Source organism: Halomonas sp. V046 (genome assembly GCF_052645355.1).
The window spans coordinates 112249-153390 of record NZ_JBQXYF010000013.1 but is presented as its reverse complement, the minus strand read 5'-3'; the positions used below and the strand labels follow the sequence as shown (position 1 = coordinate 153390).

The window sequence follows — 41142 nt, the reverse complement described above, 5'->3', positions numbered from 1 at the left end:
GCCCTTGCCGGTCGGTGTTTGCCCCACGCCGGCCCGCTCATAGTGCCAACTGCAGAGACCATTGGTAGCGCCCTTGCCGGTCGGTGTTTGCCCCACGCCGGCCCGCTCATAGTGCCAACTGCAGAGATAGGTAACCGCCTTGCTGATCCGCGAGGCCGGCAACATCCCCCAGATCCAACCAGGCACCGGTCACCGAGATATGCTTGCTCGGCAGCCAGGCCACGAAGGCATCCTGCCACGCCTGCTCCTCGGCGAACCCCAGGTTGTCAGGTTTCTGGCGGTACTCGACGCCGACCACCCAGCTCGGCGCCAGCATCACCCCGAGGGAGCCTTCGACCACCAGCGAGCGGTCATCGTCGCGGTCTCCCCCGAAGCCGAGCAGCCCGCCCTGATTGGCCTTGGTGGACCGCAGCGTCAGATTGGCGATGAGATTGCGTCCGGCGAGGGCGGCGAAGTACAGCTTGGTGCCACTGAGATAGACATCGACACCGTCGTCGTCCCGGGCTCCTACCGCCCGAGCAAGGCTCGCATCCTCTAGGCGCTTGACCTGCACCCCGAGGCTCCAGGAGCCCCAGGGGTGATACAGCGGATCACCGATCAGACGCAGCTTGGCGCCGACGATGTCCTGCTCGACGTCACCGCCAAGGGTGTCCAGCGTCAGCGTCTGGCGAGCCCAGGACAGCTCCAGGCGATCGTAAAGATTCGCCGCCACGGCGCTGACCTCGAGGCTGTAATCGTCGAGCCAGGCCTGGCTGTGAGCAGCCGACAGCGCCCATTCGCCTTCGCTGGCGGTCCCGGCGAGCACCCCCCAGGGGGTCAGCCCGCCCCCCGCGGCCCCTTCGATCTGAGTGACACCGCCGGTGGCCAGCAGTCGACTGCCGGCCTCAACATCGCCGACAACCGCCGCCGCACAGATCAGCACGAGACATCTGCGGCGCAGTAGGTCGGCAAGGGATTCACGGGTCATGACGTGCATTCTCCCTGGCACTGGTGACCTCCGGCCGTCGGGCCAGCCATTCACCGAGGGCAGTCGCCGACATCGGGGCGGCATAGGCATACCCTTGCAGCAGATCGCAGCCGATTCGTGTCAGATGTTCGCCGATGGCCAGCGATTCGACACCTTCTGCGACGGTACGCAGCCCCAGGTGATGCGCCAGATCGATCGTCGAGGAGACGATCACGTCGTCCTCGCTGTCGGGGACGAGTCCGAGAACAAATGACTTGTCGATCTTGAGCTCCTGAACTGGCAGCCGCTTGAGTTGCGCCAAGGAGGAATACCCGGTGCCGAAGTCATCCACCGCCACGCACACGCCACGATCCCGCAATGCCATCAATACCCGGGTCGCCATCTCGGGGGAGCGCATGATCGCGCTCTCGGTCACCTCGACGCATAGCCGCTCTCCGTCGAGACCGTAGCGGTCGAGCATCCGCGCAATGATCGGCGCAAGGGTCTCGTTCTCCAGGTCCAGCGCCGAGATATTGACGGCCATGCGCAGGTCGATGCCCTGCTCGACCCACTGCGCGAGTTGTTGACAGGCGGTGGCGAGCATCCAGCGCGTCAGGGACGGCATATGGCCCGAGCGTTCGGCCAGAACGATGAACTCATCCGGCGCCACCCGGCCGAGACGCGGATGGTTCCAGCGCATCAACGCCTCGACGGTCTGCACGCGTCCGCTGGTCGCATCGATCTGGGGCTGGTACCGGAGCGAGAGCTCGTCGCGCTCGGTGGCGTGCTGCAGGTCCCGGACCAGCGCCAGGCTGCGCAGATGGTGTTCATCCTGGCCCTCCAGATAACACCGGTGACGCACGCGTTCGCGACGAGCCGTCTCCAGGGCTATCTCGGCGCGCCGCAGCAGCAGGCTCGCCTGTCGACCATGCTGGGGAAAACGAACCTCTCCGAGAGCGCAGGTCAGCGTCAACGTCGATCCCGCCAGATCCATCGGCCGGCTGAGGCGGCGGTAGGTGTCGTCGAGCCATAGCGGCTCGCCTTCGCAGGCCGACAGCAACAGCAGGAACTCATCGCCGTTCAAGCGGTAGGCACCACGGCTTGGCGGCGGCAGATCGGCCAGGCGACCCGCCAGCGTGCGCAGCACCTGATCGCCCAGCTCATAGCCGAAGGTATCGTTGATACGGCGCATGTGGTTGACCGTGAGGCGCAGCAGGACGAAGGACGCACCGGTGGCGATCGCCGTCTCGATGTCCTCGATGGCTCGCACCCGGTTGCCAAGGCCAGTCAGCTGATCGTGCAGCGATTGGCGCCGCAGCTCCCCTTCACGCGCGATCAGGCTTTCCTGCATGCCGACCAGGGTCCGTGACAGCAGCCCCGGCTCGCCGGACTGCGGCAACCGATGTGGCTCCAGTCGCTCGCCCCGACCGATGCTCTTGGCCGCACTGACGAGGCGCAGCAAGGGCACGCTGATGCTGCGTGACACCAGTGCAGCCGCCAGGGCGGTAAACGCCAGGGTGGCCGCAAAGATGCCGCCGAGCTGCATTCTCAGGGCGTAGTAGGGGGCCATCAGGGCCTGAAAGGACCGCCGTGCCACGACCTCGGCTCGTCCCAGCTCGCCCTGGTAGAGCACACCACGCCGCTCGACCATCGCGTCCGACGGTGCCGCCGGCGTTGCGGCCGCGCCCGAGACGTCAAACGAGGTCGTGGTATTGGTCAGCTCCGACGCCTCCTGGGCCAAGGCATCGCCCAGCACGAACCCCATCCCGATCCACCCGATCAGCGCCGGCGCACGCACCGGCAGCATCACCACCTGATAGGCCTCGCCGTGATCGACGATGATGTCGACGGCCGACCCGTCGCGCTGGGCGCGCTGCCACAGGGCAGCGTAAGGAAAGGTCGCGTGTTCACCGTGGAGGCTACTCGCCAGCACCTCGCCCTCGGGTGACAGCAACATGACCAGATTAGCACCGGCGCGCTCGCCATGGTTGGCTAGCGCGGTGACAAGTGTCGTTTGCTCGCCGGCCGCCACCGCGCTCCTGAAGCCAAAATCGGAGGCCAAAATGCCAACGTTGTTCTCGAGCTGCTCGCCACGTTCGGCGATCAGCTGTTCGGTCACGTCCACCGCGACCCGCAAGTCGTCCTCGGTGGCGTCGAGAGTGCGGGCCTTCAAGGTGCCGAGAACCGCAAGGCCGATGGCCAACTGAGCGACAAGAGTCACGGCCAGCATCGCCAGCAGCAGCCTGGCACGAAAGCTCATCAACCGGCATCTCGCGCCTGCAGCGCCTGGTCGAAGCGACGCTGCAGATCCGAAGGAGGCGCCGGCTGCATGAGCCTCGCCTCGAGCTCGAGAGCGACCTCCTGGGTGGCCGATACCAGCCGTCCCTGCCACCAGCGTTGATGGGTGTCCTCGAGTCGCGGATGCCAGACTCTGATCACCTGGTTGCGAGCCTCGACGGCGGGAAAGTCGGCTCGTCCGCGGGCATCGGTCATGGCGAACCGGTCGCCATCGCTGACCACCACGAACGCCCGCATGTGGTCATGAATGTTACACCCCAGCACCACGACGCCTGGGCGCTCGAAGGCCACTGGGGGAGGGGTCTCGCTGAGATACAGCTCGAGGTCGAAGACCTTCGCCGGCGAGAACGAATAGACGTGATGACGGGACGAGTCCCGGTTGGGAAAGATCACCTTGCTGCCCACCGGCAGCACGGTCACCAGGGGAACGAAGGTCGCATGGCGTTGGGCAATTTCGAAAACGCCTTCGTGTTCCCCTTGGCCCGGGCCTGGCGAGGCCTCTGTGCGACTCAGCTCCACCACGGCATCGGCCAGGGGCTCGCCGGTCTCGGCATCGATCACGCGAATGCTGGCCGCCAGTGCCGACGCAGAAAGCATCAGCAGCGCAAACGACAGGACCAGTGGCAGTGGCAGTGGAGCAGTGATGCGCATAGGGACCGCCACGAACAGGGAAAAGGCTGACAAGCTGTGCTGAGTTTCTTACGAGATCGTAGCATGATGGCCGGAAGATGCCGTTGAAACCAAAGCAGGCTACCGACACTGCACACCTTCTTCTCGACGGCCGCCATACGCCGTCCTCGAACGTTCTGCTACCCTAGTCTGCCCTGCAGCAACGAGAGTCTCGCCATGGCTGGCACCACGCCGCGCCGACGCCCCTATCGGGTGGCCGATACCATCAAGGGCTGGATCGTCGATCGACAGCTTTCCCCCGGCGATCGCCTGCCAAGCGAAGCCGAACTGATGGCAAGCCTCGGTGTCTCCAAGGGCACCGTGCGCGAAAGCACCCGGGTGCTGGAGGCTCAAGGCCTGGTGGAGACCCGCACCGGCCCCGGCGGCGGCGCCTTCGTGCGCGAGATGAGTGAGGCCCGGGCGATCTCCCTGCTCAGTCACTACCTGTACTTCAAGGACATCTCGATCCGCGACATCTACCAGATTCGACTGGCGCTGGAGCCGGAGCTCGCCGCCAACCTCGCCGGCAAGGTCAATGCCTCCGAGATCCAGCGCCTGCGCAATGGCCTGGCGAGCTACGCCGAGCCTGCCGTCGACCTCGACGGCGAACGCCAACAGCACATCGACTCGCTGACCTTCCATGAAGAATTGGCTGCCCTGTCTGGGGGCAATCCGCTGCTGGCCTTCATCATTCGCTTCACCGCCCAGGTGCTGTCGGACCTGACCGTCTATCGGCGCCTGTACGAGCCGGGAGACCACCATATCGGCCCCGCCGGCTGCCAGTACCATGCCTGGCTGCTCGACGCCATCGAAGCCGGCGACGGTGAGCGCGCCCGGACACTGATGCACGAGCATCTGCTCGAGGCCCAGGCGGTGATGAATGACAACGAGGCCCAGGTCAGACGCGGATTTCTGGCCGAAGGCTAAGGACGGCCAGCGGTGGGGGAAGTGGCGCCAGACCACCTGTGGCTGCCGCCCATCTGCCGCTAGCGCTGCGCCAGGCGCCGAGGAAAATCATGCAGAAAGCGCATCAGTGCCCGCGTCGCGGCATCGCCGTCTAGCGCCGTGATGGCCTCATCCGGGTGGTGACTCAGGCCATCGGTGCAGCGCACGAAGAGCATGCCGATATCGGTCAGGTCGCGCATCGCCAGCCCATCGTGGCCTGCGCCGCTGAACAGCCGCTCGGCCCGCTCGCCGATATCCACGCAGGCCCCCTCTATTGCCTCGATCAGCCAATCCGCGCAGTCCACGGCCTCGGCCGCATAGGTCGGCGTCACCTCGAGGGCAAGATCACGGGCCTCGGCATGGTGGTGACAGGCGGCGAGAATCTCGTCCCGCCCGCGGCGGCGAATGGCGGCGTCCGGCGAGCGTAGCTCCAGGGTGAACACGACCTCGGCGGGAATCACGTTGACCGCGTTGGGCCGCACCTCGAGCTTGCCGACCACACCGACGAAGTCGTCGGTGGCGTTGAGCACGCGATCGGCGGCGGCGATCATCTCGGCGGCGCCGACCAGGGCATCGCGTCGCCCCGCCATCGGGGTGGTACCGGCGTGGCCCGCCTTGCCCCGGACGATGAGCCGATGACGCTCGATGCCGGTCAGAGACGTGACGACACCCAACGCATGATCACGCCGCTCCAGCACCGGCCCCTGCTCGATATGCACTTCGACAAAGCCCAGCACCGAGTCGCGCTCACGAGCCAGGGAAGCGATCTGGGCCGGCTCGCCACCGAAGGCCTTGAGCGCCTCACCCAGGCTTACGCCCTCGGCATCCAGTGCCGCAAGGCTCGCCGGATCGAAGGTCCCGGCCAGGGCCCGGCTGCCGATCAGCGTCGACTGAAAGCGGGTGCCTTCTTCATCGCCGAAGGCCACCACCTCAACGCCATAGGGCAGCTCGACGCCTGCCTCCTTCAGCGCCTCCAGTGCCAGCAGCGGCAAGGCCACCCCAAGCATGCCATCGTACTTGCCGCCCTCCACCACGCTGTCCTGGTGGGAGCCGAGGATCAGGGTCTTCTCGCCGGCAAGTGCCCTGGCGCTACGCCCCACCAGGTTACCCGAGGCATCCAGCTCCGGCGTCAGGCCAGCGCGGCGCATCCAGTCCCCGATCAGCGTCAGCACTTGCCGGTGCTCGTCTGAGCAGAACAGGCGAGTGACGCCGGGGCCCGGTTCGGAATGTTGCGCGGCCTCATCGAGGCGCTCGAGTAGCGTGTGGCCAAGTCCTGGCGAGGGGGTCGAGGAACTCATTGAAGGTCTCCCAATTACCATCGTGCCCAACGCAAGCGACGGCAACGTCATGATCATGCGTGCGCCCTGAGGCGTCAGCGCAATCGAGAAGAGAAGCGATACCGCTGGGAGCGGCGAGACAGGCCACGACGCCCCTGCGCGCGTTATCGCCGCGGTAAGGTCGCCAGAAAACCGCTGAAGGCCGGCGCACGCACTCGCCTGGCGAGCCCCGTTAGCTCGGCGATCAGCTCGTGCTCGGCCCAGTCGACGCGCAGATCCAGCGGCGGCACACTAAACGATTCGATGCGCAGCGCCGCCGAGTGCGTCCCGCGGCGGTCACCGCCGGCATCGAGCGCCGCCGCCAGCGCCTCGATCAGCGTCTCAAGCAGGCCCTCGGCGTAGTCACGGCGAAAACGCGGTATCACGTCACCGTGCACTGATGCCATCACCTCGCCGGCATTGTCACAGCACGAATCGAGAAAGCACCGCATCAGGGCGTCGATGACCGCGGCGTCGGCGAGCATATTGCCCACTACCGCGACGCCAGGTGCAATACGACAGGCCACCGCGGGCAGGTTGTCGGCGCCTATGTGCAGCGCCGCCCGGCCACGGGCATCCATTACCAGGCACTGGCGCTGCTCGCGGCCGGCATCGGCGCCGACCACACTGGCGAGCGCCGCACCGACATCGTCGCCGGCTTCCAGGCGCCGGCGCACGCCGTCGGGGTACCAGGGGTTGGTCACCAGGCCTTGGGTGACACAGGCCCCGAGCCCACGCCAGGCATGATGCACATAGCCCCCCACCGCCACCCCGCCGGTGGCGGTGATGGCCGCCACCGTGCCGCTATGCGGATGAACGTGAATCAGCGACAGCGTCACCGTCTCAGTACCCGACCATGTGGCCGATCACCAGGCCCACCCAGGACAGGGCATAGACCAGCACCATGAACGGCAGAATAGCCTTCAACCACTTCTCGTAGGACACCCGGCCAAGGGCCAGCATGGCGAGCGTGCCCCCGGACGTCGGCACGATGAGGTTGGTCAGGCCATCGCCGACCTGGAAGGCGGTGATCATCAACTGGCGACTCATGCCGACCAGATCGGCCACCGGCACCAGAATCGGCATGGTGACCAGCGCCTGTCCGGACCCCGAAGGAACGAACAGGTTGATCACCCCCTGCACGACGCTCGCCATGATCGCCGAGAAGGCCGGCGGGATATCCTGGATCAGACCACTCAGGGCATAGACGATGGTGTCGATGATCTGGGCCTGGTTGAGGATGACCTGAATCGAGGCGGCCAGGCCAATGACCAGGGCACCGGCGGTGACACCGGAAGCCCCTTCCATCATCTGCTTGACGATCTGGTTGGCCGAGAGGCCATTGACCACGCCGATCGCAATGGCGATCAGCAGGAACATCCCGGCGATCTCGTTGATGTACCAGCCCTGGGTGAAGACCCCGACCAGCATCGCCGCCAGCCCGCCGACGAACACCGCCAGGGTCAGCTTGTCGCGCTTGGACATGCGGTACTCGTCCAGGGACTTGCTCATGGCCTTGGTGTTGTCGGGCTCCTCGAAGTCCATCTTCACCACCCACCGGCAGATGTAGAACGACAACAAGGCGAGCGCCGAGAGCACCAGAGCGGTGCGCAGCCAGGCACCGGAGAAGGTCGGCAACTCGGCGATGCCCTGGGCCACCCCCACGGTGTAGGGATTGATCGGCGACAGCGCGAAGCCGATGCCGATCCCCCCCACCGCCATGGTGGTACCGACCAGGCTCGAACAGCCCACGGCACTGGCGATCAGCACCGCGATGGGCACCAGAGCGATATTGTTCTCAAAGCCCACGGCAACGCCGAAGAAGCCGTAGATGAAGGTGCCGGCGGTAATGATGACATTGCGCCGGCCGACGCCGACGCGGTTGACCGCCACACCGATGGCGTTCTCCAGGGCGCCGGTCTTCTGCAGGATATGAAACAGTCCCCCGGCGATGAACACGATAAACAGGTACAGCGAGGCCGAATTGAGTCCCTTGGGAATCGCCACGAAGATGTCGAACGGCGAGATCGCCGCCACATCGCTCAGGTAATGGAAGGAATCTGGCACCACTCGGGTACGCCCGTCCTGCATCACCCGCTCGAACTCACCGGCGGGGATGACGAAGGTCAGGGCATAAGTGGCCAGCAGGATCAGAAAGATCAGCACCATCGGGTCAGGGACGGTGCGATACCACTTCTTGCGCTGGGTCAGCGCCTGTTCGTTGTGACTCATGTCGTTGTCCTTGTTGTCCTGATCGAAAACACCCGACGGCGAGGTCCTCACCGCTGACCATGGTGGGGCTCGCCACGATAGGGCTGGCCGACAAGAGGAGAGCGGTGACGTCCCTGAGCAAGAGGCGTCACCGTCAATTTATCATGATAAATTGACGGGTCAAGGCCGGCCGAGCACGCCGAAACGCGCATCGCCCTGGCGCCCCACCTTCCCCATTGCCCTGGATCAGGCCGTGGTGCCGCAATGGGCGGGATCATCGTCCCAAAACGCGATGGAGGCGTTGGGTGGACTACATCAGAGCGGTGCTTCGACAAGCCACTGTCGAGCGTGACATGCAAGGCGACGAACGCGCCCGGGAAACCGCCATCGACTATTTCCTCGATGAGATGATGCTGCTGTTCAAGCCACGCCTGATGCGCTGCATCGACGACCATCTGCTGTGCGACGTCTTCGAGGACTGGCTCAAGTACCACGCCGAGTTCGACCAGGACGAACGCCTTGAGGCACTGATCGCCGGCACCCAGCTGATCCCCGTCCCACTGGTCATGTACCGCCTGCTCAGCGCGGAAAAGCGCGCCGAGCGACGCTGTCGCCGGCGCACCGAAGGCAACATTGTCTCGCTCTTCGGGAGCCCACCGGATGATTGACCTCATCGCTAGCATCCATGAAAGCCTCATCGCCAACCACAGGCTATGCCCGCCCCTGGCATCGGCCGAAGATGAGCGACGGCGCATCGGCTGGGAGCTTTCCGGTGCCCAGACGATACTCTCCCGGGAAGCCCTTCAACGCCTCGGTCCCCAGCGTCTGGCCGAGATGATGGTGATCGCCAGACGCTTCGATACCAGCATCGCCGACGTGATCGAGGAATGCCTGCGCCAGCCGCCGGAGGCGCTCAGCGTGCTGTGCAGCACGCGCGAACGACGCAAGAAGGAAGACAGCCACCGTGCGGGCGTCCCTTACCTGCGTCTCGTCGAGCCACGAGCCGACCGGCCTTGAGTGGCGCGGGCATTCGCCCGCCACGCCTGTGTGGAAAACCGGCCTGTGTGGAAAGCCGGCCTGCGTGGAGAGCCGGCAGCGCTGGGTCAACCGCCATCAGCGACTATGCTCAGAGCAACGCCCAGCCCTGGAGGCATTGGCATGGACGAGCTTGAGCAGGTTCCCTTCCTGGCGCTGCTGCTGAGCGAGCTGCAGGACTATCTGACGGATCTCGGCACCATCGGCCCACGACTGATCGCGGGCCTGCTGCTGCTGGTGACGACCTGGCTGGTGGCCCGGCTCGCCGCCGCCATCGTGTCCCGGGTCTCGGCCAAGGCGCGCCTCAGGCGCAATCTGCGCGACGTGTTGACCATGCTGACCGGTCTCGGAGTGTGGCTCGGTGGCCTGCTCATCACCATCACCCTGGTCTTTCCCTCGGTCACCCCCGGCAAGGCCCTGACCACCCTGGGGCTCGGCTCCATCGCCATCGGCTTCGCCTTCAAGGACGTGTTCGAGAACTTCCTGGCGGGGCTTTTGATCCTGTGGCGAGAACCGTTCAAGATCGGCGACCACATCGCCCTCGAGTCCAACGATGTCGAGGGCCTGGTCGAGGAGATCACGGTGCGCGACAGCCGTATTCGACGCACCGACGGCCAGTTGATCGTGGTGCCCAACGCGCTGCTGTTCCAACACCCCGTCATCGTGCGCACCAACCGCGATGTCCGGCGCACCTCGATCATCGTCGGCGTGGCCTACGGGGAAGATGTCGATGAGGCCAGGGCGGTAATTCTCAAGGCGGTACAGGAAGTCGATTCGGTGCGAAGCGATGTGCGCACGGTCCAGGTCTTCGCCCAGGCCTTCGGCGCCAGCTCCATCGACTTCGAAGTCGCCTGGTGGACCGGCTCTCGACCGGTCGACATTCGCGCCTCCAGAGACCAGGTGGTGGCAGCGATCAAGCGCTCACTCGACGAGCACGGCATCGAGATTCCCTTCCCCTATCGCACCCTGGTGTTCAAGCCCGGCGAGCCGCTGTCGATCGCGCGGCCGGGCGCGCCAGGGCCCGGGGCGACGCCAGGGCCAGGGGCGACGCCAGAGCCAGAGTCAGGGGCGACGCCAGAGCCAGAGTCAGGGGCGACGCCAGAGTCAGCGACACGGGTACCCGAGTCACCAGCGAGACCGACCGACGAGCGCTCCGACGCGGCGGCACCTCGCCGGGACGGCCTGGGACCGGAGAGACCGCAACGGGGTGACTAGCGCAAAATCCTCAACCCATGCTGCTTGAGCTTGCGCACCACGCTGGGCTGACTGATGGCGAGGCGCTCGGCGATGGCGTAGGTGGACGACAGTCGATGACACAGCTCGGCGAGAATGGCCCGCTCGGCACGCGCGAGGGCATCCTTGAGACCTTCGTCAGTGCGCAGCGTGGCGTCCTGGCCATCGCATGCGTCGGCCGAGAACGGTTCATCCCGGTGTGGCGACGACTCGTCCCGGTGTGGCGGCGGCGCTGACTGGTGTGGCGGCGGCGCTGACTGGTGCCGTTCAGGCGTCCCTTGCGCCGTGGTCAATAGCGTCTCGCGGCCGCGAATGACGTCCTCGGCGGCGGACAGCCAGGCGCGCTCCAGGGCGTTCTCCAGCTCACGCACATTGCCCGGCCAATCCCGGCCCATCAGCGCCTGCCACAGGTCCCTGCCGAGCATCTTGGTCTCACCGTAGCGCTCGTTGAGGCGCGCAAGCTGACGCTCGGCGAGCCCGGGAATGTCCTCGCGGCGCTCCCGGAGCGGCGGCAGGGTCACCGGAATGACGTTCAGTCGGTAGTACAGATCGAGACGAAACACGCCCTGCTCGACCCGCGCCGCCAGGTCCTGATTGGTCGCCACCACGAGGCGGAAATCAACCCGCCGCGAGGCGCTGTCGCCGAGCCGGGTCACGCGTCCGTCCTGGATGACCTTGAGCAACTTGGTCTGCACCGATAGCGGCAGCTCGCCGATTTCATCCAGAAACAGGGTGCCACCGGCGGCCTGCTCGATCAGGCCAACCCGGCCACCGGGGGCGGCCCCCGAGAAGGCACCCTGGCGATAGCCGAACATCTCGGACTCGAACAGGCTCTCGGGAATGGCCGCGCAGTTGACGTCGATGAAGGGCCCATCGGCCCGCGAGCTCCAGCGGTGCAGCTGCCTGGCGAAGGCGGTCTTGCCGACCCCGGACTCGCCGAGCATCAACACCGTGGCATCGGTCGGCGCGACCCGTTTCAGCAGCAAGGCCACCTCGCGCATCACTCGACTCTTGATTTCCAGGTCGCCGAGTTCGGCCTCCAGACACTCGCTGTCCTCTTGGCTGGCGAGGCGGCCCTTCAGATGCTCGCTAAAACGACGCTGCAGCAGCGAGTACTCCTGCTGCAGCAGCTGCAGGTCGGTGAGATCCATCGACCGGCTGACCACCGCCACCAGTCGCTCGCCGTCGAACACCGGGTGGGCCTGAGCGATCACCCGGCGCCCGGTACCGGTGTGCTGCACCACCTGAGCCGGCTCGCCGCTGCGAATCACTTCGAGGCTCACCGACGGCTTGAGCACGCCATCGGCCACCAGCGCCTGCACGGTTGTCGCGCACAGCTCCTCCCGCGACATGCCGTACACCGCGGCCGCACCGGGGCTGACATCACGAATGCCACCGTCCGGTGCGACGATGAAGAAGTGATCGTGGGCGGTGTCGATGATGGTCTGCAGGATAAGGGCGTCGGTCGTGCTCATGCTGTCGATCCAAAAATGCATCATTGATCCACGAGTGTATCACCAGCGCCGTCGCAGTGATCCATTGTTGGATCAATCGGCTGTGCTGGCCCACGGCCGTGCTGCCCCGGGGGCATCTGGGGCCAGAAAATCCGCGACCCGATTAGCCTTTCGTCTAAGATTGAACAATGATGGCACGCCGCCTGCTTACTCCCTGTCAGGACTCGTCAACAGGCGAGCGAAGGGTCCAGAGTTCAAGGGCCCAGCACGCGACCACCGCCACCAGGCCGTGACGACTCAGACACAGCAGGGAGACAGCATGAGCGACTTCAACCAACCCTTGGGCGGCAACGAGATGCCGCGCTTCGGCGGCCCCGCCACGATGATGCGCCTGCCGACCCAGACCGACGCCAAGGGCCTGGACGCCGCCTTCATCGGCATTCCCATGGATATCGGCACGTCCAATCGCCCGGGCACGCGTCTCGGCCCGCGTCAGATTCGCGACGAATCGCGCATGCTGCGGCCGTACAACATGGCGACCCGCGCCGCCCCCTTCGACAGCCTGCAGGTGGCCGACATCGGCGACGTTCCGATCAACACCTTCAACCTGCCGAAGAACCTCGACATCATCACCGAGTTCTACACCAAGGTGCTGGCCGAAGGCTGCGTTCCGCTGACCCTGGGGGGGGACCACACCCTGACCTGGCCGATCCTGCGCGCCATCGCCAAGAAGCACGGCCCGGTCGGCCTGATCCACATCGATGCCCATGCCGACGTCAACGAGCACATGTTCGGCGAAGAGGTGGCCCACGGCTGCCCGTTCCGGCGCGCCCAGGAAGAAGGCCTGCTGGACGCCAACCGAGTGGTGCAGATCGGCCTGCGCGGCACCGGTTACGCCGCCGAGGATTTCGACTGGTGCCGCGAGCAGGGCTTCCGCGTGGTCCAGGCCGAGCAGTGCTGGTACAAGTCATTGGCGCCGCTGATGGCGGAGGTACGCGAGCAGATGGGCGACGGCCCGGTGTACATCTCGTTTGACATCGATGGCCTCGACCCGTCCGTGGCGCCGGGTACCGGTACCGTGGAAATGGGCGGCCTGACCGCTCAACAAGGCCTCGAGATCGTCCGCGGCGCGGCCGGCCTCAACGTGGTCGGTGGCGACCTGGTAGAGGTCTCCCCGCCCTACGACACCAGCGGCAACACGGCACTGATGGGCGCTACCCTGCTCTACGAAATGCTCTGTGTGCTCCCGGGCGTCGAAAGCCGCGACTAGCCACTCGTCGACACCCACCACGCCCCTTCCGAGGGTGCCCCTGGAGGGCACCCCACACTACAAGACCAACGAGTGCTTCCCATGTCTTCCCAACTGCATTCCGCCGACGCCATCAGCACCGAGGGCAAGCCGCTCAGCACCCACGGCCTGATCAAGTTCCTGGTGCCCTCGATCCTTGGCATTCTGCTGTTTCTGGTGCCCTTCTCCGTGGGCGATTCGATCAACATCGGCATGGGCCTGGCCGCCGACTGGCTCAAGGCCAGCCTCGGTGACAGCCTGCCGGCCATCGCCGTCGTCGTCCTGTGCCTCTCGCTGGTACTGACGCTGGTGGTCAAATTGGCCAAACCGGGCTGGGCCCGACAGGGCGCGCTGCATGAGCTGTTCGACGTGGCCCCGCTGTGGGTCGGGATGCGTGCCCTCGGTGCTGCATTCGCGCTGATGACCTACTTCCAGGTCGGCCCCGAATTCATTACCGCGTCCTTCACCGGTGGCGTGATGCTCAATGACCTGGCCCCGGTGCTGCTGACGTTCTTCTTCTTCGCCGCCATCCTGTTGCCGTTTCTGGTCGACTTCGGCTTCATGGAATTCATCGGCAGCCTGGTGCGCACGCCCTTTCGCAAGATCTTCGGCCTGCCCGGGCGCAGCGCCATCGATGCCACGGCCTCCTGGATGGGCTCCGGCACCGTGGGCGTGCTGATCACCACCCAGCAGTACGAGCAGGGCTACTACAACTGCCGCGAAGCCTCGGCGATCGCCACCAACTTCTCCATCGTCTCCATCGCCTTCGCGCTGCTGGTGACAAGCTTCATCGGCATCAACCACCTGTTCGTGCCGTTCTACCTGACCGTGGTGGTCGCCGGCCTGGTCGCGGCGGTGATCGTGCCGCGCCTGCCGCCCCTGTCGCGCAAGCCGAACACCTACTATGAACCTGTCGGCTGCCGTATCCAGGAAGAAAACACCGGCTCCCAGAACCTGCTGCGCTATAGCCTCGGTCTCGCCGTGGCCCGCGCCGAGACCGCACCGGGGCCGGCCAAGCTTGCCCGGGTCGCGCTGTTCAACGTCGCCGACATCTTCTTCGGCCTGCTGCCGCTGGTTATCGCCATCGGTACCGTCGCCCTGGTGCTGGCGGAGTTCACACCGCTGTTCACCTGGTTGTCCTATCCGATGGTGCCGGTGCTCGAGTGGATGGGCCTGCCGGAAGCCGAAGCCGCGGCGCCGGCGACCCTGGTCGGCTTCGCCGACATGTTCCTCCCGGCGGTGCTGGCCAGCGACATCGAGAGCGAACTGACCCGTTTCGTCATCGCCTGCCTGTCGCTGACCCAACTGATCTATATGTCCGAGATCGGCGCCCTGCTGCTGAAGTCCAAGATCCCGCTCAAGCTGTGGGAGCTGGTGGCGATCTTCCTGCTGCGCACCGCCATCACCCTGCCGATCATCGTGGTCATGGGCCACTGGCTGGTGGGCTAAGCCCGCCCGACCGGTCGGGTCCGGGCCCCGTCGACGGGACCCGGACCGGCCCACAAGGAGACACCACCATGAGCCTCGACGCCACCACTGCCCACGCCGCCGGCAAGGCCGCGTTCACCCGCATCGACGAGAGTACCCGTGAAGACTGGGCGGTCATCGCCGCCCACGACCACGACTACCTGGCGGGGCTGGCCGACACCGTGCTTGCCACGCTCGAACGTCTCGGCGAAGGCCACCAGCCCTACCAGATCACCCGGCTCGAGCACTGCCTGCAGACCGCGACTCGGGCAGAACACGCCGGCGCCGACGAAGAAATCATCGTCGCCGCCCTGCTTCACGATATCGGCGACGAACTGGCGCTGTTCGACCACGCCGAATACGCCGCCTCGATTCTAAGGCCCTTCGTCAGCGAGAAAACCCACTGGATCGTCAAGCACCACGACGTCTTCCAGGGGCACTACTACTGGGACAAGGTCGGCGGCGACAAGGACGCCCGGGAGCGCTTCAGGGGCCACCCCTGGTTCGCCGACGTCGAGGCCTTCTGTCGCGACTGGGACTGCCCATCTTTCGACCCGGCGTACCCGACCCGGGAGCTCGATCATTTCGCGCCCATGGTGCGGCGAATCTTCGCCCGCAAACCCTTCAGCGTGGTGGCCGATCCGTACGCGCCTCAGGCCAGCGTGACCACGACGACGAAAACGCCAAGCGCCAGCGAGTAGTGCGGCGGCTCATCCGTCGCCAGCCACCTGCGCTATCGGCATCACTACCGGCATCACTATCGGCATCACTATCGGCATCGTTATCGCCACCGCTATCGGCACAGCTATCGCCATCGATAGCGTCCCTCCGCCAACCACCAAGGAACCCGCTCATGACCTGCGCCGAACTGCTGATCCGTCTGCTGCGCGACACCTACGCCACCGACACCGTGTTCGGCATTCCCGGCGTTCACACCATCGAGCTGTATCGCGGCCTGGAAGGTGGTGACAACGGCGGCCTTCGCCACGTTACCCCGCGTCACGAACAGGGCGCCGGCTTCATGGCCGATGGCTACGCCCGGGCCACCGGCAAGCCCGGCGTGTGCTTCATCATCACCGGCCCCGGCATGACCAATATCGCCACCGCCATGGGCCAGGCCCTGGCCGACTCGGTGCCGATGCTGGTCATCTCCAGCGTCAACCGCCGCGACACCCTCGGCCGCGGCCAGGGCCGGCTCCACGAACTGCCCGACCAGCGCAACATGCTGTCCGGCGTAGCGCGCTTCAGTCACACCCTGCTGGACCCCGAGGCGCTGCCCGAGGTCATGGCACGGGCCTTCGCCATCTTCGACGGCGCGCGCCCGGGGCCGGTGCACATCGAGATTCCCATCGACCTGTTCAACGCTGCGGTCACCGAGCCCAGGAGCTGGCGACGTGCCGCCCTGGCCAAGGCGGCGCCTGACCCCGCGGCACTCGATCAGGCCTGTACCTGGCTCGCCGGCGCGAAGCGCCCACTGGTGCTGATGGGCGGCGGCTGCGTCGCCGCCCCCGAGGCGGCGCGAGGCCTGGTCGAGGCACTGGACGCCCCGACCGTCACCACCATCAATGCCAAGGGCCTGCTCGGTCGTGGCCACCCGCTGGATCTCGGAGCCAACGCCTCGCTGCCGGCGGTGCGCGAGCTGGCTCGGGAGGCCGACGTGGTGCTCGCCATCGGCACCGAACTCGGTGAGACCGACTATGACGTGGTGTTCGACGATGGCTTCGTGATCGCCGGCAAGCTGATCCGTATCGACATCGACCCCGAGCAGTTGGCACGCAATCAGGAGGCCGACCTGGCCCTGGTGGCCGATGCAGGGCTCAGCCTCGTCGCCTTGGCCGATCGCATCGGCGTCCCGGCATCCAGGCGTGAGGGAGCCGCCCGCACCCAGGCGGCGTTGACCGCACTCGGGCTTGCCGAGGACCCGGCCTTCGCCGCTTACGTGCCGCTATTCGAGACCCTGCGCGAGGCGCTGCCCGAGGCGATCATCGTCGGGGACTCCTGCGCCACGACCTATGCCGCCAACCATCTGGTCTCCCAGCCCGCCGTGCGGCGCTTTTTCAATGCCTCGACCGGCTACGGCACCTTAGGCTACGGCCTGCCCGCGGCCATGGGCGCCTGCCTGGCACGCCCCGACCTGCCGGTGATCGCCCTGGTTGGCGATGGCGGCATCATGTTCACCCTGACCGAACTCGCCTGCGCCGTAGAAGAGCGTCTGCCGCTGGTGATCGTGTTGTGGCACAACCAGGGCTACGAGGAGATCCGCCGCTTCATGGACAACGCCGGCGTGGCGCGCCTGGGCGTCGACATCCAGGCGCCGGATTTCCAGACCCTGGCCGCGGGTTTCGGCTGCGCCGCAACCCGCGTCGGCGATGTGCCGGGTCTTGCCCGGGCACTGGCCAAGCGTCCGACCGCGGGACCGATGCTGATCGAGATCGATGCGGCCTCCTGGGAGGCCTCGCTCGGCTGAACGGCGCCTCGCACGGCCACCCACCAGGGCGGTGGCGCCCTCCCGGTCACCGCCCGACTCCACACGCGAACACATCACGGCGCCCGTGACAGCACCAATCGACAACAACAATCGACAACAACAATCGACAACACAAGGACAACACCATGGCTTTCCTCGACCGCCTGCTCGGACAGGACACCCTCGACGAGCATCCGCACAAGAGCCTCGGCGCCTTCGGCACCCTGGCCCTGTGGCTCGGCGCCAACGTGGTGGTCACCACCATCCTGACCGGCATGCTGCTGGTCCCGGACCTGACATTTTCCACCGCCATGAGCACCGTGCTGATCGGCTCGCTGATCGGCGCGGTGCCGTTGCTGCTGGTCGGCCTGATGGGCCAACGTACCGGCCTGCCCTCCATGGCACTGACCCGGCGCGCCTACGGGCCAACGGGCAGCCGGTTGATCTCGCTGGTCAACATGGGCGTGCTGATCGCCTGGAGCTGGATTCAGGCACTGCTCGCCGGCATGAGTCTCGACTACGCCATCGAGGCGACCACCGGCTACTCCAACCTGCCGCTGATGACCATCCTGTGCGAATCGGTGGTGGTGTTGATCGTGCTGCGCGGCCATCTTGGCATCGAGCGGGTCGAGCGCTGGGCGGCTCTGGCCATGGTTGGGCTGGCCGCCGTGGTGCTCTACCAGCTCAACAGCCACTACGACATGACCGCCCTGTTCGACATGCCGGTGGAATCGCACAATGGCATCACGCTCGGCATCGCCTTCGATATCGTCATCGCCACGTCGTTCTCCTGGATTTCCTCCTCCGCCGACTACAACCGCAACTGCAAGAGCGGCGCCATCGCGGTGTGGGGCACCTACGTTGGCTATGTGCTGGCCGCGATGATCGCCATGGGCCTCGGCGCCGCCGTCTCCGGCATCTCGGTAATGAACGGCATGGAGCAGACCTATGACCCGACCCGGCTGCTGTCCGGCTTCGGCTTTGGCCTACCCGCCGCCCTCGTCATCTTCTTCTCGGTGATGACCACCAACGTGATGGCGGTCTACAGCGCCACGCTGTCGTGCATGAACGTGGCCCCGGGGATGACCTTCTGGAAGCCCGCGCTGGTCATCGGGGTGGTCACCGTCTTCGGTGCCTTGATCCCCGGCATCCTCGACCAGTTCCAGAACTTCCTGCTGATCATCGGCGCCTTGTTCATTCCCGCCTTCTCGGTGATGATCGTCGACTACTACCTGGTCGGCCGCGATGGTTACCGTGCCGAGCTCGTCAAGGCGCCGCATCAGCTCGGCCGCCCCACCGCCCCGGTAGCCGTCGGTGCCTACCTGATCGGCGCGGCCCTGGCCGCCTACTGGTCGCTGGTAGCGCCCTTGTCGTTCGGCGCCTCGCTGCCGGTATTCGTCATTACCGGCGGCCTCTACTGGCTCGGCGCCATCCTGTTCACCCGCCCCCGTCACGTCGCGGGGGTGATCGGAGAGTGACTCCCATGAGACTGCTGCTGGCGCAGACCGACCCTGTCCGCGGCGATACCGCCGCCAACCTGGAAGCCCTCGAGAGCCTGTGCGAGCAGGCCATCGCCGCCGGCGCCGACCTGCTCGCCCTGCCGGAGCTTGCCTTGACCGGCTACAACATCTTCGCCCAGCTCGACGAGCTGTCCGAGGACGTGGGGGGCCCCCTGACCACCCGCGTGGCCGAGCTGGCCCGCCAGCACGGCCTGTTCATCCTGTTTGGCCTGGCCGAGCGCCAGGCCGATGGCCGGCTGACCAACTCGGCGGTACTGATCGACGACCGCGGTCAGCGCATCGCCACTTACCACAAACGCCAGCTATGGGATAAGGAAGCCCACCACTTCGTCGCCGGTGACGCGCTGTGCGTGGTCGATACCCGGCTCGGCCGCCTCGGCCTGATGATCTGCTACGACAACGAGTTTCCGGAAATGGCCCGGGCCCTGGCCCGCCACGGCGCCGAGGTCATCCTCTCGCCGACGGCCAACATGGTGCCCAACGCCGAGCGCCAGATCCTGCAGATTCGTGCCCGGGCACTGGACAACCAGCGCTTCGTCGCCTGCATCAACCGCGCCGGCAGCGAGGAGGCCCTGCACTACTGCGGCAACAGCGTGGTGGCCGGCCCCGACGGTGAGGTGCTGGGCAGCCTCGGTGCCGACCCGGGCACCCTGGTGGTAGACATCGACCTGGATCGCATCGACGAGAGCCGTATTCATCAGGATTACCTGAAAGACCTGCGCGACCCGCCGAGGTCGCCAGCATGAGTCACGCCTCCCTGCCCCGGGGCGATGCCGTCGGCTGGTACCGCACCCAGCCCAAGGCCGATGGCATCACCCTGATCGACGAGCCGGCGATCAAGCCGTTCTACCGCTGCAATATCTGGCACGTACGCGGCCGCGACCGCGATCTGGTGGTGGATTTCGGCCTGGGGGCGGTGCCGCTGCGCCAGCGGGTGGCCCTGCTCGCCGAACGCGACATCGTCGCGGTCGCGAGCCACAGCCACTTCGATCACATCGGCGCCGCCCACGAGTTCGACTGCTGCCACGTGCACCGCGCCGAAGCCGATATCCTGGCCGCCCCCGACAACCGTCGTACCCTGGCCGAGCGTTTTCTCGACGACGCGATGTTCGAGGCCCTGCCCCCGGAGCCCTACGCCCACGTTGGCTATCGCATCCCGGCGCCAGCGGCCATCGAGCTCCTCGAGGACGGCGACACCCTCGACCTCGGCGACCGTCGCTTCACGGTGATCCACACCCCAGGCCACTCTCCCGGCGGCATCGCCCTGTGGGAAGCCGCCACCGCCACGCTGATTTCCGGTGACATCCTCTATGACGGCGAGCTGATCGAGGACCTCTACCACAGCGACCTCGACGACTACGCGGCAAGCCTCAGACGCCTGGGCGAGCTCCCGGTACGCTGCGTCCACGGCGGGCACTTCCCAAGCTTCTCCGGCGACCGCCTCACGACCCTGATCGACGACTGGCTGCGCACCCACCAGCGCTAGCCCGTCCGTTCTTCCGCCCTTCCCCCCTTGTTCTGGAGCACGACGTGCGTCACCTGACCCAACAGTTCATCGACAATCAATGGATCGACAGCCACGGCCAGCGCCGTCTGGCGGTGACCGACCCCTACCGCCAGGAGCAGATCGCCGAGCTGACCGCGGGCCACGCCGCCGATGTCGACGCCGCGGTGGCCGCGGCGCGGCGCGCCCAGCCCGGCTGGCAGGCCCTCGGCGGAGCGCGCCGTGCCGACTACCTCGACGCCTTCGCCAAGGGCCTGACCGCCAGGCGTGGGGAGCTGATGCGCACCTCGGCCGGCAACAACGGCAAGGCGCTGGCCGAAACCGAAATCGATCTCGACGATGCCATCGCCTGCTACCGCTACTACGCCACCCAGGCTCGCGCGCTCGAGGCCCGCCAGGGCCGCGTGGTCGAGCACGACATGGCGGGCGTTCAGGCCCAGGTCTTCGAGGACCCGGCCGGAGTGGTCGGCCTGATCACGCCGTGGAACTTTCCGCTGGTGACCAGCGCCTGGAAGATCGCACCGGCGCTCGCCGCCGGCTGCACGGTGGTCTTCAAACCCTCCGAAGTCACCCCGCTGCCGGAGCACGCCCTGGCCGAAATCGCCGAGTCCATCGGCCTCCCCGCCGGTGTGCTCAACCTGGTGCATGGCGATGGCGAAGGCATTGGCGCGCCCCTGACCGCCCACAAGGGGATCGACAAGATCTCATTTACCGGCAGCAATCTGGTGGGGGAAAAGGTCATGCGGGCCGCCGCCGATGGCGTGCGGGGCGTATCGCTGGAGCTTGGCGGCAAGTCACCGATCCTGGTGCTGGATGACGCCGATATCGAATCGGCCGCCGACTGGGTCGCCGCCGGCATCTACTTCAACTCCGGACAGATCTGCTCGGCGACCTCGCGCCTGATCGTCCACGAGGCCGTGGCAGACGCCCTGTTGGATGCCCTCGCCAGGCGCATCGATGCGATTCGTCTCGGCGACCCGCTGGATGAACACACCGACATGGGCCCGATGACCAGCGCGCGTCAGCGTCAGGCGGTGGAGCGCTACCTGACGATCGCCGGCGAAGAAGGCCTGAGCGCGGTGCGCGATGCCCGCCATCGTGACCTGCCAGCCCAGGGTGAGTTCATCGCCCCGACCCTCTACCGTGACGTGCCCACCGACAGTCGTCTGTGGCGCGAGGAGATCTTCGGCCCGGTGCTCTGCGCTCGCACGGTGACAAGCGATGCAGAAGCGATCGAACTCGCCAACGACAGCGACTTCGGCCTGGCCGCCACGGTGATTTCCGCCGACGTCGAGCGCGCCAAGCGCGTCGGCCGAGCCCTGCGCGCCGGCAGCATCTGGTACAACTCGGAGCAGGTGGTGATGCCGCAAGCCAGCTGGGGCGGTTTCGGCATCAGCGGCATCGGACGCGAGCTGGGCCCGTGGGGACTATCTGGCTATCTCGAGGTCAAGCACCTGATCGGCCCGGCGGGCTAACGGCTGCCGGCATCTGACCGACGCCTGGCCACGGGTCGGCGCTACCGGCACCGCGAACCCCAGGTCCCGTTCTCGCATCGCGAAATAGCCCCGACATGACGTCGGGGCTATTTTTCATGGAATGGCGAGAGACTGGTGCTAGATCAGACCGCAGCGACCTCGGTGGCCCCCTGCTTGCGCCGCCTGAGCAGGATCGAGATCGCCAGCACCACCAGCATGGCCCAGGGGTAAGGCGTCAAGAAGGAGGCAAAGGCGGACGGCGCGGCGACCTCGTTCTGCACCGCAGTAGAGGCGATCACCTCCTGCCAGACCGCCACCACGATGTGCCAGGGCAGCAGAAAGAAGACCGTACACACGGCGCAGTCCATCAAATTGGCGGCCCGTGCCGGCGAGATGCCGAACTGCTCAGCCAGGCTTTTCACCAGTCCCGGCCCCACCAGCAGCAGCGCCGGTGCATTGGCCGACAGCGGCGTCGAGGCGGCAATCGTCACCGCCACGATGCTGGTCTCGGCGCTCGCCCGGTCCTTGACCAGACGCTTCTTGGCGCCCTCCAATAGCTTTTCCATCAGGCCGCTATCCAGAATCACCTGGGTCAGCGCCAGCACCATCAGCGCAAACAGCACCGCGCCGGTCACCGAGGCGATACCGTTCTCGATCAAACCGGTGCTTTCGCCCCTGGCCTCGGGCAACGAGAACAGGTCGCCCAGACCGATGGCACCGATCGCCAGGGCACACAACATGGCCACCAGATTGCCGATAAACATCGCCTCGACGATGTGGCGACGCTTCATGGCGAACACCACCACCGCCGCCAGCGGGATCAGCATCACCAGCCCCGAGGCATGGCCGGAGGGCACCTCCACGGCGGCCGTGGAAGCCTCGCCGCTGGCACCGAACAGCATGAAGATCACCATCGAGATACCCGCCGCCGACAGCGCCAGCGGCAGGCGGGTGCGGATCACATCGGCGATCTCCGCCCCTTGGGTAAAGGAGGAAACGATGGTGGTATCCGACACCGGGGACAGATTGTCACCGAAGGCCGCCCCGGACAGGATCGCCACCGCCAGCATGGACGGGTCCGCCCCCAGCAGGACACCCGCCGGATACAGCACCGGCGACAGTCCGATGACCGTACCGGTACTGGTGCCGGTCCCCAAGGCGAACACCATCGCCATGGCAAACGCCAGCAGCGTGAAGGCGGCGCCTTCAGCCCCCACCGCGGCCCCCAACCACATCAGGCCATCGATCAGCCCGCCGGCGGCCATCAGCTTGCCGAACACACCGGCCAGCAGCCACAGCGCAATGATCGCCGTCGCGGTGGAGTTGCCCATGCCCTTGAGCAGGCTGTCGCAGTAGGCGGTTCGCTGCCGGCAGAGAAAGAGCCCGACCCCCATGGCTACCCAGGCACAGGCCCAGAACGGCTTGGTGCCGGCGCGTTCGAACACCGACAGGTAGACCAGACCCACCACCAGCAGTATCAGCGGCGTCAGGGCCCCGAGGGTCCCCCCACGGAAGGTCAGGGAAGGCATTGCACTCGGTGTTGTCATTGTCAGCGACCTTTGTTGTGTTTTATTCGTGTGTCAGCAAGAACAGCGTTACGTCGTAATGCCGCTCAACTCCCCAGCCCACCGAAGACCACTCCCCCCAGCACGATGGCCAGCAGCAGCAGGGTCTCCAGCGCCATCAGGATGACCGGCTTCCAGCCGACCACCGCTAGCTTCTGAAACGAGGTCTTGATGCCGAGAGCGGCGATGGCGGTGACCAGGCACCAGCGCGAAAGCGCCGACAGGCCCTCGTTCACGCTGTCGGGGATCAGCCCCAGGCTATTGACCAGCACCAGCGCCACGAAGCCCACCAGAAAGCCCGGTAGCATCGGTACCTGGCGTTTGCCCTCGCTTTTGCGCGAGGCGCGATACAGCCAGCTGAAGACCATCACCACCGGCACCAGCATGGCCACGCGCACCAGCTTCACCAGGGTCGAGACGTCGCCGGTCTCTTCGGAGATGATGTAGCCCGCCCCGACCACCTGAGCCACGTCATGGATGGTGCCGCCCAGAAAGATCCCGGCCTGGGTGTTGGCCAGGTCGAGCACCCCCACCAGCAGCGGATAGGTCACCATGGCCACGGTGGAGAGCGTGGTCACCCCCACCACCGTGAGAATGGTGTTGCGCTCGCTGGTGTCGTTCTTGGGCATGACTGCCGACAGCGCCAACGCCGCCGATGCACCGCAGATCGCCACGGCGCCACCGGTCAACAGGCCGAGATCACGATGCAGACCAAGCGCCCGGGCGAGCAGACCACCCGCGCAGATCACCAGCCCCACCGCGGCGAGTACCGTCAGCACCGGGCCGAGCCCGAGCTCACCGACCTGCTCGAGCGTCATGCGCGCCCCCAGCAAGGCGACACCAAGGCGCAGAACGGTGCGCGCGGCAAACTCGACACCCGGCAGGCAGCGTCCCTCCTCGCTCAAGAAGTGCAGCGACATGCCGAACAGCAGCGCGTACAGCAGGGTCGGGCCGCCGTAATGATCGGCGATAAAGGTGGTGGCGAGTGCGATGGTCACGCACACCAGAAGCCCGCGACCGATCGGACTGAGCGACGACAGTCGGCGCGTTAGTCGCTTTCGCGGCGTCGCCGCAGAGGCGGAAGAAGATGGCGAGGTCATAACACGACTCCCGAACGAGAAGACGAGCGAATCCAGTCCTGCCGGCGAGTCCGGCAGGAGGTGGGCGCCCCTTGGGTGAACAGGATGGCGGCGTCAGACGTCGCCCTGGTTGACGTTCGCGTCAGTCGCCCGTGACCGCAGCAACGACGTCTTCTGCCAGCACCTGCACGGTATCGACAATCGGCACGCTGTCATCGAGCGCATCGCGGATCACCGACAGCTCGGTGCAGGCCAGCACCAGCACATCTGCGCCCGCGGCCCGTACGTCACGGGCGGCATCGCAAAAGGCAGCGTGGGTATCGGGCGCTCGCCCGGCGCCGCGCTTGACCGCACGGATCACCTCGAGCACACGATCCTCGTCATCGGGGTAGACCAACGTAAGTCCCCGAGCCTCGACGAAGCCCTCGTACAGGCCGATCTTGCGCAGCGCCGGCGAGCACAACATGCCCACTTTGGCGTTAGGCATCTCGGCGGCCACCCGGTCCAGAGTGCGCTCGACGATGTGCCATACCGGGATGCCCACCGCCTGCTGGGCGTCTGGCCAGTAGTAGTGGGCGGTATTGCACGGCATGACCAGAAAGTCGCAGCCCGCCCGCTCGAGACGTCTGGCCATGGCGGCGATGGCCGGCGCCGGAGATTCTCCGTCGCCGTCGATCAGCGCCCTGATACGTGACGGCACCTTGGGGTTGTTATCGACCAGCAGGTGCACGTGATCGATATCGTCCTCGCCGGGCGTCACCTCGATGACCTTCTGCATGAAGGCCACCGTGGCGTCCGGTCCCATCCCGCCCAGCACACCGACCATCGGATGATCGGCGGTTGCTGCGGTGTTGTCTGATGAATGCGTCATTGCGGGTCCTTTTAGGGGTGATGGCCGACGTCAGAAACCAAGCAGATTGGGCAACCACAGGCTGAGCTGCGGGAAGAACGCCAGCAGCAGCGCGATGACTACCATGGACCCCACCAGCGGCAGCGCGCGCACCGAGATGCGCTCGATGGAGACGTTGGCGATCGATGAGCTGATGAACATGTTCTCGCCCAGCGGCGGTGTCGAGAAGCCGATGCCCAGGCTCACCACCAGCACGATGCCGAAGTGCACGGGGTCGACGCCAAGTTCCACCATCACCGGCAGCAGCACCGGGGTGACGATCATGATGGTGGCCAAGATCTCGATAAACATGCCGACGATCAGCAAGAAACCGATCACCAGGATCCACACCAACCACAGACTATTGGTGATATCCAGAATGCCCTGGGCGATCATCGCCGGGATGTGATTCTCGACCAGAATCCGGCCAAAGGCGGTGGCGGTGAACATGATGATCAGCACCCGACCGGTCAGCCAGGTGGTGCTCTGGAAGGCCTCATTGAGACCGCGCAGCGACGACTCCTTGTGGATGAACACACCGACGAACAGCGCGTAGAAGATCGAGACAACGGCCGCCTCGGTGGGGGTAAACATGCCCGAATAGATGCCGCCGAGGATCACCACCGGCGCCATCAGCGACCAGAAGCCGTCCTTCAGCACCGCGACCACCCGCTTGCGATCGTAGGACGTGCCCTCGGTCTGGTAGCCGTTGCGCTTGGCGGTGATGTAGTTGGCGACCATCAGGCCCGCACCCAGCATCACGCCAGGAATGACGCCGGCCATGAACAGCGCGGAAATCGACTCATTGGCGGTGACGCCATAGATCACCAGCGGCATGCTGGGCGGAATCACCACCCCAAGACCACCGGCGGTGGCGGTGATCGCCGCCGGATAGCTTCTGCCGTAGCCGCGCTCGATCATCGCCGGTATCACCAGCATGCCCACCGCTGCGGTGGTGGCGGGCCCCGAACCGGAGATCGCACCAAAAAACATGCAGGCCATCACCGCTGCAGCGCCGAGTCCACCGGCGGCAGGACCTGCCAGTTCTTCGGCAATCACGATCAAGCGCCTGGCGATACCGGCATCGCCCATCAGCGCGCCGGCCAGAATGAACGACGGCAGCGCCATCAGCGGAAAGGAGTTGATGGCCGAGAAGGCCAGCTCGATCAGCGAACTGAGGTCATCGCCATTGAGCACGTAAACGGCCATGGAGGCCACGCCGAGAGACACCACGATGGGGGTGCCGAAGAACAATAGCCCGGCAAACATGGAAAACAGTACGGTTGCGGCCATGGGTTAGCCCTCCGCCTTGGACGGTGTCTTGCCGTCGCTGTGATGGCTCGTTTCCTCGGTAATCTTGGAAACTTCTTGGGCGTCCACATCACCAGGCTCGATGCCCTTGACCAGCTTCAGGTACTGCACCTGCAGCACGCGAAAGGCCATCAAGGTAAAGGCGATCGGGAAGACGAAGTAGACGTAGGCCAGCGACCAGCCCAGGGCAGGCGAGTCGTAGGGGAATTCCAGCAAGAGTCCGATCAAGTCCAGACTCTTGTAAGCCAGCACCAGACAGAAGGCGACCCAGATCAAATCGACCAGCAGCAGCAGGGTATTGGCCACCTTGCGCGGCATCAGCTTGATGTGGGTCTGTAGCCGGTTATGGGCGCTCAGGTGGGCGGCGTGGGCCGCTCCCAGAAAGACGAACCAGACGAAGGCGTAGCGCGCAAGCTCCTCGATCCAGGCCATCCCGATACCCAAGGTGACCCGCATCACCACCTGGACGAACAGCAGAATGACAAATAGCCCAAGCAGAAAGCGACAGGCGTAGTCTTCGATATAGTTGAGTTTGGCCAGCATGGAGGCCTCCTTCCCGACGGGAATACAGCAACAGGAATGGCAGCAAGGCTCAGGCAGCGGTCAGCGACCGCCGCCCGGAGTGGCAACGGTCAGTGACCGAGAGCCGCCTGCATTTCCTCGAAGGCTTCCTGGCCGCCGATGTCGTCGAAGAACTGCGGCCATACCTCTTCCTGAGCGACACGGATCCACTCATCCTCGTCTTCCAGGGTGGCCATCTCGACGCCTTCGGCTTCCATGGCGGCACGCGCTTCGGAGGCCTTGGTCAGCTGGAACTGCAGTGCGTACAGCTGTGCCTCCAGGCCGGCGCGGTCGATGATCGCGCGCTCCTCGTCGGAGAGTCCCTCGTAGCTGCGTACTCCCATGACGATGGGCTGCAGCGAATACTGGGCGTGGAGTTCGGTGAGGTGGTCCTGCACCTCATGGAACTTCATGGTGCTGTTGACGATGTAGGGGTTGTCCTGACCGTCGATCACCCCCTGCTGCAGGCCGGTGAACACCTCCGGCCACGACATGCTGATGGGACTCGCTCCCCAGGCCTCGTAGCTGGCCAGCATGATCTCGTTCTGCGGTACGCGAACCTTGAGACCCTCAACATCGGCGAGCGTCGTCACCGGGCGCTGGGAGTTGGTCAGATGACGGAAGTTGGAGTAGAGCCAGCTGACGATGTGCACGCCAGCCTCTTCCTCCGCGATGGCGTTCCAGCGGTCCGCTAGCGGCCCGGTGGTGGCCTTGACCGCATCGGCGTGACTGCGCAGAGCGTAAGGCATGGTCAGGGCACCGAGACGCGCCGCGTAGGGGGTCAGGTTGCCGACGCCAACCAGGGCGAAGTCCAGCTTGCCGATACGGGCATCCTGAATCATGCCGGTCTCGGAACCGAGTTGCCCGCCGGGGAACAGCTCGACCTGCATTTCGCCATCCGATAGCGACTCAACCAGTTCCTCGAAGCGCTGGGCCAGGGCACCCTGGTCCGAGTCCATGGGATCGCCCATGCCGACTTTGAAGGTCTTGGCCTCGGCGACGGAAGCGGTGGCGGCCATAACGATGGCGGCGGTGAGTAGAGTCTTCTTGAACATTATTGTCACTCCAGGTGTGTTGTTATTGACGTAGTCAAGCGTGACCAGGCCCAGCCTCAACTCGAGCCGAACGTCCTGTCGGACAAGGGCTGGGGGTGTTGCACCGCCTCATCCATGGCGGCGCTCATCAGCGCGACAATATCGTCGCAGTCTGCCTGATCGAAGGTCAGCGGCAGGCGCAGATCACACAGGGTGGCAAGCACCCTGTCTGCCGCCGGCAGCGACCGGGTGTTGGCCAGATAGCCCCAGCTGTCATAGCGGCTGGTGTAGTCTTCAGGTACCGGCTTGCCATACCACTTCAGTGGAATGCCGCGGGCTTCACAGCCCTCGACAAAGCGCGAGATGACATCGCCGGCCACGCCCGGCAGGCGAAACTGGATGGAACTACCGACGAAGTCTTCCTCGACGGGACGAGCAATACGTTGCACGTTAGGGAAATCTGCCAGGCGCTTTTCCATGCGTTCGTACAGCACGTTCCAGCGTGCTTTGCGGCGCTCCAACTCAGCCAGCTGCGGGCGCAGGATGGCCGCTCGCAGGTTATCCATGCGGCCACTCATGTTGGGCGTCAACAGGCGCGTCTCGGCGAAACTCTCGGGTGCCGGCGCGGCCAGGTGATGGTCATAGAGCATGTAGGAGCCAGACAGAATCACCGCGCGACGCATGACGTCAGCGTCCGAAGTGGCGAGTAGTCCGCCCTCCCCCGAATTGATGTGCTTATAGGTCTGGGTGCTAAAGCATCCCACCTTGCCGAAGGTGCCGCTGGGACGCCCGCGATAGGCAGCCCCCATGGTGTGGGCACAATCCTCGATCAGCACGATCCCGTGGGACTTACACACCGCGACGATGGCGTCCATGTCGCCGATGTGCCCACGCATGTGGGAGAGCACGAAGAACCTGGCGCCGCTCTCGCGAGCGGCACGATCGAGATCGTCGGAATCCACGGTGGTGTCGTCGAGGATGTCCACCAGCACCGCCTCGCCCCCCGCCGCCACGATGCTGCCGGGCACCGGCGACAGGGTGAAGGCGTTGCACAGCACCTTATCGCCGGCCGCGAGTCCGCAGGCGCGCAGCGCCAGCTGCAGCGCATAGCCGCCGGAGGCACAGGCCAGCGCATAGTCGACGCCCAGGCTCGCGGCGAACTCGGATTCCAGCAGGGCGGTTTCACCGGCCTCGCCTTCGGCCAAGTTGTAGCGATGCAGGCGGCCGCTTTGGAGCACGGCCACCGCCGAGGCGATGGCGTCGTCACCGATGGCTTCTTGCTGGGTGAAGGATTTGGCAAAACGGCGCATGGCAAGCTCCATCGCTGGCGACTCAGTAACGAGCCTGACGGTGAACAGGGAAGTCCCACTGGCGCTCGGGGAAGTACTTGGCCAGACGCCAGTCGCAGGCGCGGGCGTGACCTTCCATGCCCTCGGTGCGGGAAATCCGGGATCCCACCGCGCTGAAGGTCAGGTTGGCCTCGACGCTCAACTGCTGAGTGGTCAATACCTTCATGAACTTGTGGACGTTGAGCCCACCGGAGTACCGCCCGGCACGCTTGGTCGGCAGGATATGGTTGGTCCCGGAGCACTTGTCACCGTGGGTGACAGTGCTGCCCTCACCGAGGAACAGCGACCCGTAGTTGGTCAGGTGCTGCTTCCACCAGTCCAGGTCCTCGCACAGCACCTGCAGGTGCTCGCAGGCGTACTGATCACTGATCGCGACGACTTCCTCGCGGCTGTCGCCCACGATGACCTCGCCGAAGTCGCGCCAGGCGGCGTGGACGATGTCGGCATTAGGCATGTCGTCGGCGACCTTCGGCAGGGTCTCCATCACTTCGCGGGCAATGGCCTCGCTGGTGCTGAACAGCCACACCGGCGAATTCGGGCCATGTTCGGCCTGGGACACCAGGTCGACGGCGATGGTCATCGGGTCGGCGGACGCATCGGCGATGATCGCGGACTCGGTGGGGCCGGCGAAGACGTCGATGCCGACCTCGCCGAACAGCAGACGCTTGGCTTCGGCCACGTAGGCATTTCCAGGACCGACCAGGATGTCGGCCTCGCGGCCGCCGAACAGGCCAAAGGCCATGCTGGCCATGGCGTGAACGCCGCCCATCTCCAGGATCATGTCGGCGCCGGCAACATGCATGGCGTAGGCCACCGCCGGGTTGATGCTGTCACCCCGGGGCGGCGAGCAGGCCACCACGTACTCGACGCCGGCGGCCTTGGCGGTGGCCACGCTCATCAGCGCCGACGCGGCGTGGGCGTAACGCCCGCCCGGCACATAGCAACCAGCGCTGTGCACCGGCAGCACGCGTTGGCCGAGCAGCACGCCGTCTTCGGTCTCGATCTCGAAGGATGTCAGGCTGTCGCGCTGGGCCTCGGCGAAGCGCCGGATCTGGCGGTGAGCGAAGTCGATATCGTCCTTGACCGACTGCGGCACGCTGTCGATCAACTGCCGCCTCTTGTCGTCACTCAGCACGAAGTCGCCGGTCCAGCCGTCGAACTTCTCGGCGTATTCACGCACGGCGCTTTCACCGCGGGCACGAATATCCTCGAGCATGCCGCGAACCGCTTCTGTCACACGCTGGTCTTCGGCGGCGACGCCCGCGGCGGCCTCCGCCTTCTTGAGATGACGAATGGTCATTGTTGTCTCCGAATAACGTCGTCGAGGGCGCCCGGGTTCAGCGGGCGCCTGCCCAGGATCACTCCAGCCTTACCCCTTGTAGTCGGGGAAGCCGAAGGTGTCGGGATAGCCAAACAGGGCAACGGCGCCACCGGTATGCAGGAACACGACGTTCTCGTCTTGCTCGAAATGACCCCGACGGATCAGGTCGATCAGCCCCGCCATGCCCTTGCCGGAGTACACCGGGTCGAGCAGGATGCCTTCGTGACGGGCCAGCAGGGTGACCGCCTCGATCATGCTATCGGTCGGCACGCCATAGCCTTCGCCCACGTAGTCGCAGTTGGCGACCACCTGGTCGCGGCTGACGACGCCAGACAGGCCGAGCTTGGCTTCGGTCTTCTGCGCCAGGGCGAAGACATTGGCTTCCTGCTTGTCCTTCGGCGCGCGCACGCCGATGCCCAGCACCGGGATGCCGGCGTTGCAGGCGGCCAGGCCGGTGACCAGGCCGGCCTGGGTGCCGGCGCTACCGGTAGCGTGGACCAGGTGATCGATGCGCAGCCCCATGTCGTTGGCCTGGGCCAGCAGCTCCAGCGCCGCGTTGACGTAGCCCAGCGCACCGATCTCGTTGGAACCACCGCCGGGGATGATGTAGGGCGTCTTGCCTTCGCTCTTCAGGCGGTCGGCCAAACCTTCCATCTCGGCGGCCATGTCGGCGCCGCCCGAGCGCTTCTCGACGCTGGCACCGTGGAGCTGGTCGAGAAAGACGTTGCCGTTGTAGTTATAACTGGGGTCCTCGCTGCCGGTGCGGTCTTCCAGCAGGATGTGGCAAGCAAGCCCCAGCTTGCAGGCGGCCGCCACGGTCTGGCGGGCGTGGTTGGACTGGGTGGCGCCTTGGGTGATGATGGTGTCGGCGCCCTTTTCCAGGGCATCGGCCATCAAAAATTCCAGCTTGCGGGTCTTGTTGCCGCCAGTGGACAGTCCAGTGCAGTCATCACGCTTGATCCACAGGCGCGGACCGCCGAGCAGACGGCTCAGGTTATCCATGGGCTCCAGCGGTGTGGGCATATGGCCGAGACGGACACGGGGAAAACGGGACAGGTGCATACGGGCCTCCAGGCGAGTCATTGTTTTTTGCATAACAGCGGACATTGGCGTGCTCTCGTAACGACCTTCGTCGAAATAGACGGCGGGCTACAGAACCCACCAGCGAGCGTTCCACTCAAAGGTAAAGGGCATACCTTGCCGACGACCAATGCCAAGTTGCTCGTCACCTGTTAAATTTTTGCATAGCCACGACTCAGGCCCGGCCAGCCCCTATCAAGGCAGACCAAAACACCAATGAAGATCGAGTGGATAGAAGATTTTCTCGAGCTCATCGAGGCAGGGACCTTCTCCCAGGCGGCAGAGCGTCGCCACGTCACGCAACCGGCGTTCTCGCGCCGTATCCGTCAGTTGGAAGAGTGGCTGGGGGTGACACTGATCAACAGAAGCTCCTCTCCGCTGGAGCTGACCGCCCATGCACGAGCCTACGAGCCCCAGTTGAGAGAGTGGCTGGCGCGTCTGTACGCCATGCGCAGTCGTCTCAGAAGCGATGCACGTCAAGGCCCCAAGGCGACCCTGACGACCCAGCACACCTTGACCGTCAGCTACCTGCCTCGTCTGCTGCGCCACCTGCGTCATCACGCCCCGGAGGTGGGTGTGCAGATCACCTCGTCGGATCGAACTCAGTGCATCCGGGACTTCGAGCAGGGCAAGGCCGATCTGCTGCTGTGCTCGGAGATAGAAGGCACGCCGCTATATCGCGATAGCGACAACATCCAGCGTCTGTCGCTAGGCGTCGAACGTCTATTACCGGTATGTGCTACCGACCACCACGGCGGCCCACTCCATCCTCTCGAACAAGGCCGTCGCGTGCCCCTGATCGGCTACGACCCGGACAGCTTTCTCGGCCAGGCCCTGGCCACGCCCTACCTGCTCGACGCCCAGCGTCACTACGATATTGAACTGGTGTGCGAGACCGCCTTCACCATTGGCATCCGCCAGCTCGCCCTGGCAGGCCTGGGTATCGGCTGGCTACCCCACGGCCTGATAGAGGAAGATCTGGAGAGCGGCAAGCTCATTTCCTTGCAGGAAATCCTCGGCGGCCCCTTTCTGGAAGTGGCCTGCTATCGTCATCGCGACGAGCAGGCCGTAGCGGCACCCTTGTGGCATCTGCTCGAGGAGCGGCCGCCGGCGGTGTGATTCTCTTGGTCATTGATCCGGCGAGTGCCTCGCCATCGCCTGCTACCGCTACTACGCCACACAGGCTCGCGCGCTCGAGGGCCGCCAGGGCCGCCAGGGCCGCGTAGTCGAGCACGACATGACGGGCGTTCAGGCCCAGGTCTTCGAGGACCCGGCCGGAGTGGCCGGTCTGATCACGCCGTAGACCTTTCCGCTGGTGAACGGCGCCTGGAAGATCGCACCGGCACTCGCCACCGGCTGCACGGCGGTCTTCAAACCCTCCGAAGTCACCCCGCTGCCGGAGCACGCCCTGGCCGAAACCGCCGGGTCCACCGGCCTTCCCGCCGATGTGCTCAACCTGGTGCATGGCGATGGCGTGCGGGGCGTACCGCTGGAGCTTGGCGGCAAGTCGCGGATCGCTCTCGATCGACCGTGAACGCACACCCCAGCGGCTGGCCATTCGTGCCGGCCGTCGGGGAGTTTTAGTGTCTGGCTGCGCCCGCCCTGGTCGTCGTCGCAGTCAAAACGGCCAACCTTGTAGGAGAAGCCAGCTGGACGCCGGTTCGGCATGTTTAATAGTCTGCTTATGGACGGTGTGGCGTCGCTCATCCGCTCGACGACGTGGCCGCCAGCACCGTCCCTCAGGGCATGCATCTCGAGACACCAAGCGGTGTCCTCACCTAGACGCAAGGACGCATCATGACCACCTCTTCGGCTACCGCCGCCCCCTCGTCATCCACACTGTCCGATGCGCCGTTTGGCGCGGAACAACACCTCGAGGCACCGTCGACAACCCGCCACGCCGCGGCCGACAACGCCGGGCTATGGTCCACCCAGGGCCGTATCGGGCGCATCACCTATCTCGTTCGCACCGGTATCGCGGTGCTGATCCAGTTCTCCGCCTTCGCCCTGGTGGCCTACGCCGCGTACCGCGCCCCAGCGCATCAGGCGCAGGCCTATGCGCTGGCTCTCGACGTCTCACAGTTCGTCATCGGCCTTCCCTGCATCATCTTCAACCTTCTGCAGGGCAAGCGCCGGCTCAATGACCAGAACCGTTCGGGCTGGCTGATGCTGCTGTTCCTGATCCCCATCATCAGCCTTATCCCGATGTTCATGATGATGTTTGCGCGCGGCAGCGAAGGCGACAACCGCTTCGGCGCGCAGCCAGCCGCCCCGAGTGCCAACCAGATGACCACCTTCTGGCTGATCCTTGGTGCCATGCTCGTCCTCGGGGTCATTCTCGGCTATGCGATGGCCTAGCCCTTGGCCCCCCGGGCACCCGCCCGGCCATCGCCTTTCGATGACAGGCAACAAGCAACAGCGCTTGCACGTTCGATCTTTTCGCCGGCCATGAGGCCGGCGCCTTTTCGTGAGGGCCGCCACACCGTTCCGACGCACTCGAGGACCACTTGGATACCGCGGCACTCGAGCCCTGACGCCCGTCACGGTAGGCTGATAACGAAGCGACGCGGTCGGCGCGGCGCCCCAAGGGAGTCAGGCGATGACACAGCCACAAAGAGTCGCGGTGCTCGGCACCGGCATCATGGGCAAGCCCATGGCCACCAACCTGATCCGCGCAGGCCATGACGTCAGCGTCTGGAACCGCGATAGGGCCAAGGCCCAGCCGCTCGCCGCAGAGGGAGCCAGCCTTGCCGATAGCCCGGCCCAAGCGGTCGAGGGCCGCGCGGCGGTGGTCGTCATGCTCAGTTCGGGACCGGTGTGTGACGAGGTGCTATTTGGCCCAGGCGGCGCCGCCCACGCCATGGCGCCGGGGGCTCTGCTGATCGTCATGGCGTCGATCGGCAGAAGCGAGGCCACCGGGTTGGCCAAACGCAGCGCGGCGCTGGGGCTGCGCTGGCTCGACGCGCCGGTTTCCGGGGGCGAGAAAGGCGCTCGCGAAGCCAGCCTGTCGATCATGGCCGGCGGCAACGCCGACGACTTCGCCGCGGCTCGCGAGCTGCTCGCGGCCATGGGCCACCCGGTACATATCGGCCCTGCCGGCAGCGGGGCGCTGGCCAAGCTGGTCAACCAGCTGACGGTGGCGAGCACCATCGCCGCGGTGTCGGAGGCGATGGTACTCGCCGAGGCGGGCGGCGCCGATCCGGCAAGAGTCCGTGAGGCCCTGCTCGGCGGCTTCGCCTATTCGCGTATCCTCGAGCAGCACGGCGAGCGCATGTTGACGCGCAACTTCGCCCCCGGCGGCCCCGCCAAGCACCAGTTGAAGGACACACGCGCCGCCCGCGAGGTCGCCGAGGAGCTCGGCCTCGACTTGCCGCTATTGGCGTTGACCGATGGGCTCTTCGCCGACCTGGTCGAGGCCGGCGGCGCCGACCTGGATCACAGCGCGCTCTATCTCGAGGTGCGACGGCGCAACCGCCTGCCCAACGGCGACCACCTCGGCGACGGTTGAGACGCCAGGGCTCGCGTCAAGCCACGCCGGCGCTACCTTGATGCTCCGCCGCCTTGATGCCCACAGCCTTGGCGCCCCCCGACCTTGTCCATGGCCGCGTCTCGGGCGACCCACAGGTCGCGAACTCGTGGCCGACACTTGCCGCGAATGGCGTACTCGCGGCGATAGAGCGCCCTCAGTCCACCGGCAGGCTTGCCGACTCCAGCATGCCGGTCAGCAAGTTGGCCGCCGTCAGCGTGGATGCCATCACGTCGGTCAAGGTGATGGAGACGTTCCCCTGGGAGATGAGCGCGTCGCTGCCGACCTGGGAGAGCGCCAGGGAAAGCGCAGATTCGTCGGCAAAAAGGTCGCGCAGATCGAGGATATCGCCGTCTTCCCCCGCGACCGAGAAGTCCTCGATGACAGCGTTCAGCGCGTCCCCATTCCCATCCCTGGCAGAGGCGCTGAAGGTGTCTTGTCCGAGCCCACCGTTGGCCTGGACCCGCCCCGACCCGAGGACGATCACATCATCGCCCTCGCCGCCATACAGACGATCATTGCCGAGGCCACCGTCGAGCCGGTCGTCTCCGTCCTCCCCCACCAGCAAGTCATCCCCGGCGGTACCCGCGACCACGTCATTGCCGGCACCGGCGAACACCGCGGTTCCCGTCAGCAGGTCGTCGCCGGCAGATCCTTCGACGGCATCTGCGTAATCGACGTCTCTGTCGAATAGCGAGAAGTGCCCCGCATCTTCGAGATGGCTCGCCTCGATCAGATACCCCGAGCCGAACGACATGCCGAAAAAGCTGCCGCCCCCGCCAAACTCGAGACGCTCGACGTCGGCGGCAAGGGTCAGGCCGGCGTCCCCGGCGACCGCCACACGCCCATCGTCGAGCCGATATACGTCGTAGTCAGAGACTTCCCGCCCCAGCATCAGCGAGTCGGATCCCGCGCCACCTTGCACAAGGTTCATGCCCGCCCCCACGCGAAACTTGTCATCACCGGCGAAGCCCTCGAGAAAATCGTTGGCACCACCATCTTCGAGCAAGTCCGCGTAGTGGGTACCGAGGATGAATGCGCCGTCACCGAAGTGGCTAGAGGTCGGCGAATCCGAATCCTTGACCCAGGTCGTGGCCCGGTCAAGGGCGCCCAATGCCGACACCACGACGGCGCTGTCCTGGCTCATCGCGTCATAGAACTGTGACGACACGATCCTCTCGACGGCATCGGATACGATGCCGTCGAGGTGGGCCGACCAGGAGAACAGGTTCAACAGCGAATCGTGTGCCAAGAGCAACGACGCGCCCTTGTAGACCCCGTTGAACAACACGACGTTGTCGACCGATGAGGCATATTCTCTGTCATTGTTCTCCAGAAAACCGTCGAACCCCTCGAGGGCCGATGCCAAGTCCTGATGATCGCCGATAGAGCGATGCACGACGTCATTTTCGAAGCCGATGTTCAGCACATTATCCGCGTTATAAACTAACGGAGAGGCGTGGCCGATGTAGCTGCTATCGGCGAAGAAACCGCCGGCGACACTCGATGAGAAGCGCGCCTGGACATTGGCAAGCGCACCACCGAGGCTGTACCCGGTAATCACCGCATCCTCACCCTGTAGCCCATTGCGCGCCATGAAGTCGGCGACGCGAGACAGGACCGGCTCCATGGTCTGACTGATGTCGACGCCGGCGTTGAGCTTGAAATAGTCCAGCACATCAACGGGAGAGTTGGTGCCCGCATAGGCAACGCTGACTCGGCTCAGGCTGCCGTCGGCGGCTTCCTCGGCCAGCACCAGCAACTGGGGCCCCGTCGGCGTGCGCCCGGTCACGGGGCTATCGAGGGTGATGTAGCCATCGCCATCCACCCGGGATGCATCCAGCCCCAACTCACTGGCGCTGACCTCTCGCCAGCCCGCCGGCAACGAGGTATCCACATCGTTACCGAACAGCCGACCTTCACCGGCCATGGCATCGAGTCGCCCGAGAATACCGCCAAGCGGTAGCCGGAAGGCGCTCTTGGTCTGCGAGTATGTGGCGAGGGCGTGTGTGGTGATGGCGAGCTCAGACGCGGTGGCGGCATTCTGGCCAGGCAGAGAAAACAGACCCATGGGCAATCCTGATGATTTGTCGGTGAGAAGCCTCGGAGCCTAGCCCATGGTGTTTCAACTACCTCATTGGCACCCGATCGACGGCTTATCGAGCACAGGTCTATCGGAATTCGCCCGGCAAATCGGGACAGTTTCTGAAAGAATGCCGGAACGTGCCTCTCGCGCTGTTTCTCACCCGCCCTGCCGCGCCTACCCGAGGATGCCTTCGCTGGCCGACCAGGATGAGAACGACCCGCGGCCCGATGACCGACGTCGGGCTTCGCCCGGTCCGCCCGGCTCCCTGGACCCGCCGCGCCCTGGGTCACCTCGTCGGCACACGACAAGGGGACCACTCTGCACGGCTCTCTGCCAGGTGTGCTCGGTCAGGTGTGCTCTATCAGGAAAGCACGGTCAGGAGCCAAGCTCTCCTTCGATAAACTCCGCCATGGCCGCGGCCGCCGGCGACAGGCTGCGCCCGGCGAGCCTGACCAGGCCGATCTCGCGCTCGACATAGGGTTCGCTCAAGGGAATAAATCTCAGCCGTTCGTACTCCTCGGGAAACGCCAGCCTGGGGAGGGTGGTCACGCCCAGCCCCGCGACCAGCATCGCCGTCAGCGAGATCATGTTGGAGATGTAAAAGGTATGACGCTTCAGCAGCGCCGCCGCCGCCGTGCCCTCGAGCAGCCGCGAGGTGCCGTTGGCGATCAGGCTCTGATCCTCAAGCTGCTGCCAGTGGATCCGCTCACACCCGGCGAAGGGATGGTCGTCACGACACACGACCCCGACGCCATCGCGCAGCAGCGGCGTGAACGCCAGCGCCTCGTCCCCCGCCCATAGGCTCGACAGCCCCAGGTCCACGTGTCCGGTGAGCACCTGTTCGCGCACGAAATCGGCGTTGCCGTCGTGGAGGCTGACCTTGATGCCCGGATAGCGCCCCACGAAGTCCCCCAGCAGGCGTGGCATCAGGCGGCTCGCCACCGACGGCACCGCCGCCATGTCCAGATGTCCCGCCTGACGCTCGACTTGAGCCCTGAGCTCGCGGCTGAGGCGATCGTGCTGGGTGATCAGCTCCCGAAAGCGCGGCACGCAGTAGCGACCGAAGGGCGTCAGGCTGGCCTGGCTGCCCTTTTCGAACAGCGCCTCGCCGAGGCGCGCTTCCAGCTCACGCACCGCCATGGACAACGCCGGCTGGCTGCGGTGCACCTGGCGCGCCGCGGCGTGGAAGCCGCCCTGGTCGACGATCGCCAGCACGTAGCGCAGCGGCTGAATCTTGAGATCGGGCAGCATGGTTCCCCCGGCAGACGATGAGGCGACCAGATGGTAAATAAACCTGATCATTGGGTATTTATTATTGATTATCCTTATCTCACGGACTCGCCTAGGCTGTCGACATCGTGCTTCAGGAGGTCACCATGTCATCGTCTCAGCCCCAATCCCAGCCCCAGCCAAACGCCCACGTCAGCCCGCTCTACATCAACGGCCAGTGGGTCGATGGCGAGAGCCAGATCGAGAACCGCAACCCGTCCGACGTCTCCGACCTGGTCGGCGTCTACACCCAGGCCTCGGTGGCTCAGGTCGATGAGGCCATCCGCGCCGCACGCCAGGGGGGAAAGGCCTGGTCCGCCAGCGGCCTTGAACATCGCTACGGCGTGCTGATGGCCATCGGCGATGAGCTGATGGCGCGCAAGGCCGAGCTCGGCGAGCTGCTCGCTCGCGAAGAGGGCAAGACCCGCGCCGAGGGCGTCGGCGAGGTCCATCGCTCGGCGCAGTTCTTCCACTACTACGCCGCCGAGGTGCTGCGCCAGATCGATGAGCGCGCCGAGTCCGTGCGCCCTGGCGTCGAGGTCGACATTCGCCGCGAACCGGTGGGTGTGGTCGGGGTGATCAGCCCCTGGAACTTCCCCATGGCCACCGCCGTGTGGAAGATCGCCCCGGCGCTGGCCTTCGGCAACGCCGTGGTGTTCAAACCCGCCAACCTGGTGCCGGCCAGCGCCTGGGCCCTGACCGAGATCATCAGCCGCCAGGCGCTGCCGGCCGGGACCTTCAACCTGATCATGGGGCCCGGGGCCTCGGTGGGCGATGCGCTGATCTCGAGCCCCGAGATCAATGCCTTGTCCTTCACGGGGTCCCTCGAGGTCGGCCGACGCGTCGCCGCCGCCACCGCCGCCAACCTGGTCAAGTGCCAGCTCGAGATGGGCTCGAAGAACGCCCTGATCGTGGCCGACGATGCCGACCTCGATCTGGCCGTGGAAGCCGCCTTCAACGGCGCCTACTCCGGCACCGGCCAGAAGTGCACCGCCTCCTCGCGGCTGATCGTCACCGCCAAGGTTCACGACGCCTTCGTCGCCAAGCTCACCCAGCGCCTCGCCGAGGTCAAGGTCGGGCACGCCCTGGAAGAGGGCGTGCATTTCGGCCCCGCGGCCGATGCCCGCCAGCTCGAATCCAACCTGGCCTGGGTCGACAAGGCCCAGCGCGACGGCGCGCGCCTCGCCTTCGGCGGCGAACGCCTGACCCGCAATACCGAGGGCTACTTCATGGCCCCGACGCTGCTGGTCGACACCACCAACGCCATGCCGATCAACCGTGAGGAAGTGTTCGGCCCGATCGCCTGCGTGATCCAGGTGGCCGACGCTGAGGAGGCCATCGACGTGCTCAACGACACCCACTTCGGCCTCACCGCCGGCATCATCACCGACTCGCTCAAGCTTGCCAGCGAGTTCAAGGCCCGCGCCGAGACCGGCTGCGTGATGGTCAATCTGGCCACGGCGGGCACCGATTACCACGTGCCCTTCGGCGGACGCAAGGCATCGAGCTTCGGTCCCCGCGAGCAGGGGCGTTACGCGCGTGAGTTCTACACCGTGGTCAAGACCTGCTACGTCAAGTCTGGCTATGTTCCCCGCAGCGACGTCGAGTCTTGAGGAGCGCGATCATGTCCCAACAGATGCTCACCATCGATGGCCTGCAGTACTCGAACTGGTCCCGGGAGATCTTCGAGCAGATGCGCCAGGGCGGCGTCGACGCCGTCCACGCCACCCTCGTCTATCATGAAACCACCCGTGAAACGCTGTCGCGGCTCGGCGAGTGGAACCGCCGCTTCGAGGCCCACGCCGACCTGATCATGCCAGTGCGCGCCCCCGGCGATATCGCCCGTGCCCGCCAGGCCAACCGCATCGGCGTCTTCCTCGGCGCCCAGAACTGCTCACCGATCGAAGACGACATCGACATGGTCGCGGTGATGCGTGACTTGGGCCTTCTGATCATGCAGCTCACCTACAACAACCAGAGCCTGCTGGCCTGTGGCTGCTACGAGAGCGACGACAGCGGCATCACCCGCTTCGGGCGTCAGGTGATCCGCGAGATGAACCGCGTCGGCATGGTCATCGACATGTCCCACAGCGCCGAGCGCTCGACCCTGGAGGCCATCGAACTGTCGAGCCGCCCGGTGATCATCTCCCACGCCAACCCGGCAAGCTTCCATGCCGCCAAGCGCAACAAGTCGGACAAGGTACTGACAGCCATCGCCGAGTGCGATGGACTACTGGGTTTCTC

General features: G+C 65.6%; 35 protein-coding genes and 1 pseudogene (1 of these 36 only partly in view). 18 read left to right on the top strand and 18 right to left on the bottom strand.

The features are described 5' to 3' along the window. Positions 1 to 106 precede the first annotated feature (106 nt). From ACUN9Y_RS17675 to ACUN9Y_RS17665, 3 genes are read right to left on the bottom strand one after another with little or no spacing between them, the layout of a single operon-like run. Entirely contained in the window at positions 107 to 967 is an 861-nt protein-coding gene (locus tag ACUN9Y_RS17675) for a DUF3034 family protein (protein ID WP_445462038.1), read from the bottom strand. Next, positions 957 to 3206, bottom strand: a complete 2250-nt coding sequence (locus ACUN9Y_RS17670; protein WP_445462037.1) for a putative bifunctional diguanylate cyclase/phosphodiesterase — start codon at positions 3204 to 3206, stop codon at positions 957 to 959. Before ACUN9Y_RS17670 ends, ACUN9Y_RS17675 begins: the two co-directional genes overlap by 11 nt. Next, positions 3206 to 3895, bottom strand: a complete 690-nt coding sequence (locus ACUN9Y_RS17665) for a methylamine utilization protein (RefSeq protein ID WP_445462036.1) — start codon at positions 3893 to 3895, stop codon at positions 3206 to 3208. The genes ACUN9Y_RS17670 and ACUN9Y_RS17665 overlap by 1 nt, the downstream gene beginning before the upstream one ends. A 195-nt stretch (positions 3896 to 4090) precedes the next feature. On the opposite strand from ACUN9Y_RS17665, the gene ACUN9Y_RS17660 reads away from it, so the two are divergent. Next, complete coding sequence (locus ACUN9Y_RS17660) at positions 4091 to 4840, top strand: FadR/GntR family transcriptional regulator (protein WP_445462035.1); 750 nt, start codon at positions 4091 to 4093, stop codon at positions 4838 to 4840. A gap of 59 nt (positions 4841 to 4899) precedes the next feature. Here ACUN9Y_RS17660 and ACUN9Y_RS17655 read toward each other — a convergent pair whose 3' ends face one another. The 3 genes from ACUN9Y_RS17655 to ACUN9Y_RS17645 form a co-directional block, all read right to left on the bottom strand. Beyond that, positions 4900 to 6156, bottom strand: a complete 1257-nt coding sequence (locus ACUN9Y_RS17655; RefSeq protein WP_445462034.1) for a M20 family metallo-hydrolase — start codon at positions 6154 to 6156, stop codon at positions 4900 to 4902. A 143-nt stretch (positions 6157 to 6299) separates the two neighbouring features. Beyond that, a complete protein-coding gene (locus tag ACUN9Y_RS17650; protein WP_445462033.1) occupies positions 6300 to 7013 on the bottom strand; it encodes a DUF1028 domain-containing protein in 714 nt (237 codons plus the stop codon). A 4-nt stretch (positions 7014 to 7017) separates the two neighbouring features. Beyond that, positions 7018 to 8406 carry a YfcC family protein gene (locus ACUN9Y_RS17645; protein WP_445462032.1) on the bottom strand — a complete coding sequence of 463 codons (1389 nt, stop codon included), beginning with the start codon at positions 8404 to 8406 and terminating at the stop codon, positions 7018 to 7020. Positions 8407 to 8738: 332 nt separating this feature from the next. Here ACUN9Y_RS17645 and ACUN9Y_RS17640 point away from each other — a divergent pair, with 332 nt between their 5' ends. The 3 genes from ACUN9Y_RS17640 to ACUN9Y_RS17630 all read left to right on the top strand — a co-directional run bounded on the left by ACUN9Y_RS17640 (position 8739) and on the right by ACUN9Y_RS17630 (position 10635). Beyond that, complete coding sequence (locus ACUN9Y_RS17640; RefSeq protein ID WP_445462031.1) at positions 8739 to 9053, top strand: hypothetical protein; 315 nt, start codon at positions 8739 to 8741, stop codon at positions 9051 to 9053. Next, positions 9046 to 9402, top strand: coding sequence for a hypothetical protein (locus tag ACUN9Y_RS17635; protein WP_445462030.1), 357 nt, complete (start codon positions 9046 to 9048; stop codon positions 9400 to 9402). The genes ACUN9Y_RS17640 and ACUN9Y_RS17635 overlap by 8 nt, the downstream gene beginning before the upstream one ends. 141 nt (positions 9403 to 9543) lie before the next feature. Next, on the top strand, positions 9544 to 10635 hold the full coding sequence (locus tag ACUN9Y_RS17630) for a mechanosensitive ion channel family protein (RefSeq protein ID WP_445462029.1): 1092 nt from the start codon (positions 9544 to 9546) through the stop codon (positions 10633 to 10635). Here the strand turns inward: ACUN9Y_RS17630 and ACUN9Y_RS17625 are convergent. Then, a complete protein-coding gene (locus ACUN9Y_RS17625) occupies positions 10632 to 12128 on the bottom strand; it encodes a sigma-54 interaction domain-containing protein (RefSeq protein WP_445462028.1) in 1497 nt (498 codons plus the stop codon). The genes ACUN9Y_RS17630 and ACUN9Y_RS17625 overlap by 4 nt on opposite strands. Positions 12129 to 12426: 298 nt before the next feature. On the opposite strand from ACUN9Y_RS17625, the gene speB reads away from it, so the two are divergent. The 8 genes from speB (at position 12427) to ACUN9Y_RS17585 (ending at position 21828) form a co-directional block, all read left to right on the top strand. Then, a complete protein-coding gene (gene speB, locus ACUN9Y_RS17620) occupies positions 12427 to 13377 on the top strand; it encodes an agmatinase (RefSeq protein WP_445462027.1) in 951 nt (316 codons plus the stop codon). A gap of 81 nt (positions 13378 to 13458) precedes the next feature. Further along, a complete protein-coding gene (locus ACUN9Y_RS17615; RefSeq protein WP_445462026.1) occupies positions 13459 to 14844 on the top strand; it encodes a YjiH family protein in 1386 nt (461 codons plus the stop codon). A gap of 68 nt (positions 14845 to 14912) precedes the next feature. Next, positions 14913 to 15563, top strand: a complete 651-nt coding sequence (locus ACUN9Y_RS17610; RefSeq protein WP_445462025.1) for an HD domain-containing protein — start codon at positions 14913 to 14915, stop codon at positions 15561 to 15563. A gap of 152 nt (positions 15564 to 15715) precedes the next feature. Then, a complete protein-coding gene (locus ACUN9Y_RS17605) occupies positions 15716 to 17329 on the top strand; it encodes a 5-guanidino-2-oxopentanoate decarboxylase (RefSeq protein WP_445462024.1) in 1614 nt (537 codons plus the stop codon). 146 nt (positions 17330 to 17475) lie between these two features. After that, positions 17476 to 18807: a purine-cytosine permease family protein gene (locus ACUN9Y_RS17600; RefSeq protein WP_445462023.1), complete on the top strand. Its 1332-nt coding sequence runs from the start codon at positions 17476 to 17478 to the stop codon at positions 18805 to 18807. A gap of 5 nt (positions 18808 to 18812) precedes the next feature. Continuing rightward, positions 18813 to 19595, top strand: coding sequence for a carbon-nitrogen hydrolase family protein (locus ACUN9Y_RS17595; RefSeq protein WP_445462022.1), 783 nt, complete (start codon positions 18813 to 18815; stop codon positions 19593 to 19595). Continuing rightward, positions 19592 to 20335, top strand: coding sequence for an MBL fold metallo-hydrolase (locus ACUN9Y_RS17590; protein ID WP_445462021.1), 744 nt, complete (start codon positions 19592 to 19594; stop codon positions 20333 to 20335). Before ACUN9Y_RS17595 ends, ACUN9Y_RS17590 begins: the two co-directional genes overlap by 4 nt. 44 nt (positions 20336 to 20379) lie before the next feature. Continuing rightward, entirely contained in the window at positions 20380 to 21828 is a 1449-nt protein-coding gene (locus tag ACUN9Y_RS17585) for an aldehyde dehydrogenase family protein (protein WP_445462020.1), read from the top strand. Positions 21829 to 21971: 143 nt separating this feature from the next. Here the strand turns inward: ACUN9Y_RS17585 and ACUN9Y_RS17580 are convergent, their stop codons facing one another. The 9 genes from ACUN9Y_RS17580 to ACUN9Y_RS17540 form a co-directional block, all read right to left on the bottom strand. Continuing rightward, on the bottom strand, positions 21972 to 23375 hold the full coding sequence (locus tag ACUN9Y_RS17580; protein WP_445462019.1) for a Na+/H+ antiporter NhaC family protein: 1404 nt from the start codon (positions 23373 to 23375) through the stop codon (positions 21972 to 21974). A gap of 65 nt (positions 23376 to 23440) precedes the next feature. After that, positions 23441 to 24493 (bottom strand): YeiH family protein, encoded by a 1053-nt coding sequence (locus tag ACUN9Y_RS17575; protein WP_445462018.1) that lies wholly within the window; start codon positions 24491 to 24493, stop codon positions 23441 to 23443. Positions 24494 to 24614: 121 nt separating this feature from the next. Beyond that, complete coding sequence (locus ACUN9Y_RS17570) at positions 24615 to 25343, bottom strand: aspartate/glutamate racemase family protein (protein WP_445462017.1); 729 nt, start codon at positions 25341 to 25343, stop codon at positions 24615 to 24617. Positions 25344 to 25373: 30 nt separating this feature from the next. Continuing rightward, the gene (locus ACUN9Y_RS17565; RefSeq protein WP_445462016.1) at positions 25374 to 26654 is read right to left on the bottom strand and encodes a TRAP transporter large permease; all 1281 of its coding nucleotides are present in this window, start codon (positions 26652 to 26654) and stop codon (positions 25374 to 25376) included. A gap of 3 nt (positions 26655 to 26657) precedes the next feature. After that, entirely contained in the window at positions 26658 to 27215 is a 558-nt protein-coding gene (locus ACUN9Y_RS17560) for a TRAP transporter small permease (RefSeq protein ID WP_445462015.1), read from the bottom strand. A gap of 89 nt (positions 27216 to 27304) precedes the next feature. Further along, the gene (locus ACUN9Y_RS17555) at positions 27305 to 28288 is read right to left on the bottom strand and encodes a TRAP transporter substrate-binding protein (RefSeq protein WP_445462014.1); all 984 of its coding nucleotides are present in this window, start codon (positions 28286 to 28288) and stop codon (positions 27305 to 27307) included. A 56-nt stretch (positions 28289 to 28344) separates the two neighbouring features. Then, complete coding sequence (locus tag ACUN9Y_RS17550) at positions 28345 to 29577, bottom strand: DegT/DnrJ/EryC1/StrS family aminotransferase (protein WP_445462013.1); 1233 nt, start codon at positions 29575 to 29577, stop codon at positions 28345 to 28347. A 22-nt stretch (positions 29578 to 29599) separates the two neighbouring features. Further along, positions 29600 to 30916, bottom strand: coding sequence for a histidinol dehydrogenase (hisD, locus tag ACUN9Y_RS17545; protein WP_445462012.1), 1317 nt, complete (start codon positions 30914 to 30916; stop codon positions 29600 to 29602). A 69-nt stretch (positions 30917 to 30985) separates the two neighbouring features. Continuing rightward, entirely contained in the window at positions 30986 to 31999 is a 1014-nt protein-coding gene (locus tag ACUN9Y_RS17540; RefSeq protein ID WP_445462011.1) for a D-cysteine desulfhydrase, read from the bottom strand. 234 nt (positions 32000 to 32233) lie between these two features. Here ACUN9Y_RS17540 and ACUN9Y_RS17535 point away from each other — a divergent pair, with 234 nt between their 5' ends. The 4 genes and pseudogenes from ACUN9Y_RS17535 (at position 32234) to ACUN9Y_RS17520 (ending at position 35525) form a co-directional block, all read left to right on the top strand. Continuing rightward, positions 32234 to 33136 carry a LysR substrate-binding domain-containing protein gene (locus ACUN9Y_RS17535; RefSeq protein ID WP_445462010.1) on the top strand — a complete coding sequence of 301 codons (903 nt, stop codon included), beginning with the start codon at positions 32234 to 32236 and terminating at the stop codon, positions 33134 to 33136. 31 nt (positions 33137 to 33167) lie between these two features. Next, a pseudogene (locus ACUN9Y_RS17530) lies at positions 33168 to 33509 on the top strand (aldehyde dehydrogenase family protein); the annotation flags it as partial. A 305-nt stretch (positions 33510 to 33814) separates the two neighbouring features. Then, positions 33815 to 34375, top strand: a complete 561-nt coding sequence (locus tag ACUN9Y_RS17525) for a DUF805 domain-containing protein (RefSeq protein ID WP_445462009.1) — start codon at positions 33815 to 33817, stop codon at positions 34373 to 34375. Positions 34376 to 34616: 241 nt separating this feature from the next. Then, entirely contained in the window at positions 34617 to 35525 is a 909-nt protein-coding gene (locus tag ACUN9Y_RS17520) for an NAD(P)-dependent oxidoreductase (RefSeq protein ID WP_445462008.1), read from the top strand. A 175-nt stretch (positions 35526 to 35700) separates the two neighbouring features. Here the strand turns inward: ACUN9Y_RS17520 and ACUN9Y_RS17515 are convergent, their stop codons facing one another. Both ACUN9Y_RS17515 and ACUN9Y_RS17510 read right to left on the bottom strand, forming a co-directional pair. Next, positions 35701 to 37614, bottom strand: coding sequence for a calcium-binding protein (locus ACUN9Y_RS17515; protein WP_445462007.1), 1914 nt, complete (start codon positions 37612 to 37614; stop codon positions 35701 to 35703). 390 nt (positions 37615 to 38004) lie between these two features. Next, positions 38005 to 38931, bottom strand: coding sequence for a LysR substrate-binding domain-containing protein (locus tag ACUN9Y_RS17510; RefSeq protein WP_445462006.1), 927 nt, complete (start codon positions 38929 to 38931; stop codon positions 38005 to 38007). 74 nt (positions 38932 to 39005) lie between these two features. Between ACUN9Y_RS17510 and ACUN9Y_RS17505 the strand changes: the two genes are divergently transcribed. Both ACUN9Y_RS17505 and ACUN9Y_RS17500 read left to right on the top strand, forming a co-directional pair. Next, positions 39006 to 40511, top strand: coding sequence for an aldehyde dehydrogenase family protein (locus tag ACUN9Y_RS17505; RefSeq protein WP_445462005.1), 1506 nt, complete (start codon positions 39006 to 39008; stop codon positions 40509 to 40511). An 11-nt stretch (positions 40512 to 40522) separates the two neighbouring features. Beyond that, positions 40523 to 41142 carry the 5' portion of a dipeptidase gene (locus ACUN9Y_RS17500; RefSeq protein ID WP_445462004.1) on the top strand. It continues 388 nt past the right edge of the window, so only the first 620 of its 1008 coding nucleotides appear in the window; its start codon is at positions 40523 to 40525; its stop codon lies beyond the right edge, outside the window.

Coding starts and splice junctions, on each gene's coding strand:
- ACUN9Y_RS17675 (WP_445462038.1), bottom strand. CDS start 967: ATGACCCGTGAATCCCTTGCCGACCTACTGCGCCGCAGATGTCTCGTG.
- ACUN9Y_RS17670 (WP_445462037.1), bottom strand. CDS start 3,206: ATGAGCTTTCGTGCCAGGCTGCTGCTGGCGATGCTGGCCGTGACTCTT.
- ACUN9Y_RS17665 (WP_445462036.1), bottom strand. CDS start 3,895: ATGCGCATCACTGCTCCACTGCCACTGCCACTGGTCCTGTCGTTTGCG.
- ACUN9Y_RS17660 (WP_445462035.1), top strand. CDS start 4,091: ATGGCTGGCACCACGCCGCGCCGACGCCCCTATCGGGTGGCCGATACC.
- ACUN9Y_RS17655 (WP_445462034.1), bottom strand. CDS start 6,156: ATGAGTTCCTCGACCCCCTCGCCAGGACTTGGCCACACGCTACTCGAG.
- ACUN9Y_RS17645 (WP_445462032.1), bottom strand. CDS start 8,406: ATGAGTCACAACGAACAGGCGCTGACCCAGCGCAAGAAGTGGTATCGC.
- ACUN9Y_RS17640 (WP_445462031.1), top strand. CDS start 8,739: ATGCAAGGCGACGAACGCGCCCGGGAAACCGCCATCGACTATTTCCTC.
- ACUN9Y_RS17635 (WP_445462030.1), top strand. CDS start 9,046: ATGATTGACCTCATCGCTAGCATCCATGAAAGCCTCATCGCCAACCAC.
- ACUN9Y_RS17630 (WP_445462029.1), top strand. CDS start 9,544: ATGGACGAGCTTGAGCAGGTTCCCTTCCTGGCGCTGCTGCTGAGCGAG.
- ACUN9Y_RS17625 (WP_445462028.1), bottom strand. CDS start 12,128: ATGAGCACGACCGACGCCCTTATCCTGCAGACCATCATCGACACCGCC.
- speB (WP_445462027.1), top strand. CDS start 12,427: ATGAGCGACTTCAACCAACCCTTGGGCGGCAACGAGATGCCGCGCTTC.
- ACUN9Y_RS17615 (WP_445462026.1), top strand. CDS start 13,459: ATGTCTTCCCAACTGCATTCCGCCGACGCCATCAGCACCGAGGGCAAG.
- ACUN9Y_RS17610 (WP_445462025.1), top strand. CDS start 14,913: ATGAGCCTCGACGCCACCACTGCCCACGCCGCCGGCAAGGCCGCGTTC.
- ACUN9Y_RS17605 (WP_445462024.1), top strand. CDS start 15,716: ATGACCTGCGCCGAACTGCTGATCCGTCTGCTGCGCGACACCTACGCC.
- ACUN9Y_RS17600 (WP_445462023.1), top strand. CDS start 17,476: ATGGCTTTCCTCGACCGCCTGCTCGGACAGGACACCCTCGACGAGCAT.
- ACUN9Y_RS17595 (WP_445462022.1), top strand. CDS start 18,813: ATGAGACTGCTGCTGGCGCAGACCGACCCTGTCCGCGGCGATACCGCC.
- ACUN9Y_RS17590 (WP_445462021.1), top strand. CDS start 19,592: ATGAGTCACGCCTCCCTGCCCCGGGGCGATGCCGTCGGCTGGTACCGC.
- ACUN9Y_RS17580 (WP_445462019.1), bottom strand. CDS start 23,375: ATGACAACACCGAGTGCAATGCCTTCCCTGACCTTCCGTGGGGGGACC.
- ACUN9Y_RS17575 (WP_445462018.1), bottom strand. CDS start 24,493: ATGACCTCGCCATCTTCTTCCGCCTCTGCGGCGACGCCGCGAAAGCGA.
- ACUN9Y_RS17570 (WP_445462017.1), bottom strand. CDS start 25,343: ATGACGCATTCATCAGACAACACCGCAGCAACCGCCGATCATCCGATG.
- ACUN9Y_RS17565 (WP_445462016.1), bottom strand. CDS start 26,654: ATGGCCGCAACCGTACTGTTTTCCATGTTTGCCGGGCTATTGTTCTTC.
- ACUN9Y_RS17560 (WP_445462015.1), bottom strand. CDS start 27,215: ATGCTGGCCAAACTCAACTATATCGAAGACTACGCCTGTCGCTTTCTG.
- ACUN9Y_RS17555 (WP_445462014.1), bottom strand. CDS start 28,288: ATGTTCAAGAAGACTCTACTCACCGCCGCCATCGTTATGGCCGCCACC.
- ACUN9Y_RS17550 (WP_445462013.1), bottom strand. CDS start 29,577: ATGCGCCGTTTTGCCAAATCCTTCACCCAGCAAGAAGCCATCGGTGAC.
- hisD (WP_445462012.1), bottom strand. CDS start 30,916: ATGACCATTCGTCATCTCAAGAAGGCGGAGGCCGCCGCGGGCGTCGCC.
- ACUN9Y_RS17540 (WP_445462011.1), bottom strand. CDS start 31,999: ATGCACCTGTCCCGTTTTCCCCGTGTCCGTCTCGGCCATATGCCCACA.
- ACUN9Y_RS17535 (WP_445462010.1), top strand. CDS start 32,234: ATGAAGATCGAGTGGATAGAAGATTTTCTCGAGCTCATCGAGGCAGGG.
- ACUN9Y_RS17525 (WP_445462009.1), top strand. CDS start 33,815: ATGACCACCTCTTCGGCTACCGCCGCCCCCTCGTCATCCACACTGTCC.
- ACUN9Y_RS17520 (WP_445462008.1), top strand. CDS start 34,617: ATGACACAGCCACAAAGAGTCGCGGTGCTCGGCACCGGCATCATGGGC.
- ACUN9Y_RS17515 (WP_445462007.1), bottom strand. CDS start 37,614: ATGGGTCTGTTTTCTCTGCCTGGCCAGAATGCCGCCACCGCGTCTGAG.
- ACUN9Y_RS17510 (WP_445462006.1), bottom strand. CDS start 38,931: ATGATCAGGTTTATTTACCATCTGGTCGCCTCATCGTCTGCCGGGGGA.
- ACUN9Y_RS17505 (WP_445462005.1), top strand. CDS start 39,006: ATGTCATCGTCTCAGCCCCAATCCCAGCCCCAGCCAAACGCCCACGTC.